The following is a 57,671-nucleotide window of genomic DNA, read 5'->3' on the forward strand; positions in this document are numbered from 1 at the left end:
ACCGGGGGACGACCTCACCAGCGACCTGATCGCCGCCCAGGAGGCGGACGGAAGCCGGCTGAGCCCGTCCGAGCTGGTGGGCACGCTGCATCTGATGCTGGCGACGGGGACCGAGCCGGTGATGAACCTCATCGGCAACGCGGTCCACGCCCTCCTCACCCACCCGGAGCAGTACGCGCTGATCCGCAAGGGGGACGCCGACTGGGAGGACGTGATCGAGGAGACGCTGCGCGCCGAGGCTCCGGTGGCGCACCTGCCGTTCAGGTTCGCCACGGAGGACATCGAGGTCGGCGGGGTGACGATCCCTCAGGGCGAGCCGGTGCTCGTCGCGTTCGCCGCCGCCGGCCGGGATCCGGCGGTGCACGGGGAGAGCGCCGACCGGTTCGAGCTGACCCGGGAGGACAAGACCCACCTGTCCTTCGGACACGGGATCTACCGCTGCATCGGCATGCCACTGGCCCGTGCCGAGCTGCGGATCGCGCTGCCCGCGCTCTTCGAGCGGTTCCCGGACCTGGAACTGGCCGTACCGCCCGAGGAGATCAAGCCGCAGAGCACGTTCATCATGAACGGGCTGGAGTCGCTGCCGGTGCGGCTCGGGCCGGAGGGTGGTCGCGGATGAAGGCCGCCGTCATAGCGGCGCCGAAGGCGCCCTGGGAGATCCGGGATGTCCCCGCTCCCACGCCCGGTCCGGGCGAGGTCCTGGTCCGGGTGCGCGCCTGCGGCATCTGCCACAACGACATCTGGGTCGCCCGGGGCGTCTTCCCGTTCCCGTCCTTCAGCCCGGCGGTCACCGGTCACGAGGCCGCGGGCGAGGTCGTCGAGCTGGGCCCCGGAGTGACGAGCCGGCGGGTCGGCGACCGGGTCGGCACGACATGGGTGCAGGAGACCTGCGGGCGGTGCGACTACTGCCGACGCAACCTCCCGCTCACCGGACAGTCCGGGATGAACTGCGCCGCGTCGGTGATGACCGGGCTCAACACCCAGGGCGGTCACGCCGAGTACCTCTGCGTCAAGGCGGCCAGCACGGTGCTGCTGCCGGAGGGACTCGACTACACCACGGCCGCGCCCGTCCTGTGTGCGGGCTACACCTCGTGGAGCGCGCTGCGTGCGGCACAGCCCCAGCCCCATGAGCGGGTCGCCGTGCTGGGCATCGGCGGGCTGGGACACCTGGCCGTCCAGTTCTCCCGGGCCTGCGGGTTCGACACGGTGGCCATCACCCGCTCGCCCGACAAGCACGACCTGGCGGTCGGGCTCGGCGCCGGCACCGTGGTGGCCGACGGCGCCGAGCTGCGTGCCGCGGGCGGCGCCGACGTCATCCTGGTCACCGGCATCTCCTACCGGTCCGCCACCGACGCCCTCCAGGGGCTGCGGCCGGGCGGCCGTATCGTCCTGGCCACGATCGATCCGGGCAACCCGTTCACCATCGGTCCGGCGGCACCGTTCTGGTCGCTCCGCCAGCAGGTCATCGGCGCCACGCACAACGGCCTGCACCACCTGACCGAGGCCCTCGACCTGGTCGCGCGCGGCTCGGTCACACCGGTCTGCGAGGTCTTCCCGAAGGAGGGCATCTCGGAGGCGGTCGCGAGGACGGCGTCCGGGGATGTCCGGTTCCGCGCCGTCGTGACCTACTGACCTCGCGGGAGCCGCCCCCCTCGGGCTCGTGGTCCACCGCGGGAAAAATCTTCGAGGACGATGTAGAGAACAGCGCTTCGGCGCCGACGAAGAGCTGAAGAGGCGCACTGGACGCCTCACTCGAGCTAGGAGCAGCACCGTGAAGTACCTGATCATGATGTACCCGAACACCGAGGTCATGAACGCCCTGTCGGAGGAGGAGCGCAACGCCGTGTTCCAGGGCCACAGCGAGTTCATGCAGAAGATCACGGAGTCCGGTGAGTTCGTCGGCACCGTGGCCCTGGCCGGTCCCGACCAGAGCTCCGTGGTCTGCGTGCGCGGTGGGGTCCCCGCGGTGACCGACGGCCCCTACGCCGAGTCCAAGGAGTTCATGGGCGGCTACTACCTCATCGAGGTCGAGGACCGGGACCGCGCCCACGAGCTCGCCGCGATGATCCCGGACGCCGCGGTGGAGGGTCTGGGAATCGAGGTCCGGCCGGTCGTCTTCAGCAACGGCGCCTCGGCGTGATCCCCCGCCCGGGGGCCCTCACGCCCCCGGGCCCCGCTCCCCTCGCGCGCCTGCCCGCGCCTTATCGAGAGGACGTACGCAGATGAAGGTTCCGCAGTTGCTTCCCGGCAAGGTCGTCGTCGTGTCGGGGGTGGGCTCCGGACTCGGCCGGACGCTCGCCGTGCGCTGCGCCCAGGCCGGGGCCGACGTCGTGCTCGCGGCGCGCACCGCGTCCTACCTCGACGAGGTGGCCGAGCTCGTCGAGGCGGAGTCCGGCAGCCGCGCGCTGGCGGTGCCGACCGACATCACCGATCCGGCCGCCGCCGAGGCGCTCTCCGCGGCGGCGCTCGACACCTTCGGCCGGGTCGACACCCTGATCAACAACGCTCTCGTGGAACCTCCCCACACCGAGCTCTGCGACACGTCCATGGACGACATCCGCCTCGGCATGGAGGTGGACGTCTACGCGGCACTGCGGCTGTCACGGCTGTTCACCCAGGCGCTGAGCGACAGCCGCGGCTCGATCGTCATGGTGAACTCGTCGGTTCTGCGGCACTCCAAGCGTGCCTGCGGCGCCTACAAGATCGCCAAGTCCGCGCTGCTCGCGCTCGCCCAGAGCCTGGCCACCGAGCTGGGACCGGACGGCATCCGGGTCAACAGCGTGGCTCCGGGACCCATGTGGACCGACAAGGTGAAGAGCTTCGTCGGGGGCCTCGCGGCCGCGCGCGGCATGTCGCTCCAGGAGGGCTACGACGAGGTGGCCGCCGACATGGATCTGCGCCGTCTGCAGACTCCCGAAGAGACCGCCGACGCGGTGGTCTTCCTCGCCTCGGACCTGGCCCGTGCCGTCACGGGGCACTGCCTCGACGTCAACTGCGGCGAGTACCACCACTGACTCGGCGCCCCTTCGCGAACGCGTGTTCGCAGACGCACCGACCAGTCGTGCTGCGGTACGGTGTCGGCACCGGCTGCCGGGCGACCGGCAGTGCCGCGCACCGCACGACAGGGGATGGCCCGAGTTCGTATGACTGTCGCAGCGCCTCTCGGCTCCGCGCTTTCGGCCCGGCGCCGGAGAAGCCCGTGAACGGCGACACCGAGGTCGGCGCACCGCTGCGGGAGCTGATCCCCCAGGTGGTGGGCGCCCTGGTCCGCCGCTACGGCCGGTTCGACGAGTGCGAGGACGCCGCCCAGGACGCGTTGCTCGACGCGATCGTGCAATGGCGCAGGGACGGCGTCCCCGGCAATCCCCTCGGCTGGCTGACGAGAGTCGCCCACCGCAGGCTCGCCGACCGCGCCCGCAGCAACATCGCCCGCCGGCGCCGGGAGGCGACCGTCGCGGCCATGGCACGGGCGGACGAGCCGGTGGAGTCCGGCCCCGCCGAACTCCACCCGTCGGACCAGGACGACTCACTCATCCTGCTGTTCCTCTGCTGTCATCCGAGTCTGTCCCCGTCGTCCCAGCTGGCGCTGACGCTGCGGGCCTGCGGCGGCCTGACCACCGGCCAGATAGCGCGCGCCTTTCTGGTGCCCGAGGCGACGATGGCCCAGCGCATCAGCCGCGCCAAGCAGCGCATCAGGGCCGCGGGCGCCGAGTTCGAGCTGCCGCCGCCGGAGGACCGGCCGGAGCGGCTCGGCGTGGTCCTGCACGTGCTCTACCTGATCTTCAACGAGGGATACACGAGTACCTCCGGCGCCGAACTGCACCAGGTCGAGCTGACGCGCGAGGCGATCCGGCTGACGCGCGCGCTGCGCCGCGCCATGCCCGGCAGCCCGGAGGTGACGGGCCTGCTCGCGCTCATGCTGCTGACGGACGCCCGGTGCCCCGCGCGCACCGACGACGACGGGAACCTCATCCCGCTCGCGGAACAGGACCGCACCCGCTGGGACACGGCGGCCCTCAAGGAGGGCCTCGCGCTCACCACCAAGGCGCTCGCCCGCGGGCCGATGGGCCCCTACCAGTTGCAGGCCGCCATCGCCGCGGTGCACGCCGAGGCGCCGAGCGCGGACGAGACCGACTGGCGGCAGATCGTCATCCTGTACCGCCTGCTCGAACAGGTGTCCCCCAATCCCATGGTCACGCTGAACCACGCCGTAGCGGCGGCCATGGCCCACGGTCCGCAGGCCGGCCTCGACCTGCTCCACCCCCTCGGCGAGGACGACCGGGTGGCCGACCACCACCGGCTGCACGCCGTACGCGGCCACCTGCTGGAGATGGCCGGCGACCACGACGCGGCCCGCGAGAGCTACCGGGAGGCGGCACGGCGTACGGCCAGCCTCCCGGAGCGGCGCTTCCTGGAGTTCCGGGCGGACCGTCTGAGTAAGCCGAACGGGTGACGCGACGCACCACGGCGACCTCCTGGGAAAAAAGTTCCGCGATCCGGCGCAAGATTTCGCCCCCCGCTCCGACGATGCCGTGAACGGCACTCTGACGAGCGAGAGGACGAACACGACATGACCGTCACCGCGGCGGTAACAAGCCCCACACAATCCGGAGCACGGCCCTGGTGGGCGCTCGCGGTCCTCGCGCTGCCGACACTGCTGGTCGCGCTCGACGCGAACGTTCTGCTTCTCGCGCTGCCCCATCTCACCGCGGACCTGGGCGCCAGCAACGTCCAGCAACTGTGGATCACCGACGCCTACGGCTTCATGGTGGCCGGTCTGGTCATCACCATGGGCACGGTCGGCGATCGGATCGGACGCCGCCGGCTCCTGATGATCGGGATGGCGGTGTTCGCGCTGGCCTCGCTGGCCTGCGCGTGGGCGACCAGCCCGATCATGCTGATCATCGCGCGCGGCGTGCAGGGCATGGCGGGCGCCACGCTGATGCCGTCCACCCTCGCCCTGATCACCAACATCTTCCGGGACGACAGGCAGCGCGGGAAGGCCATCTCGATCTGGGCCACCTGCACCTTCACGGGAGCCGCCATCGGGCCCGTGCTCGGCGGCGTGCTGCTCGTCCCGTTCTGGTGGGGCGCGGTGTTCCTGCTGGCCATCCCGGTCGCGGCGGTGGTGCTGATCGCCGGGCCCATGCTCCTCCCGGAGTTCCGCCCCGAGCAGGCGCGACGTCTGGACATCACCAGCGTGGTGCTCTCCCTGCTCGGGATCCTTCCGCTGGTGTACGCGATCAAGGTGTTCTCGCTGGGCGGCGGCAGCACCCTGTCCGCCGGGGTGGCGCTGGTCGTCGGCGGTGTGTTCGGCACCCTGTTCGTGCGCCGTCAGCTCCGCGTCGAGGACCCGCTGCTCGACCTCCGGCTCTTCGCGAACAGCTCGTTCACCCTCATCCTGACCGCGCTGGCGCTGGCCGGGATGGTGCTGGCGGGAACGGCCCTGATCGTCACCCAGATGCTCCAGACCGTGCTGGGCTACTCCCCGCTGGCCTCGGCCCTGTGGTTCATGCCGATGGGTCTGTGCATGGCGGTGGGGACGATGTCCACGCCGGCGCTGACCCGCGCGATCACGCCGCGGACCGCGATCATCGGCGGCATGATCCTCTCCGCGGTCGGCGCGGCGGTGCTGATCGTGGCGAACGACGGCCACGGTGCCTGGCCTCCGGTGCTCGGCACCGCGATCATCGGTCTGGGGGCCGGTCCCATGTTCGCGCTCGGCACCGGTCTGGTGGTCGGCTCGGTTCCGCCGGAGCGCGCGGGTTCCGCCGCATCGATGGCGGAGACCGCGAACTACCTCGGCGGTGCGCTCGGGCTGGCGGTCCTCGGCACGATCGGCTCCGCGGTGTACAGCCACCGGGTGAGCGAGGCGCTCCCCGCGGGGCTGGGCGGCGCCGCCGCCGACCGGGCGCGGGAGACCGTCGCCGGGGCCGCCGCCGAGGCCTCGAACCTCGGTTCCGACGCCTCGGCGGCACTGCTGGAGTCGGCGCACTCGGCGTTCGTGAGCGGGATGCACTCCGTCGGCGCCGTCTCCACCGTCGTCTTCGTCCTGCTGGCGGTCCTGGCGGGGGTCTACTTCCAGCGGGCGAGCCGCGCCGACGTCGGCGAGTGACCCACCCGATGGGCGGCGCGGGGCCCCGAGGGCCCCGCGCCGCCCATCTCCGTTCCCTCCCAGATCGCTAGTCCTCGGTCAGGTACAGCGTGCGCGTCGGGCAGTCGTCGACCGCCTCCCGCGCCTGCTCCAGCCGGTCGCCCGTCACCTGGTCGACCAGCACGACGACGGTGGCGTCGGCCTCGCTCTGGTCGAACAGCTCGGGCGCCGTACGGAAGCACCGGCCCGCGCCGATGCAGGTGTCCGAGTGGGTCCTGATCCGCATACGCTCCCCCTCACCAGGTGACCGGGAGCGCGTGCAGACCGTAGTTGACGTGCTCCTCCTTGAACCGCAGCTTCTCGACCGGCTCGACCAGCCGCAGGTCGGGGATGCGGGCGAACAGCGTCGCCAGGGCCGTCTCCAGCTCGATCCGCACCAGGTGCTGGCCGAGGCACTGGTGCACGCCGTACCCGAAGGCCAGGTGACGCTGCTCGACGCGGTCGATGTCGAAGACGTCGGGGTCGGCGAAGCGTTCCGGATCCCGGTTGGCGGCCACCGTCAGGCCGAGTATGCCCTCGCCGGCCGCGATCCGGGCACCGCCGAGCTCGACGTCCGCCAGGGCGACCCGGGAGTTGGCGATCTCCGCGATGGTGAAATACCGCAGCAGCTCGTTGACGGCGGCCGGCCAGCGCGACGGGTCGTCGCGCAGCGTCTTGAGCAGGTCCGGGCGGTCGAGGAGCAGCATGACGCCCAGCCCGATGATGTTGGCGGGTGTCTCGTGGCCGGCCATCAGCAGCATGAAGGCCATCGCCACGAGGTCGCGGTGGTCGGGAACACCCGGCTCGCCGCGCCGCGCGGCCAGCCGCCCGATCACGTCATCGGTCGGCTCCCGCTCCTTGTCGGTCACCAGCTTGTCCATGTAGCCCATCAGCTCCGCCATACCGCGGGCGCCGGCCTCGGGTGTGGTGGCGTTCATCACCGTGAAGGAAATCCGCAGGAAGAACTCGCGGTCCTCGAAGGGCACGCCGATCAGCTCACAGATCACCAGTAACGGGACCGGGTTGGCGAACGCGTCGACGAGGTCGGCGGGGCGGGGCCCGTCCAGCAGCCGGTCGACGTACTCGTCCACGATCTCCTGAATCCGGGGGCGCAGCCGGTCGACGCTGCGCGGGGTGAAGTCACCGGCCACGGCGCGCCGGGCCAGCGTGTGCTCGGGCGGGTCCATCCCCACCAGTGAGGTGGAGAACTCGGGCGCGGGGACCTGGTGGTCCATCAGCAGCGGGAATCCCGGGTGACGAAGGTCGGAGCTGAACCGGTTGTCGCCCAGCATCGCCCTGACGTCCTCGTAGCGGCTCGCGGCCCAGGCGAGCTTCCCGCTGGGCAGTCTCACCTTGGCGAGGGCGGGGCGCTCCCGCAGTTCGCGGTACCCGTCCGGCACCGCATACGGGCAGGTACGGGGCATCGGGTAGGACGGGGACTCGGTCGTGTCGGCCGCGTCGGCCATGGCTGTCTCCGATCGTGAGGGGTGGGGTCACGGGTGGGGCTGGGGCTGTGGTTCGGGATCCCGGCGGGGTGCGCGGGGCGACGCCGGGCGGCTCCAGCGCCGCATGGCCGGCAGTTCGACCGTCCTGCGCAGCACCCAGGCGACCCCGACGCAGAGCACGAGGACACCGGCCATGAACGCGATGGCGACGGGCGTGTCGAACGTCACCCGGGTGTACGCGCGGGCGTATCCCACCACGTCACCGGTGAAGGCCGCGTGCACCGCGAACATCACGACGAGGTGGGAGACGTAGAAGACGAAGGACAGCTCCCCGAGCCAGACCAGGAACCGCCCTCCGAGAACCGAGGCCCGCCCGGACAGGTCCCTGGTGGCTGCGGCCGCGATCAGCAGCGCGGACGGAATCGGGTAGAGCGCGGCGTTCCCGAAGGGGCCGGGCAGGACGTACAGCAGGAGATAGACGGCGACGTTGAGCAGGACGGCCGGCAGGATCCCGATGTTCGGCCACCGCCCGGTGGCGATGATCCGGGCGAGGATCATGCCGATGACGAATTCGATCGACCGGACGGGTGGGAAGAAGTACAGCGCCCACAGCTGGGGCCAGGACCCCGCGGGATAGAACTCGCTCGGCGGGAAACCCGAGAGCAGCGGGTAGCTGACCAGGGGGATCAGCGCGGCGGCCAGGCCCAGGCCGATGCCCCAGGACCACAGCGCCCGGGTGCCGAGACGGCTGATCAGCCGGAACAGCAGCGGGAACATCGCATAACACAGCAGTTCGACCGACAGCGACCAGGTCGTGCCGTTGAGCTGGTACATGATCATGTCCTGGTCGGGCCACCAGTTCTGCACCAGGAAGATGTTCGCCAGCGCGGGGCCCCATCTGAGCGTCTCACCGGCGGCGGCGAACTGGACGAGGGCGATGGCCGCGATCAACAGGTGGCAGGGTCCGATGCGCACCAGTCGGCGCCGCCAGAAGCCGCGCGCGCTCTGGCCCGGCTTCGCCGACCAGGTGAGCACGAATCCGCTGAGGACGAAGAAGAACGAGACGGCGAGAAACGCTATGCGCCCGCTGCCCGTCAGCATGTTGTAGTCGGCGGCTGCCTCCGGGTCGGAGAACACCCCGAGGGCGAGCGAGTGGCCTATGAAGACGAAGAGCAGGGATATGGCCCGCAAGCCCGTCAGCGACAGCAGAGTGACCGCACGGTCCGGTGTCGGCGAACTCATGTGCAACCTCTTTCTCCAAGGCCGGGGACGGCTGGGCGACACGGTCCGATCTCCCGGTGGGGCACGCGTCGGCACGGAGTCGCGCGCCCCACCGGTCACATCTCGATGCCGGACGGCAGCATGATCGGCCGCACCTCGATGCCCAGCCCCGGCATTCGGGCCTCGGGCAGGAGGGCTGCCAGCTCTTGTGCGCGTCCGGCGGTTTCGCAGTCGATCAGGTAGAAGCCGGAGAACTGGATCGGGGAGGCCAGGAGCGGGCCGCCGACGACCGACACCGCATCGTCGACCACGCGGACCACGGTGCTCTGGGACACATGGGCCAGGGTGTGCGCGGCGACCAGCTCACCCGCCTCCTCGACGGTCTTGTGGAAGGCGCGGTGCCCCTGCACGAACTCCTCACGGGCATCGTCCGCGAGGGTGTCCCACGCGGTGGGGTCCATGTGCAGTATCAGCATGTACTTCACACTCGCGCTCCTGACGTCGCGGACGCCCCCTACAGACGTCGCTCGTCTGCAAGTCGGTGCCGGTGGCCGGAATTCGACATCGTTCCGGCCGGTGCGTCGACCTCCTTCTCGTACAGGGCCGAGGCACCCGGGAGGATGTCGTGGCGGAAGATCCCGGACGGGTCGGTCCGGCGGCGGACACGGTCCACGCGGGCGACCGCGTCGGGGGAGAGGTGCCGCTGGGGCTGGTCGAGGCGCTCGACGAGTGTGGGCGCGGTCCACCCGGTGTCCCAAGGAGCAAGGGCCGAGCGGACTTCGGCGCAATGTGCGCGGATCGCGGCCTCCGCGGCGGGATCCGTCACCAGGCCGCCGGCCGTGAAGGCGAAGGCCGCGTCGAGGCGGCTCAGCGCCCCGCCGTTCGGATCGTGCGCCGCCAGGGCGCCGCCGAGCTGGCGCAGCTCGGCGTTGACCAGGGGCGACCCCGAACCTTCGCCGAGCAGCCGGAGGAAGGTGTCGACGCCGTCCTGCCCGAGCGGTGAGAGCAGCAGGTGGTCGCCGGCCACGGGCACGGGATCGGTGGGGTCCATGTGGGAGGCGGCCACCGCGGGCGGTGCGGCGACGGACCAGGTGTCGAGCAGCGGCTCGGCGACGGCCCGCAGCGGTCCGAGCAGCTCCTCGGCGCGCCGCTGCGCGGTCACCGCGTCGTGCTCGGTGCGGGCGAGCACCGTACCGGTCAGGCACACCACCGGCCCACCGGTCAGACCGGGCGGGACGCCGGGCACGTCCGGCAGATTCATCACCCGCAGCGCCGTGGTGACTGTCGAGGGGGCGTCACGGGTCCACCGGATCCACCGGGAGAACAGCTCCGGACCGTGCGCCACGGGCCAGAACGCCGCGCCGGTGATCACCCGGTCCACCGTGAACAGGCCGATCTCGACCGCGGTGACCACGCCGAAACCGCCGCCACCTCCGCGCAGCGCCCAGAAGAGCTCCGGGTCCGTCACGGCGTCGGCGCGGCGCAGCTCACCGTCCGCGGTGACGAGTTCGACGGCGCGGACGGTGTTGGCGGCGAGCCCGGTGTGCCGCCCGTAGACGCTGATTCCGCCGCGCAACAGGTAACCGACCACACCGACGGTCGCCGATGTGCCGTGCGCCGCCGCCAGCCCGTGTGCGGCGGCGGCCTCGACGACCGCGCCCCAGCGAGTCCCGGCCGGGACTCGCGCGGTCCGGGCCGCGGCGTCGATCTCGACCGGGCCCGCCGGCTCCGTGCGCACCAGCAGGGAGTCGTCCATCGGGCGGGCCGAGGAGGAGGCGTGCCCACTGGTGAGCGGCCGGATCCACAGCCGTTCGGACACCGCGTGGCGGACAGCGGCCCGGACCTCCCCGGCGGTGCGGACCGTGACCGCCGCGGCGGGCCGTACCGGGGCGGCGAGGTTGAACACGGCGGTGGCCGCGGCGAACGGCGCCTGTCCGGCGCGTGCGATCGTCACCGCGGGCAGTTCGGTCCCGGTCATGCGACGGTTCCCGATCCTTGAGTGAGTGGCTCCGGCCGGCCCCGTGCGGGCGGTCCGGACTGTCATGCCGCCGTCGGACCGGCGGCTCTCCGACGACGGCTACCTGACGCCGAACCGGGCGCGGGCGAGCTCGCGTGTGGTCACCGACCTCAGCAGCACGCCGACTCCGGCATGACTGTGTAGCGTGGACATGTCACGCCAGACCCGCTCGATCCGCTCGCCGTTCCGGGCGGCGCTGGAACCGGCCGTCGGGAACAGCTGCCCCTCCACGGCGCGCCAGGACAGCCGGATGACCTCACGGCAGATGGTGGCGAGGCGCAGATCCTGCTCGCGGGTGAAGACGCCCGGACCGGCGGCGCACAGGTCGTGCCACTGCCGGACCGCCTGCCGGACGGCGGCCTCCGCCGTCGCGATGAGCCCGGCCGCCTCGCCGTACCAGAACTGGTAGTCCGGGTCCTCGGCCCGGGTGACGACCGGGGGGAACAAGGTGGTCCGTTCGCGCATCAGCCCCTCGTAGGCGTCGAGAGCGCCCCGGGCCATGCCGACGGCGAGCGATGCGACCTCCAGCAGCATGAAGCTGAGGGGGCCGCCGCCGTACTCCGGGTTCCCGTGCAGCCGGCTGCCCGGCGTGCCCTCGGTGATGTCCACCTCGCTCATGTGCGTCCCGGGTAGCGCGAAATGCTCCGGGATCCGGCCGTTCTCGATCACGATGCTGTGCGATCCGCTGCCTTTGAGACCGAGTTGGCCGCCCCAGTCGTCGAGGCGGCGGAACTCGCCGCGCGGGGCGATGAACAGCATCGGCACCGGGGGTTCTTCCGCTTCACCGGCAACCAGGACATGACCGAGGAAGTGGGTCGCGTAAGGCGATCCCGAGCAGTACTTCCAGGTCCCGTTGAGTTCCCAGCCACCGTCCGGGATCCGCTTCGCCGAGCCGCTCGGCACGATGGTCGCCGGGCAGACGAAGTCGCCGCCACGGAACAGCTCGGCCTGGGCGCGCTCGCCGAACAGCGACGCGACGGGGAGCGCGTGGGTGGCTCCCAGGCAGAACATCCAGGCGGTCGAGGGGCAGCCCCGGGCGAGCGCCGTCGTTACCCGCAGGAAGGTGTCGATGCCGAACTCGTAGCCGCCGTAACGCCGGGGGACCAGGATCCGGTAGAAGCCCGCGTCGGCGAACGCTTCATGAGTGTCCTGGGCGTAGTACGTGCGACGCTCCGTCTCCGCCTGGCGCGCCACGAGCGTCGGCGCCATGGCCTCCGCCCTGGCGATGATCTCGGCGGGTGTGAGACCGGGTTCGGACGGGGACGGCGGTTCGGAAGCGCGAATCGTGGCGGCCGTCATTCCAGCGCAGCTCCTTAGCCGTTCTTCCGTGGACGGATGGACTGCCAGCCACGGTCACACGCGGCAAGGGAGCGGTACATCTTCCGGATTGCCAGCACGCCGGAAGAACCCAGGCGAAGGGGCAGAGGCTAGGGTTCCCCGCGAATTCCCCGCAAGGTTCGGCCGATCCCGGTGGGAGGACAGCACCCCATGAGCTCTGACAGCACGCCACAGGCCGGCGATTCCGTCGGCCGGATTCCGCTCTCGTACACCCAGGAGTTCCTCTACGGATTCGACCGGGGTGACGACGAGGGGCCGTTCGGCCCGCGTTTTCACATCGTCCACGGCTGGTGGCTGTACGGAAAGGTGCACACCGACACCCTGTGGCAGGCGCTGGACGATGTGGTGGCACGCCACGAGGCCCTGCGCACGGTCGTCGTCCGGCGCGCCGACGAGTGGTACCAGCAGGTCCGGCCGCCGGCCCCGGTACGGCTGGAGGTGCGCGAGGCGGACGCCACCGACGCGGACTCCCGTGAACGGGCCGCGCAGCGGCTGCTGACCGAGATCGAGTCCGGCACCATCGACGCGCGTGAACTTCCCCTGCTCAAGGCGACGTTGCTGCGCTTCGACGAGGAGTCCGCGGTGCTGGCCCTGATCGTGCACCACACCGCGGCCGACGGGTGGTCGGTCCGGCGGATCATCCGCGACCTGGCCGTTCGCTATGCCGCGCGGCGCGGCCGGGACGTACCGGAACCACCCCCGGCACTCCCCTACCACGAGTTCGTGACCTGGCAGCGTGCGTTCTCGGCGAGTGCCGAGGCGGAGCGCTCGCGGGAGTTCTGGCGGCAAAAGCTCGCGGGCGCCCGGATCATCTCCTTTCCCACCGACCGGCCGAAGTCGTCCGGGCTGCCGGAGTCCACGGCGGTGTACCGCTTCACCCTCGACGCCCCGCTGGTGTCGGGGGCGGTGGAGCTGTCCAGGGCGCTGCGCAGCACTCCGTTCATGGTGCTGCTCGGCGCGTTCGCGCTCATGGTCCAGCGGACCACCGGCAGCACCGACGTCGTGGTCCCGACCTTCTCCCCCGGGCGTGGGAAGGAGGAGTTCCACAACACGGTCGGACCGTTCCTCAATCTGCTGCCGCTGCGCACCGAACTGGCCGGCTGCCAGGACTTCCGCGAGGTGGTGGGCCGGATTCGGACCACCTGCCTGGAGGCCTATTCCCACGACATTCCGTGCGTGCAGATCCTGGCTCAGGCACCGGAGCTGATGCTGCCGGTCATGGAGGACGCCCGCGCCGCCTGCGTCTTCCAGGTGTTCCCGTTCCCGTTCGTGCTGGACGGGGAGAAGATCGGCGATGTCGAGTACACCGAGATCCGGCGCCGGCTGGACTCCCAGCCGGTGGGCTCGGACGTGCCGAACGGCGCGCTGTGGACGCTCAATCTGGATCCGGCAGGCGATGTGGTGGCCTGTATCCAGTACAACAGCAACCTCTACGACGAGAGCTCGGTGGCCGCCATGGTGGACCGGTTCCGCAAGGTGCTGGCCGAGGTGGTCGCGGCGCCGGACGCTCCGCTGGGTCTGCGGCACGAGCCCCGGAGCTAGGACCGGCAGGCGGGTGCGGGGTGATCGAGTCGTCACCCCGCGCCTCTCCTCCCCCACCCCGCCCCCGGCTCAGCCGACGGTGATCGGTCCCCTGGCACGGAGCCCGCGGCAGGCCGCGTTGTAGTCGTCCAGCAACCGCTGCGCCTGGGCGTTGGCCAGGCCCAGCCGGTCGCGCGCGTCCACGTCGGAGACCAGGACGTCGTGCATGGCCTCGGTCAGCACACGCTGGATCCCGGCGAAGTCCCCGAGCACCCCGCCCTGCGCGGCGGGGGAGCCGTCGTTGGCGGCGAGCTGGTCCAGGGCCGTGCGGAAGTGCGGGTTCTCCTTGAACCACCCTTCCTCGTCGAGCAGCCGGATCGCCCCGTCGGTGACGGCGATGAAGCCGGTGTCCCGGTGGCGGTCGGCGGCCACCCGCGGAGCGTTGAGGTACTGCATGAAGGCCAGCGCGCCGTCCAGCGCGGCCTGGTCCAGGCCGTCCGCCAGCCACAGCGCGTCACCGCCGATCACGTTGCCCGCGTAGGGCACCTGCTCGTTGTACGGCATCCGGCACGCCCGCACCGTGAAGCCGCCGTCCCGGCCGGCTCCGATCATCCGTTCGGCTTCGACCGAGGTGGTGAGGGTGAAGGCGACCCTCTGGTCGGCGAACGCGCGGAAGTTGGCGTCCCAGTCGCTCAGGGCGGACGTCGGCCTGCCGCGGTAGAGGTACAGCCCGTCCCGGTGCAGCCGCCGCCACCACCGGAAGTACGCCAGCATCGCGTCCGAATCGAGACGCATGGTCCCGGCCCGGCCGGAGCGGCCGTTGTCGTGGTCGGCGAGCAGCGCGCCCTGCTGGGCCGCCGCCTGCTGGAACAGCCAGCCGTGATTGGGCCAGTTGACCCCGTACTCCGGACCGTCCGGCAGCGCGACGACGGCCCGGCAGGCGGCCTCCAGTTCCGCCCAGGTCCGCGGGACGTCGTCGATGCCGGCCCGGGCGAGAAGGCTGGTGTTGGCGTAGAGCAGGGTGGTCGAGGTGAGCGGGGGCATGGCCGCAACCTCGCCGTCGAAGGTGTAGTACCGGCGGGCCGCCGGAGTGATGTCGTCGAGGACCACCGGTTCACCGAGGATCTCGGTGCGGCCCGCGATCGCCCGTTCCACCGGGGTGAACAGTGGTTCCCCGTTCGGTTTCCGGGCGTCGAGGGCTTCCTGGGTCGAGGTGTAGAAGTACTGCGCGATGGTCGGAGCGGCGTCCCGCCGGGCCGCGTCGTGCACGGCCTGCGGAAGCGACAGCCAGTCCACGCCCGTCACCTGGATACGGTATTCGGGATGGGCGGAGGTGAACTGGTCGGCCAGCTCACGGGTCCGGTCGAGGAAGTACGGCATGAACGGGTAGAGCGGTACCCAGATGTCGATGTCGATGCGGTTCCGCATTCAGGAGTTCCCCTTCAGATGTCTTGCCGGGCGGACCTGCCCATGATTTGCGCGGCTCCGGTTGGGAGCATCTCCGAGGTTGCCGAGTTGGCCGGTCATGGCGTTCGGACCGCGCATCTTGGGAGAAGCCCGAGAGCCGTTGGGGATGCCACGCTCTGGTGTGTTCCTTCGAGACGGCGGCAACGGGAGGCGGCTGATGGCCGAGGGTCGTGATACCGGTGACGGAACCGGGCGGAAGACCCGCCCGCTGACCGGTCAGGAATATCTCGAAAGCCTTCGCGACGACCGCGTGATCTATCTCAACGGAGAGCGCGTCAAGGACGTCACCAGCCATCCCGCGTTCCACAATCCGGCCCGGATGGTCGCCCGGCTGTACGACGCCCTGCACGATCCGCGGCAGCGACCGGTGCTGACGGCACCGACCGACACCGGGAGCGACGGTTTCACGCACCGGTTCTTCACCACCCCGCGCACCGGCGATGACCTGATCGGCGCCCAGCAGGCCATCGCGGCCTGGGCACGGGCGAGCTACGGCTGGATGGGCCGCAGTCCCGATTACAAGGCGGCGTTCCTCGGCACTCTCGGCGCGAACGCGGAATTCTACGAGCCGTTCGCCGACAACGCGCGCCGCTGGTACGCCGAGTCGCAGGAGAAGGTCCTGTACTGGAACCACGCGATCGTGCACCCACCGGTCGACCGCGGCCTGCCGCCGGACCAGGTGGCCGATGTCTTCGTGCACGCCGAGCGGGAGACGGACGCCGGCCTGGTGGTGTCCGGGGCGAAGGTGGTGGCGACCGGATCGGCCCTCACGCATTACAACTTCATCGCCCACTACGGCCTGCCCATCAAGGACCGCACGTTCGCGCTGGTCGCCACGGTGCCGATGGACGCTCCCGGGATGAAACTGATCTGCCGCCCGTCCTACACGGCGACGGCGGCGGCGACGGGGAGCCCCTTCGACTACCCGCTCTCCTCACGGCTGGACGAGAACGACACCATCCTGGTGCTCGACAAGGTGCTCATCCCCTGGGAGAACGTGTTCATCTACGGCCAGCCGGAAAAGATCCGCATGTTCACCGGCCAGTCGGGCTTCATCGAGCGCTTCACCTTCCACGGCTGCACCCGGCTCGCGGTGAAGCTGGAGTTCATCGCCGGACTGCTGGCCAAGGCCCTGGAGATCACCGGCGCGAGCGACTTCCGCGGCGTGCAGAGCCGTATCGGCGAGGTGCTGGCCTGGCGCAATCTTTTCTGGGGGCTGTCGGACGCCGCCGCCCGGAACCCGGTCGCCTGGCACAACGACGCGCTGCTGCCCAATCCGCAGTACGGCCTCGCCTACCGCTGGTTCCTGCAGATCGGTTATCCGCGGATCAGGGAGATCGTGCTCCAGGACGTGGCCAGCGGGCTGATCTACGTCAACTCCAGTTCCAGGGATTTCGCCAATCCGGAGATCCGGCCTTACCTGGACAAGTACGTCCGTGGGTCCGGCGGTGTCGACGCGGTCGAGCGCGTCAAGCTGATGAAACTGCTGTGGGACGCCGTGGGCACCGAGTTCGGCGGGCGCCATGAACTCTACGAGCGCAACTACGCGGGAAGCCACGAGAACACTCGCATCGAGTTGCTCTTCGCGCAGCTGGCGAATGGACAGGTCGATTCCTACAAGGCGCTCGTCGACGAGTGCCTGGCGGAGTACGACCTGAACGGTTGGACGGTGCCGGACCTTTCCTCGTTCCCCGACCTGCGGCAATCCGTTCAGGAACTTCTCGACAGCTGATTCCACACATCGGAGAGGAACCATGGCTTTGCCTTCCGTGCACGGGAATTTCGCCGAACAGGCACGCCGGACGCCGGACGCCGTAGCCGTCTCGTCCGGCGGCCACCGCCTGTCCTACCGGGAGCTGGACGAGCGCGCGAACCGGCTCGCGCACCGGCTGGGCAAGCTGGGGGTACGGACCGACACACCGGTCGCGGTGCTGATGGAACGCTCCGTGGACGTGGTGGTGGCGATCCTGGCGGTACTCAAGGCCGGTGGCTGCTACCTCCCGCTGCACAGCGCGTACCCCTTGCGGCGCATGCAGCTGATCATGGATCACTGCGCCCCGCCGGTCCTCCTGACGGACGAGGAGACGCACGGGCGCGGCCTCCCGGAGGGCGCCGAGGTCGTGACCGTCGAGGGTGAACGAGGTCTCGCCGAGTATCCGGCGGACGATCCCGGCGTCCCGGTCGACCCGGACCAGCTGGCGTACGTGATCCACACCTCAGGATCGACGGGCGCACCCAAAGGGGTCGCCGTCACCCACAGGGAAGCGCTGGGCTTGGCACTCGACTCGGTCTGGGACGGCGACCGCCACCGGCGGGTGCTGATGCTGGCGCCCTACGCCTTCAATGTCTCCACCTACGAACTCTGGGTGCCGCTGCTGCACGGCGGACACATCGTGGTGCCCCCGGCGGGGGATCTCGGCGTGGCCGTCATCCGCCGGCTGATCTCCGAGGAGCGGATCACAGGCGTCCATCTGACCGCCGGTCTGTTCCGGGTCCTGATGGAGGCGGACCCGGGCTGTCTCACCGGTGTGCGGGAGGTCCTGACCGGCGGCGACGTCATCGCGCCGAGCGCCGTCCGGCGTGCGCTGGAGCACAACCCGGACCTGGTGGTGCGGGCCATGTACGGCGCGACCGAGGCGACGCTGTTCAGCGCCCACCTGCCGATGACCGCCCCGCTCGGGTTCGACGGCCCGGTGCCGGTGGGACGGCCGATGGACGGTGTCCGCCTGCACGTTCTCGACGCGGAGCTGCGCGCCGTACCGGCCGGCGACATCGGTGAACTCCATATCTCGGGTCGCGGACTGGCCCGCGGGTACTTCGGCCGGCCCGACCTGACCGCCGAACGCTTCGTGCCGGACCCGTTCGGTGCTCCCGGAGAGCGGATGTACCGGACCGGGGATCTCGTGCGCCTGGGCCACGACGGCCTGCTGGAGTATCTCGGCCGCGCCGACCAGCAGGTCAAGGTGAGGGGCTTCCGGGTCGAGCTCGCCGAGGTGGAAGCGGCGCTGGCGCGTTTCCCGGGCATCCGTCACGCCGCGGTGGTGGGGGTGGCCTCGGCCCAGGAGCAGCGGCTGGTGGCGTACTGCGTACCGGCCCGGGGCGACCTTGACGTCGCCGGCCTGCGGGCGCACCTGGCGGAGCTGCTGCCCGACTACATGGTGCCGGCCGCCTTCGTCGCCGTGCCGGAACTTCCGCTCACCCCCAACGGGAAGCTGGACCGGCGGGCGCTGCCGAAGCCCGGGCCGGAGACCGGCTCCACCGGCCGGGCGCCGCGGAACGAGCGGCAGGAGACGCTGTGCGCGCTCTTCGCGGAGGCGCTGGAGGTGCCCCGGGTGGGGATCGACGACAGCTTCTTCGACCTGGGCGGACAGTCACTGGCGGCGATGCGCCTGCTCAGCCGTATCCGGTCGGTGTTCGGCACGGACCTGACGATCACCCAGTTCTTCGACGCGCCGACGGTGCTCGGCCTGGACGCCCTGCTGGGACCGTCCGGACCGGCTCCGGCAAGTCTGACGGAAGGAGAGCAACGATGACCGATTCCTTCGACGACGAGCACGCGCTGTTCTCGGTCCTGGTCAACGACGAGGGTCAGCACTCGCTCTGGCCGGCCGCCGCGACGGTGCCGGCGGGCTGGAGCGTCGCCCGCCCGCCGGCCGACCGCGCCACGTCCCTGGCCTACGTGAACCAGCACTGGACGGACCTCAGGCCGCGCACGCTCGCGCAGCGCCTGCGGAAGGACGAGGAGACGACGATGAGCGGGCGGACGGAAACGGCCGCGACGCCCTTCTCGGGGATGGCTGTCGACCATGTCAAGTTCTATGTGACGGACCTCGCGGGCTCGACCGACTGGCTGGCCCGGGGGTACGGCCTCACGGTGTACGCGCGTTCGGACGGCGAGCCGGAGCCGGGCGGAGCGCGCTCGGTGGGGCTCGGCGGGCGGGACATCCGGCTGCTGCTGAGCGAGCCGCTCGCGGGCACTCATCCCGGGGCGGAGTACGTGGAGAAGCACGGCGACGGCGTGGCCGACATCGCGCTGCGCGTCCCGGACGCCGGCGCCGCCTTCGCGGAGGCGGTCCGCCGCGGCGCCCGGCCGGTGTCGGCACCGGCGGCGCACGGCAACGTGATCACCGCGACCATCACGGGGATCGGCGACATCACGCACACCTTCGTACAGCGCTCCGACGGCGGTGACGACGGCACGCTGCCCGGTCTTACGCCGAGCGGGCCGGGTACCGGTGCCCCGGACTGCGGCCTGCGGGAGATCGACCACTTCGCGATCTGCGTCGAGCCCGCGGAGATGGACCTGACGGTCGACTTCTACCGCGCGGTGCTCGACTTCGAACTGATCTTCACCGAGCGGATCGAGGTCGACGACCAGGTCATGATCACCAAGGTGGTCGAGAGCCGCTCCGGTGGGGTCACCTTCACTCTGGTCACGCCGGACCGGTCCAGGGCGACCGGCCATCTGGACGAGTTCCTGAAGAGTCACAACGGGCCCGGCGTGCAGCACATCGCCTTCGCCACGGACGACATCGTGCGCTCGGTGGACGCGCTCGCCTCCCGGGGCGTGGACTTCCTGCCCACCCCCGCCGCCTACTACCGCGTGCTGCCGGAGCGCCTGACGCCGCTCAGGTACTCCGTGTCCGAGCTGGAACGCCTGAACATCCTGATCGACGAGGACCACGACGGGCAGCTGTTCCAGATCTTCACCCGGTCCGTGCACCCGAGGGGAACTCTCTTCCTGGAGGTCATCGAGCGGATGGGGGCACGCTCGTTCGGCAGCGGCAACATCAAGGCGCTCTACCAGGCCGTCGAGTACGAGCAGGGCAGGGGTGCCGGAAATGCCACGTGAGGCGGCGGCCGACCGGCGGTTCCGGAACGCGGTCGAGCGGCTGCGGATGCCCGGCATGGGAACCGAGGTGGTGGCGCCGCTCCTCGCCTCGCTGATCCATCTGGTGCGGCCGCACCGGGTGCTGGAGATCGGGATGGGGCACACCACGCCGTTCCTGGCGCGAGCGCTGGCCGAGGCCGAGGAGCAGGCCGCGGCCGAGGCCGACGGGCTGGCCCGCAAGACCCTGCCGTACCTCGAGGACGGCCGGGAGCTGGACGAGGACTGGGTCCAGGCCGAGCCCGCGCTGCTGGTGCCGTCCCGCTATCTCGAGCCCTACCGGCCCAAACTCGTCGCGATCGACGACTTCTCCGACGCCGACTCGTCGGCCCCCCGGGTGACGCGGGCGCTGGCCGAACTCGGCCTGGCCGACCGGGTCACCGTGGTCAACGCGGACCTGCGCAGCGCGGTCGAACGCCTGCCCGACGAGTTCCGGCCCATCGACTTCGCCTGGGTGGACGCCTGGGACTGCCTCTACTTCTTCGAAAACTGCTGGGAGCTGATCGACCCCGACGGCGGAATCGTGGTCATGCACTACCTGATGACCTACCCGGAAGGGGAGGCGATCCTCCAGTACATCGCGGAGAGCCAGCGGCTGCGCCCCGGCGAGTTCGAGGTGCTGAGCCTGCTGGAGAGCCACAAGCTGCGGCAGAACAGCGTGACCGTGCTCCGACGAACCGGCGGCGCCACGCCCCGGGAGTACTCCGACACCGGACAGCGGCCACGGCTCGGCGGCCGGATGCGCGCGGACGCCCTCGCGCTGGCGAGGTCGCTCGAGACCCCCGGCGGCGGCCGGCCGCGACACCCCGGTGCGGAGAACGGGTCGCGGGAGGAGCTGCGCAAGCCACGAGATGCGGCCCGTGCCACCGCCGTGCGAACGTCTGCTGCGGCACCGGACACAGGAAGGCGCGAACAAGCATGACGGACAAGGCCGTTGGACCGACATCCCCGCTGGTCATCGAGTCCGGGGACACCCGCTACGAGAACCTCGTCCAGAGCTACAACCACCGCTTCACGGGCCGGCCCGAACGGATTTGCCTTCCCTTGGACACCGACGAGGTGGTGACGGCGGTCGGGGACGCGGTGGCCGCCGGCAAGCGGATCGCGGTCCGCAGCGGCGGGCACTGCTTCGAGAACTTCACCGCCGCACCCGAGATCGACGTGCTGCTGGACCTGTCCCAGCTGAGCGGCATCGCGCACGACCGGCGGCGCTGTGCCATCGAGGTCGGGGCAGGGGCCACACTGGGGGACGTCTATCGCACCCTGTTCAAACGCTGGGGGGTGACCATACCCGGCGGCACCTGCTTCGACGTCGGCGCCGGCGGCCATGTCCTCGGCGGTGGTTACGGCCATCTCTCGCGCCGGGACGGCCTGGTGGTCGACCACCTGTACGCCGTGGAGGTGGTGGTCGTCGACGCGTCCGGCAGGGCCGGGGCCGTGGTGGCCACCTCCGCCCCCGACGATCCGCACCGCGATCTGTGGTGGGCGCACACCGGCGGCGGCGGCGGCAATTTCGGTGTCGTGACGCGGTACTGGCTGCGCACGCCGGGCGCCGACTCCGACGACCCCGCCGCGCTTCTGCCCAGGGCGCCGGCCCGGGTGCGGAAGCGCACCGTCATGTGGCCCTGGGACGGCATGACCGAGGACGCCTTCGGCACACTGCTGCGCAACTACGGTGAGTGGTACGAGAAGAACGACGACGCCGGCAGTCCCGCGGCGGGACTGTGGAGCAATCTGATCGCCACCCACCGGTCCTCCGGGATGTTCGGCATGACGGTGGTGATCGACCATGACGGACCGGACGCCGAGGCCGTCTTCGACGAGCACTACGCGTCCGTCACCGAGGGCGTCGGTGTCGATCCGGTGGTGCACACCGCGGAAGTCGTCCCGTGGTTCAGCTCCTGGATGCCCTCGTACAGCTTCCCGAACGACCCCCAGGGCCGCTACAAGGACAAGTCGGGCAACTTCCGCAAGGGTTTCACCGCACACCAGCGGCAGGTCATCCACCGCTATCTGACCGATCCCGGCCAGTCCAATCCGACGACGTGCGTGGTGATCGCCGGTTACGGCGGAAAGGTCAACACGGTCTCCCCGGAGGCCACGGCCACCGCCCAGCGGGACTCGGTGCTCAAGGTCGTCTACAGCGGCGGAGTGTGGCAGTCCGAGGACCAGGACGAGGCCCGGATCGCGTGGATGCGGCGGTTCTACCGCGATGTCTACGCCGAGACCGGCGGGGTGCCCGCCCCCGGCGACGTCAACGACGGCGCGTACATCGGCTATCCCGACGTCGATCTCGCCGACCCGGCCTGGAACACCTCGGGCGTGCCCTGGCCGGCGATCTACTACGGCGCCAACTATCCGCGCCTTCAGCAGGTCAAGCAGCGCTACGACCCGCGCAACGTGTTCCGCCACTCCCTGTCGATCGAACTCCCGTCCACATAGGTCTAGGTGCCGGAGGATCACCATGCTCGAGAACAAGGTCGTCGTCGTCTCCGGAGTCGGTCCGGGCCTGGGGCGGGCGATCGCCCTGCGCGCGGCGCGGTCGGGCGCGGACGTCGTGCTCGCCGCCCGAACGGAGTCCCGGCTGGCGGAGATCGCCGCCGAGGTCGAGCAGACCGGGCGCCGGGCCCTGGCCGTGCCGACCGACATCACCGACGAGAAGTCGGCCGCCGCCCTGGCCAAGGCGGTGTCGGACACCTTCGGCCGGGTCGACGCCCTCGTCAACAACGCTTTCGCCGTGCCCCCGCTGGCCGACCTCCTCGACGTCGACCTGACCGACGTACGCGCCGGGTTCGAGACCAACGTGTACGCCGCACTGCGGCTCACCCGGCTGTTCACACCCGCTCTCGCCGACAGCCGCGGATCGGTCGTGATGGTCAACTCGGCCGTGCTGCGCCACTCCAAGCGGCTCTTCGGCGCCTACAAGATGAGCAAGACCGCCCTACTGTCCCTCGCCCAGAGCCTGGCCACCGAACTCGGCCCCCAGGGCATCCGGGTGAACACCATCGCCCCCGGCTACATCTGGGCGGACGCACTGCGTGAGGGCTTCGGCCAGTGGGCGGAGCAGCGCGGCGTCACCGTGCAGGACATCTACGACGAGGTGGCGGCCACCCTCGACCTCGGAAGGCTGCCGGAACCCGACGAGATCGCCGATGTCGCGCTCTTCCTCATGTCCGACATGTCCCGTGCTGTCACCGGTCACTGCCTGGACGCCAACGCCGGCGAGTTCCACCACTGACCGGGACGACCCGGAACCACTCCCCGCTCCCAGAGGAAAGTTGAGGCTCCGCGGTGACACAGAACAGAGAGGGAACCGGTGCTCCGGCCACCACTGCGGGGCACCGCGCACCGGGTGCCCGGCCCGCGACGGGACCGGCGCGACGCTGGTGGCACAGTCCGTGGGCGGCCGCACTGGCCGTCGTCGTCGTGTTCAACCTGCTGTACGCCTTCCCCCGCTACCTGAGCGGAGATCCGCAGCAGTCCCGCATCCCGCTGGACCCGGGCTTCTCGCAGCACTACCTGGTCGTCGTGCTGCACACGGTCCTCGGCAATCTCGCCCTGGTGACGGTCTTCCTCCAGGTCCTGCCCTGGATACGCCGCCATCACCCGCGGGTGCACCGGGTGAGCGGACGGGTTTACATCTTCGGCGCGGTACTGCCCACGACGGCGCTGGCCTTCGCCCTCGTACCCTTCAGCCAGGCCCCGTTCGGCGCCTTCGGGCTGGTCCTGTCGGGGGTGCTGTGGATCGTCACCACGCTGCTCGGCTACCGGGCCGCCCGCCGGCGACGGTACGTCGACCACCGCCGCTGGATGGTCTACAGCTTCGCCATCTCCCTCGGCACCACCTGGGGCCGGGTGCTGGCCGAGCTGATGCAGGCCTTCCCGGGTTTCCAGGTCGGTCTCTCGTTCATGATCGAACTCTCCACCTGGGGCAGTTGGGTGATCAACCTCCTGATCGCCCACTGGTGGCTCGAGCGCACGGCTCCCCGGGCGGCCCAACTGGTGCGGTAGCCGGCGCCGGCCGGCCGGCAGCGGAGCTCCGGTCGACGGGGGACTTCCCAGTCCCCCGTCGACCGGAGCTCCGCTGCGTCGTGGGGCCACGGGGTCCGCACGCGGAAGCACGCGAGTCGCGACGAGCAACCCACCCGACTTATTCCGCATTAAGCCGATAACGCACGGGGCCACCGACTCGGTCCGGTATACCCCTGATCGACGATTCCCGGCAGGTGCTGATTCGGCCTCCTTCCAGTCCCCCGCAAGCCGCCTCACACTTGCCGAAGTATCGCGCGCGACTCCGTCATGATCACCTGTGACCAGCGCCTCCCGACACACCGAGGCGACCGGCTCCGATTTATTCCGATGGCCATTCGAGGGGAGACGACACAGCAAGCCGTCCGGAAAGGAGCAAGACCCGCGACGCCTCATGGGAAGGTAGCCATTGTCCCCGAAGCCAGGGTGGCGCGGTTCTCGCAACTACAGGACATGGATAGGAAGTGTTTCGTGCTCCTTGAGGACAAGACGGTGGTCGTATACGGTGTCACTTCAGCCCACAGTGCCGCGATGGTCAGGGCGTTCGCCGGCCAGCGTGCACTCATTTTCTTCGCAGACTCTTCATATGACCGGGCCGAGGCCTCGGCCCGCCAGCTAATTGATGCCGGGGCGGTCGCCGAGGCCGCCGAAGTCGACCTTTCGGACCGTCGCCAATTTGAGGAGTACACGGCTGAGCTGGTGGAGTGGACCGGCGGCATCGACGTCGCCGTCGTCGCGCTGAGGGACCATGGCACCGACGCCCAGCTGACCGCTGCGAGGACGATCGCCGAACGGATGGCGGCCCAGGGCTCCGGGATTATCGTGATCACACCGGCGGCCGACGGGTCCGAACAGGAGTACCGGGAGCTCGCCGAACACGCCGCCGCGCACGGTGTCGCCGTCCTCCCCATCTTCTGCGCCATTGACCAGGGGCGGAACCTCAGCGCGACGATCGACTATCCAATCCTCTCCTGACCGCTCGTCGGTCCGTACCGGGGCGCGCCGCCCCCGGCGGCACGCTCCGGCTTCGCGCGCTCCCGCCGCCACCGGCCCCGGGCGGGGCCGGTGGCGGCGGGAGCGCGCGAAGCCGGAGCGGGACGGTGATGACGGGCAAAAGGGCCGGCCCTCGACTCCGGTCCCCGTTCTTCCGCCCGGGCGACACGCGTCCGCGTCGCCGACGCCCCCGTGCCGGAAAAGAGCGGAACACCCCGACCCCGAACAGCACGTACCCGATCCCGAAGCGCACTCAGTCAGCCGATCCTGTTTTCGGTATCGGAGAGCAGCGCCGAAGAGCCCGTTTCTTCGCTCAGCAGGGAACGCGATTCGTGAATCAAAACGGCGGACACCCGAGAGCACTCATGGCCGACTCCGGACCGGCCGACACCGCCACGTCGATTCGGCTGCCCCACTTCACACGCCAGCCGCTCGAACGACGTTCCGCACATCGGTCCTCCGGTGTCACCCATCGCCGGGACGGAAATTCCGGGGCCATTTCTTCAACATCCGGGCGGATCGCATGCCGGCATTCCAGGGAGACGTTCCCGAATTCGTCCGCTGCACCGGGAACGGCCGACGCCCTGGGGCGGGTTCGGGTTCGGGTTCGTCGATCAGGGCCCGGAGCGCGGATTCCCGCCGCGAAACCGAGGATCCCGCCGGACGAGTTCAGTGCCGCGGTGGCCGCGCTCCGGGTCGGTGCGGTGGAGTACACGATGGCGGTCTTCGAGCGCGCGACGCGCCCGGCGGACGGGACGGTGCGGCTGCTCGTCCCGGTCGCCGCCCGGGTGATCGAACGACCGGGACCGCATGAAGACGGTTCGCCCGGGAGGAATTCCCCATTGGGGGTCGGTGGCAGCAATGCAGAGGATGCGTACCGCAGTCGATTCGGTGAGGCTACGGTATTGGAGGCGCGAAGACCGGCCGCGCGTAAGCGAAATGAACGGGAACCGCTGGATTCCCGGCTGGAGACCTGTCTGCGGTCCATGGGCGAAATGCCGGGCCTTCCGGCGGATGCTTCGCGGCGCGGCCGTCCGCCGAGATCCGTCGTCAACCGGACTGCCATCCGGCGGCTCACCGACGTGTCCGTCACTCCACGGCGGTCGCGCCGGCAAGTGAAGACCGGAGACCGTGAAGGTCTGGAGGCTGGTTGAACGGGCAACGGATTCGGGGATCCCTTCCGTCCGGTGGCGCACAGAGTGTGTTATGAGATATCCGTAACCGCACAAGAAATCCGCTGGGGGATCAATCCCCGTCGCCCCTTCTCCGGAAGCGGGTCCGTACGACGCGATCGTGGCGGCCCGGGCGGTGGTGCGCGGTGCGGGCGGGCCGACCGGCCACACGCGGTCCGTCCCGCCGCGGCATGGGCGTCCCCGTGCTCCGCGTCGGCCAGGCGGATCTCGCCCACCCGGTCGTCGAGGTGACGCATCATGCCACCGCGCGCTCCAGCCGCGAGCGACGCGCCGCCCGGTCACCCGGCCGGGACGCTGCTGCGCTCCTCCATGTCGCTGCCCCGGGGGGAGCGGGAGCCGATCGCCACCGCGTTCCGCACGTACAACCGCCACATCACCGGCCTCGACACCGGACTCCCGGACGATCGGGGCCACTTCGAGGAGGCTGCGAAGCGGGCCACCGCCCGGGGCCGGACCGCCGCGCCGACCTGCCGCACCCGCGCCGCCGCTGTCAGCCGCCGTCCACCCACGCCGCGTGGAACCCGTGCGGCACCCGGACCGGAAGCGGGACCGCGGCGACCGGGGGGCCGGCGAAGTCGGCGGTGTCGAGGACCATCAGCTCGCCGCACCCTGTCCGGGCGTCGGTGACCATGCTCAGCAACCAGCCGTCGCCCTCGGGGGCGCGCGGCTCACGGGGGACGAAGACGGCTTCGCCGGTCGCGCGGCCCGGGGGCAGCACATGGGTGTCGGTCCGCCCGGCGGCGATGTCGTGGCGCAGCAGCGCGGGACCGCCCAGCAGCTCACCGTCGCACGGGGCGAGGGCCGTGGCGAACGCGATGCGGTGCCGGGTTCCGCGCACCCGGTCGTCGATCACCGGGGACTCCTGGACCAGGTCGGAGAGTGGTTCCTCGACGACCGTGCCCGCCGCCGCGTCCACCGTCCAGCGGACCAGGGCGGGGGGCGTCTCACCGGGGCGGTGCGGGTCCCGGTCGAAGACGCGTGGATGGCGGATCACGTCGACGACGATGTGACGGCCGGCCCCGAAGGCGTTGACGGGGTGGAAGACGAAGCACGGTGGCAGCTCGATCCAGAGGATGTCGTCGGAGCCGCCGTCACGCGGGAGCACCCCGAGGCGGGCGCCGTGGCCGTCGTTCCAGGCGAAGGGGACGCGCGAGCCCGCCGCCGCGGCGGCGGGGCTGAACACCACGGGGAGGTCGTAGACGAGCGCGTGTCGCTCCGTCAGGGAGAACGCGTGCGTCATGACCGGACGCTTCAGCGGCACCGGGACCGAGCGGCGTACCCGGCCGTGCACGTCGACGACGACATAGGTGGCGTACGGCGGCTCGAGCGACATCGTGATCGCGTGGAGTTCGCCGGTGACGGGGTCGTGTTGCGGGTGTGCGGAGAACCCGCCGCGCAGCGTGCCGTCGAAGTCGACGCGGGCCACCGTGTCGAGGGCGGAGTCGATCTGGAGCGGACGCGGGCCGCAGTCGCCGAGGGCGAGAGTGCGGCCGGCGTGGCGGACGATGTTGGCGTTGGCGTTGTCGTTCGGGCCGTGCCGGGGGCCGGGGGCCGGCAGTTCGCCGAGGATGCGGGCGACGCGGTCGGTTCGCAGCCAGCGGTTGCGGTACCACTCGGCGCGCCCGGCGCGCAGCCGTACACCGTGCACCATGCCGTCGCCCGCGAACAGATGCTCGCCGGAGGGGCGTCGCAGCGGATTGGGGCCGATGGTGAGGAAGGTGCCGTCCAGCTCCGGGGGGAGCGCACCGAGGACTGGGGGCCGGGAGACGACCGCCTCCCGCGTGACGGGGGGAACGGCGGAGAGGCCGGCCGGTTCGGCTTTCGATGCGGTCATCGTTCCGCCCTACGTAGCGTATCGCCGTTACGTAACATAGTTACGGTATAGGGTGTCGGACGACCGAGGGGAGGTCAAGGGTGAGTCCACGTCAGGCGAATCCGAAGCTGCGGGCCGATCTCGTGGAGGCCGCCGCGCGGCTGCTGACCGAGGAAGGGCCCCAGGCGCTGACGACCCGCCGGCTCGCCTCCGCGGTGGGATCGTCGACCACCGCCGTCTACACCCGCTTCGGCAGCATGGACGATCTGGTGCGGGCGATGGTCCACGAGGGCTTCGCCCGGCTCGACCGGCGGATGAACGAGGTCGCTCCGAGCGACGACCCCGTGGCCGACATCGCGGCGATGGGGCTCGCCTACCACCGGAACGCGATCGAGCACCGGCACCTGTACGGCGTGATGTTCGGCGGGGTGGGGTTCGGCGGGTTCAGCCTCACCGAGGAGGACCGGCAGCACGGCCGCTACACCCTCGAGCCGGTGACCCGGGCGGTGGTGGCGGCCATGGCGGCGGGCCGCTTCCGGGACGGCGACGCGCGGCTGGTGGCCCATCACATGTGGATCGCGCTGCACGGGCTCGTCACGCTGGAACTGGGCGGCTTCCTGGTGCCGCCCTACGACGCGGAGCGCTGCTTCGCCTCACAGGTGCACGGGCTGCTGGTGGGCGCCGGGGACGATCCGGCGCGGGCCCGGCGCTCCCTGGAGCGCCTCGGCGTACTCCTCGGCGCGGGGTGAACCCGGGCGGGGAGGCGGCGCCCCGGCACGGCTGAAGACACCGCCGGGCCGCGGTCGTCGCGCACGGCGACCGCGGCCCGGCGGATACCGCCCCGGGCCGGCTCAGACGGTGGAGGGTGCCAGACGGTGGAAGGCGCCGCCGTAGAACAGCAGGGCGTCACCACCCGGCCCGCGGCCCGCGTCGAGCACGGCGCCGAGCAGGATCGAATGGTCCCCGCCGTCGTACACCGCCTCCAGGCCGCACTCCAGCCAGGCCAGGGCACCCGACAGGATCGGTGCGCCGGTCCGGCGGCCCGGCTCGGTCTCCACCGCCTCGAACTCCCGGGCGCCACGCGGCCGACTACGGTCCGCGAAGCGGCGCGCGATCGGCTCCTGGTCGGCGGAGAGGACCGAGACCGCGAACGCCTTCTCGTCCAGCAACAGGTCGTGCAGCGCCGCCGTGCGCAGCACGCACACCAGCACCAGCGGCGGATCCAGCGAGACGGAGGTGAAGGAGTTCGCCGTCATGCCCCTCGGCAGCTCCCGGCCGGCCGTCAGGACGGTGATGCCGGTAGCGAAGGAGCCGAGCACGCCGCGTAGTTCGCGGCGATCGTTCTCCAGCAGTGCGGGCGCCCCGTTCGGGGCGGACGGGTTCGGGCCGTCCACGCGGCCGTCGGCCATGCCGTCACCCCCCGCCCGTCGCCGCCGCGAGCTGCCCGGGGGGAGCCGAGCCGGCCGCCGGGACCGCGTACGGCTCCAGCGCGCGGCGCAGCGCCTCGGGCACCCGGGTCGGCCGGGTGTCGGTGTTGGGCCCGCGCATACAGGCCACGCGCTGCCGGCCCCGGGCGACCAGGTCCCCGGTGACGGACCCGTCGGCATCACCCTCGCCGTCCCCGCCGCGCAGCCGCACGTAGTCGAAGGTGAAACCTATCTGGGTCTGCGTCAGGTCCTCCAGTCGCATCCGGATCGACAACTGGTCGAACGCGGTGATCTCGGCGAAGAACTCGCATCCCACCGACAGGGTGAACAGCTTGAGATCCCCTCGGATGTCGTCCAGCACGGCCGGGGCCCGGTCGCGCAGGAACATCTCCCTGCAACGGCCCTGCCAGCGAACGTAGTTGACGTAGTAGACGTTGCCCACCAGGTTGGTCTCCTCGAAGCCGACCAGATGGCGTATCTCGTAGTAGGGGCGTTCTCCGCCCATGGGTTCCTCACCCCTCCGTCTCTGTCAGCACGGCGAACACCGCCGGCTCGGGCGCACCGCGCAGCACGGCCGGGACGGTGGCGATACGGGCCGTTCCGGAGCGCAGCACCACCCACCGGTCCGGGGCCCCGGAGCCGCCGTCCACCGTCAGTTCGACATGCGCTTGGCCGCTCTTGCGCAGGCACTCGGTGGCGCCCCACACCCGGCCCGCGGCGAGCGACAGGTCCTCGCCGTGCTCGGCCGCGATCAGCCGGGCCAGCGCGAGACCGCCGTCGCCCAGCAGCCCCTCCCACTCCTCCGGACCGCGCCCCTCGACACGCTGCACATCGCACGCGACGGGCCGCTCCCCGGCCACGGCGAGGGTCACCCCGGCGCCGTGGGAGGCGGAGACGTGCGGGCCGCCGTCCACCTCGGGGCGCCCGTCCGGGCGGTGACGGAGCACCACCGGGCGGCCCAGCACCTGGCCGAGGGTGTGCGCGGTGCGGGCCCGGCGGGCGTCCCGGCCGCCGTCCGCGCCGTCGCCGTCCGGGTGGACGGCGATCCGCACCGGCGCCGGCAGCACCTCCTCGACACGGCGCTCCAGGTACGGGCCGAGCAGCGCGGGCTCCCAGGGGCCGGAGCCGTCCAGCTTGCGCACGGCACGCAGCGTCAGGCCCGTCCAGCGCTCGACGACCGAGCCCTGCTCGTCGCGGACGTCGAGGTCGTAGACGTAGGTGTCGCCGCTGCGGGAACGCTCCACGGCGTGCAGGACGACGCGCTCGGTGCCGGCGACCACCGCCGGATCGGCCAGGTGCAGCCGCTCTATGCCCACCGGTAGCAGGGTGGCGTCCGGCACGCACGCCTGGATGGAGTGCATCAGCGCGTCACGGGTGCCCGGGTCGGCCAGCACCAGGTCGGACGGCAGGAAACCCGCGAACCAGGGCGCGGTGGCGGATGTGGAGATGTCCGCGGCGCACTCCCTGGCGGCGAGGTGCCGGTAGCCCGACAGGCGCTGGAAGCGGGCGCCCTGGAACAGCACCGGCCCGTACATGTCCCGCGCCGGGTCCAGCGCCGGGGCGACGCCCTCGGGCGGGTTCGGCCCGTGCGGCGGCCGCGGGTGCGGTCCGTGGCGCAGGACGGCGCGGAAGTGGTCGGCGCGGAAGTCGGTCTCACTGCTGCGGATCACCGCGCGCACGGTGTCGGGACCGGTGGCCAGCACGGCCACCCGCACGGTGGTCGAGCCGTCCGGCGGGACCGCCACCGGCCGCAGGAACTCGGCCTCCTCCAAAACGGGTACCGCGTCGCCCCCCGTGCGCCCGGTGAGGGCCGACGCGGCCTGGGCCATGGCCTCCATGCCGAGCACCGCCGGGAGCAGCAGGGTGCCGTCCAGGAGGTGGTCGGCGAGGTAGGGGTCGGTGGCGGCCGACAGCTCCGAGTCCGCGACGAGTTCGACACCGGGGTAGTGGACCTGGACGCGCTCCAGGAACCGGAGCAGCGGCAGCTCGCGGTCCTCCAGGGCGATGGTCGGGAGGCCGCCGGCACGACCCATGATGACCAGGGTGTCGGGCATCTCCGGGTCGGCCAGCACCCGGCGGAGCATCGCGACGCCCTCGTCGGCCGGGATCGGCTCGATGCCCTCGCGGAGGAGCGATTCGAGCACACCGAGCCGCTCCCCCATACCGGCGCCGGACCACACCGACCACTCCAGCGCGACGCACCGGCAGTCCGGGAGGTCCTGGCGCAGCCGGGCGATCCGCTCGGTCAGCCAGTCGTTGGCGGTCGCGTAGTCGGCCTCGCCGCGCAGCCCGGCGCGGCCGATGATGCTGCCGAACGCGACGACCAGCCGCAGGTCGGCCGGGTCGACGGCGGCGAGGACCGCCTCAAGACCGGCGATCTTGACGGCCAGGGTGCGGCGGAACGCCGCCTCGTCGAGGTCGGCGAGGGCACGCGGTTCGTTGCGTCCCGCACCGTGCAGCACGGCCGTGACGGGACCGAGCCGCTCGCGTATCTCGTTGACCGCGGCCTTGGTGTCACCGGCCGAGGTGATGTCGGCCCGGGCGTAGTGGAAGCGGACGCCCGAGGCGGCCATCCGGCCGAGGTTCGCGGCGAGTTCCCGGTCGGCCTCGGGGTCGGAGCGGCCGAGCAGACCGACGGCGCAGCCGGTCTCCCGGGCGAGGGACAGGGCGCATTCGGCGGTGATGCCCTTGCCTCCGCCGGTCACCAGGACGACGTCGGCGGCGGTCAGCGGGGGGCGGGCGGTGGCGCCGGTACCGGTGGTGGCCGCGGTGGGCGGCAGGGCCCGCAGCACGGGGACCCGGCGGACCCCCGCGGCGTCGTAGTGCACTTCGCCGAACCCGGTGGTGGCCGCGACGTCGGCGACGATACGGCGCGTCAGCCCGGCCGGATCCGGAAGGCTGTTGAGGGGCACGGTGACGACGGTGGTGGCGGTGTCGGGCGCCTCCAGGTGGAGTGTCTTGGCCAGCCCGGCGGCACCGCGCCGATCGCCGACGGCGACGAAACGGGCGGCGGGTGCGGCGGGACGCAGGGCGGCGCGGGCCGCCGAGAGCATCAGCGCGGCGTGCTCGTCGTCGCAGTCGGCGGGCAGGCAGAGCAGCACGCCCCCGCCGAGCCCGGCGTCCCGGAGAGCCGCTGCGAGCGGCTCGGCGAGCGGATGCCGGTCGGGAGCGAACACGGTCCAGTCCGCGCCGCCGCCTGCGGCGGCTCCGGGCCGCCCGGGCACCTCGCCCGGTTCCGCCTCGACCAGGTCGACCGAGAACGCGCGGACCCACGGGGCCGCTCCGGCCGCCACCGGCGTACGGTCCGCGTCGGAGGGCAGGGCCGTACCGGACAGCCCGTCCAGCAGACTCGCCAGTTCGGTCAGCGTGGAGGTGGCGAACGCCGACGTCGTGGCGACGGCCTCGACCCCCAGCTCACGGGCTGCGTCATTCATGATCTGGCCGACCGTGATGGAGCTCAGGTGCAGCTCGTCCAGCGGGTTGGTGTCCGGCGAGATGGCCGAGGGCGGCAGCTCGGCACGCGCCGCGGCCAGCCGCATCAGGACGTCCAGGCTGGTCGCGCCGTCCCCGGCGGCGTCCGGCGGCGCGTCGGCGGACGCCCCCGCCGCTCCCGGCCGCACGGCGTCCGCGCCGGCGCCCCCGGTGGTGCCCGTGTCCGCCACATCCGGCAGATCCCCGTCCGGCGCCGACTCGCACGGATTCGCCAGGAACCGGAACTCCTTGTCCAGCGGCAGCGGCCGGGCGAAGCGGTCCCGGAACAGCTCCCGGTGGCGCACCGGGGCGCCCAGCACCCATGCCGCCGCCACACCGTGGAACAGCCCGGCGAGGGACCTGCTGTCCGTGTCGAGGGCGATCACCGGGACGTCCGCCGTCTCCGCGGCGAGGCCGCTCAGGATGCGGCCCGGGCCGACCTCCAGCAGCAGGTCGCTCTCCGCCGCCACACCGGTCACCGCCTCCGTGAAACGGACGGGGGCGAGGACCTGGCGGGCAAGCAGCTCCGCCACGTCCGTGTCCTGGGCGAGTGGTGCGCCCGTGACCGTCGAGACCACCCGCCGGGCCGGGGGCGCGAGCCGCTCCTGCGCCAGATGCTCGGCGAACGCGCGTGCCGCCGGTGCGACCGCGGGCGAGTGGAAGGCGTGTGAGACGTTGATGCGCTGGGCACCGAGCCCTTGCGCGACAGCTCGTGCGCTCACCCGGTCGATGGCGTCGGCGGGCCCGGAGACCACGGTCTGGCGGGGGCCGTTGTACCCGGCGATCACCACCGGCTCGCCGTGGAGCAGCGGTTCCACCGAACCGGGCCCCGCCGCGATGCTCGCCATCGCGCCCCCGCCGTCGCTCGCCGCCGCCATCACCCGGCCGCGTGCCGCCGCCGTACGCAGCAGCGCGGCCTCGTCCAGGGCTCCGGCCCAGTGCAGGGCCGTCAGCTCGCCGAGGCTGTGTCCCGCGGCGGACGTGCCCTGGATGTCGAGCGCGTCCAGCACGCGCAGCCCGGCCGCCGAGGCGGTGACGATCCGGGGCTGGGCCACCTCGGTCGCCACCTGGTCGCCGCCGGCCGGGAGGGCCTGCTCCCGGTACAGCTCGTCCACGAAGGCGAAGCGGGCGCGTAGCGCGCCCCCGTCGCCGCTGCGGCCCGCGCCCTGGCCGGGGAAGAGGAAGCCGATCCGGGGCATTGCCCCGGTACGGCGGCCGAGGAACAGCCCCGCGGCCGGGTCGAGGACCGCGCGGGCGCCGCCGTCGACCCGGGCCAGCAGCTCGGTGAAGCGCTCCTCGGCCTGCTCCGGGGAGGCGGCCACGACGGCCGCGCGGACGGGACGGCCCGCCAGCTCGGTCTCCAGTGAGACGGCCAGGTCTCCGAGCTCGGCATAGGACAGTTGCCCGGAGAGCGTGGCGAGCCGGGTCAGCCGACCGCGCAGGCCGGCGGTGTCGTCCGCGTCGACCAGGAGCAGCTCGCAGTCCTGACGGGACCGGACCAGGCGGACGGCGGACCGCGGCAGGGCGGTGCGTGGCGCCCCGTCGGCGTGCTCGACGACGATGTGTGCGTTGATGCCGCCGAAGCCCATCGAGGAGACACCGGCCCGCCTCGGGGCGTCCTCGGGCCACGGCTCGGCCTCTCCAGGCACCCGCAACGCTGGTCGCTCGCCGAGGAGTTCGGGGTGCGGGTCGCGATGCCCGGTGGCCGGGGGGATGATCTGGTGGCGCACCACGAGCACCGCCTTGAGCAGTCCGGCGATCCCGGCCGCCGCCTTGGTGTGCCCCAGGTTGCCCTTGACGGTGCCGAGGGCGGCGGGCGGCGCGTCGGGGTCGGCGGCGCGGCGCGCCTCGGACAGGGCGCGCAGCTCGGTGGCGTCTCCGACGGCGGTGCCGGTGCCGTGGCCTTCCAGGTAGGAGACGGTCTCCAGGCCGAACCCGGCGGAGTGGTAGGCCCGTTCCAGAGCGAGCCGGTGGCCGCTCGCCTCGGGACGGGTGATGCCGCCGCGGCCGTCCGAGGACCAGCCCCAGCCGGCGATGACCGCGTAGCGGAAACGTCCCTGCGCGACGGCGTCCTCGTCCCGCATCAGCACCATGGCGCCACAGCCCTCACCGGGCCAGAAGCCGTTCGAGCCACGGTCGTAGACGCGCATCTCACCGGTGGCCAGGGCTCCGGTCTTGGCGAAGCCGATCACCTCGAAGGGATCGATGCTCAGATCCACCCCGCCCGCGACGGCCACGTCCCACCGCCCCGAGGCCAGCGCGTCGCATGCCGTGGCGACGGACAGCAGCGAGGAGGAGCAGGCGCCGTCGACCGTGAAGCCGCCGCCGCCGAGGTCGAAGTGGTTGCAGATGCGTCCCGCGATGGTGTTGGCCAGACCGCCGGCCAGGGTGTCCTCGTCGACCGGCGGGAAGGGCTGCTTGTACCGCTCCTCCAGACCGGCCAGGAACTCCGCCAGTTCCCCGTCCGACCACCCCTGCTCGCGCAGCGCCGCGCCGACCGTACGGCGTACGTACGGCCAGCGCAGCCGCATCAGGTTGGCGCGGCTGAACTCACCGGTGAGGCTGTTACCGAGGACGGTGCCGGTGGTGGCCGTCGGCAGGCCCGCTCCGTCGGGGAAGCCCGCGTCCTCGAAGGCCTGCGCGACCGTGTCCAGGGCCAGCCAGTGCGTCATGTCCGTGGCGCGGAAGGTGCTGCCGGCGACACGGTGCCGGACACGGTCGAACTCGTAGCCCTCCAGGACGGCCGCCTTGCGCGCGTAGTGGCGGTCGGGGGCGGCGGGGTCGGGCGAGTAGTAGTCCTCGTGGCGCATCCGCTCGTCCGGGAGGCGGCGGAAGGCGCGCCGCCCGGCCAGAACGTTCTGCCACAACTGCTCGGGCGTGTCGGCGTCGGGGTAGCGGCAGGCCATGCCGACGACGGCGATACGCGACGGCGTGCCGGTCATACCGCCACCGCCTCGGGTACCGTGGTGGTGCCCGCGGTCGCGGCGGGCGCGGCGGCGGTGTGCTCACGCCGGCGCTTGATCAGGTGGGCCGCCCACCAGCCGGTACCGCGCAGGGCGCACACGATCGAGGTGGCGAAGAACAGCGTGTAGACGACGTTGAAGACCATCAGCACCCCGTAGACCATCGCGACCGACGCGCCGAATATGAACTGGTTGCGAGCCTTGCTCGGCGTCGTCCCCGGGTCGCTGATCATGTAGTTGGTGAAGAGCACGAAGGCCACTCCGCTCATCATGCCGACCGCCGAGTACACCGCGACGTCCCACACGAAGTGGCGGATCACGCCCTGGATCGCGAAGCCGCCGAGCCAGCCGACGATCAGCGCCACCCGCTTGGTCAGAATGGCGTTGATGACGGTCCCCGCGGTGGCGATGATCAGCGGGATGGCGACTCGGAAGAAGTTGTTGGCGTTCTCGGTGAACTGGTACGGCGGCGCGATGCTGAACCAGGTGCCGAAGCAGAGCAGCGCCATCGTGATGCCGAAGTTCGACGGGTTCATGAAGTGCCGCATCCGGCCGGCGATCGGCGCCTGGAACACGTGCTTGCCGCCGACGCCGATGACCACGCCGAACAGCACCGGCAGGAACAGGTCGTTGCCGTAGGTGAGCATCGACACGGCCAGCGCGGTGATGTGGGCGGGCAGCAGGAACTCGTACACGCCGCGCACGCCCCGCCCGCGGAAGCGCGGGGCACGCTTGTACGCCCAGGCGCTGACCAGTTCGAGTCCGATCTCGGTGGCGTATCCGCACAGGACCGCCAGGACCGGCCAGAGCCAGGGCTGCTCGAAGCCGAGCAGCGTGTAGCCGAAGACGTTGAACACACTGATGGAGATGGCGAAGTTGCGCAGCGCGAGGTAACGCGCGTCCGGTTTGGTGGCGGGGCGCGGCGCTCCGGTCCGCGGTGCCTGCCCCGCGGGGGGCTGGGTGACCGTCGCGGTCATGTGCTCGGTACCTCCTGCGCGTCGCCGGTGAGCATGAGGGTGTGGGAACCGGGGTCGAGGCGGCGTTCCTGTTCGTGGACGGTGCCGTCGGCGTCACGCCACCGCAGCCGCAGGTCCACCGGGCCGTTGTAGTCGCCGAGTCCGAAACGGACGTCGAAGCTGCGGAAGCCGCTGTGCCCGCCGCCGCCGTCGAGCTGTGCGATCTCCGTGCCGTCGGGTGTCGTGGCAAGGACGGTGGCGCCGTAGGCGGGGCTGCCGGCGGCGGCCAGGCCGTCGTCGGAGCCCTCCGGGGCGGACCCCGTCGCGGGGCGGACCAGGGTCAGGGTGAGGTGGTTGCCCAGGTTCGGGGCGGTGTTGGCGTAGAAGGCGGGCGGTCCCCACTGCCGGGCCACGGCGAAGTCCAGGGCCCCGGTGCCGGTGGTGTCGCCGGTGGCCAGGGCGCGGGTGGGCGTGGGCACCGCGAGGCCGAGCTGCTCGCTGATGTTGGCGAAGGTGCCGTCTTCGGTACGGGCGTAGAAGGCCAGCTTGTCGTCGCCGGCGATGTCGTCGCCCGGCTGCACGTTCGGCCACATGGCCGGGTTGGACAGCAGGAGGTCGTTGGCCATGGCCATCTCCTGCAGCCACGGCCAGCGGTCGATGTCGCCCTTGACGAAGCCATCGGTCTGGACGACGTCCTGGTTGCCGGAGTTGCGGAAGTCGCCCATCTTGACGTCCCAGTTCCAGCCGTTCCACGCCAGGCCGTACTCGCGGGCCTCCTGGGTGAACGGGGCCACGCCGTCGCCGAGTCTGCGGGCCATCTCGGCCTCGTCGGCGGCACGGTTCTTCCAGACGAAGTTGGACTCCTCCAGGCCCCAGGCCGAGGTGATGTTGCTGACCACCATGTCGAAACGGCCGGTGCCGTCCAGGTCGCCGAAGTCGACGCCCATGCCCTTGAAGGAGCCCTGGCCGAGCACGAACGACTTGGGCGTGGTGGGTGTGCGCTCCCCGACGGCCTCGGTGAACCGGATGCGGCCGGGACGGGAGCGGTTGTACAGCAGGTGGTCGTGGCCGAAGTCGTTGGCGATGTACAGCTCCGGCAGGGCGTCACCGGTGAGGTCGGCGCCGGCGACGGCCAGCGTCCAGCCCGTGGCGGCGTCGTACGGGATCGCCTTGGGCTCGGCTACGTAGGCGGCGGTGGGATCGGTGCCGGAGGTGGCGGACGTCCAGCGCAGCACGTGGTCGCCGCCGGCGTTCTTGGAGCGGGACAGCGAGTCGTTCATCACCACGTTGTTCAGACCGTGGGGGTCGAGGACGTCGGAGTCGGGGAAGTAGTTGCCGACGACGATGTCCGGATGGCCGTCGCCGTCCAGATCGTTCACGTGCACGGTGTCGGTGTTCCAGCGCGGGCCGTGGTAGCGGCCGTCCTGCGACTGGGAGGGCACCAGTTCACGTGGCACATAGGCACGGGGCGACGGGGTGCGCGCGTCGGAGCGGGCCAGGAAGAGGACCGGCGTGCGGCCCCAGTAGCTGACCAGGATGTCCATGCGCGCGTCCGCGTTGAAGTCCCCGAAGGTGCAGCCGGTGGGCGCCATGGTGTCGTCCACGGGCAGCGGCGCGGCGTCGAGGAGGAACGGCGTGAACCGGTCGGACCGGGGTGCCGTCGGCGTGTACGTCACCGTGACCTGGTCAGTGCGGGTGTCCACGATGCACATGCCGGAGGCTCGGCCGTTCCCGGTCACGTCGTTGATCGCGATGCTCGCGCCCACCGAGGAGATCCAGGAACGGATCTTCTCGTAGGCGGGGTTGACGGTCCGCACGGTGCGCTTGGGCAGTTTGTCGTAGCCCGGCGGCATGGCGATGGGCATTTCCTTGAAGCGGTAGGCGGCGGCCACTTCTGTACCGCCCGGCGCGGCCACCGATGCCCGGGTCGCATAGAACAGTGACGCCGCGATGAGAACCGTCACCAACCCCGGCACGAGCCTGCGGATCCGCTGGCTGTATGCCACGGTGCTCCCCCTCTCTCTTGTAGATGTCAGGGTTCGGCGTGCGAATCACGAGATTCGATTCCAAAGACATGGTCCGGGATGGCCGCGTGGCGGGCATCTCCCGGCTTGCTAGCCGAGATGCCGCACGTCAGGACATTCGGCAAGCTCGAAGAAGCGACGTGTGAGAGAAAACGTGAAAATCCTCGGTCCGGGCCTGGCACCCGCCGGAAATCACGCCCGGTTTTCTTTCCGAATCGTCGGTCGATTCCGATGGGACGACGCGGCCCTGTCAGCGATACGCCAATTGCCGTTCACTGCCGGAATACGGCGGGATGTTCACCGGGCTCTGCGCGGTGCGCGAAGACCCGGCGCCCTTCCGGAGACGGTGGTGAGCCGCTGCCGCCGGCAGGGTCCGAGGGCGCCGGGTCGGCGGCACCCCGGGTGCCGCCGACCCGCCGGCGGGTGTGCCCCGGTCAGCGGCCGAGTGCGGCGAACTGTCCGGGCCGGCGTCCGGGACCGGCCGGGCCCCGGTAGGCCTGGGCGATGTCGAGCCACTGATCGGCGTCCGGCCCGGACGCGGTGAGCGCGAGGTCGTCCCGGTGTCGGCGCCGGGTGGCCAGCAGGCAGAGGTCGACGGCGGGTCCGGTGATCCGCTGCTCCGCGTCGGGATCACCGAGCGTCCACGACTCGCCCGAGGGCGCCGTCAACTCGAAGCGGAACCCCTTCTTCGGCTCCGGCAGACCGTGTGGCTGGTAGCCGAACTCCCATGTGAGAGCGGTGAATTCGGCCACGTGGCGGATCCGGTCGGTGTACTGGCGAGTGATGCCGAGCGCGTCGGTGACGTCCTGGCCGTGGGCGAACATCTCCATCATGCCCGCGGCGGCCAGCACCCACGCCGGGATCGGCCGGACCAGCCACGGCACCAGCCGCTCCGGCGGTACGGCCCGAAGGGCCCGCTCGGTCCGTGCCCGCTGGGCCCGCCAGGTGTCCGTCAACCGCTTTCCGTCCAGAGGAAGGTACGGCTTCAGCCCGTTCTCGACGGCCTCGCCGAAGTCGCGGACCCCGGCGACGAACTCCTTGAAGGCGGCGGGCTCCGCCGCCGCCTTCTCCGCCATGCCGAACACCATGACGAGATGGGCGATCTGGTGCCGGACCGACCACCCCTCGGCCGGGGTGGGCCGCGCCCACCCGGCCTCGTCGACATCCACCAGCAGGGCTTCGAGGGTGTTGCCCTCCTCCACGAGATCGCTGAGGACGTCCTTGTGCTGTGTCATGTCTCGTTCCTCTCTCCGGGCGGCTTGTCGCGGGGCCAGTCTCGGGCGAGGCGGGGGCCGGCCACTTCTCCGACCGTGCTGTTGACGCACCACACGTCCGCGGGCGCAACCGCGAAGAAGCAACGGCGTTCCGGGGTGCCGATGATGGTGGTCGCCGTCGAGTCGTTCGTGGAGGCGAATGTGGCGAGGACTCTGAGATCGCTCCGGCGCGTGCTGCTGGCCCCCGACCTGGCTGAGGTGTCCTTCGCCCGGCGCGGCTTCGCGCCGCTGCCCGCCGACGGTCCCGCCGCCCGGCTGGAGGACGTCCCGCGTGCCGTCGTGTGCGGCTTCGAGTGGGCGATGGAGGCGCGCGGCATCGAGGAGACCGCGCATCGCCTGGAACTCCTGGCCCCGGAACAGCGCGGCTTCGGCTACGAGGGCGCCACCATGGCGTTCACCGTCCTGGACGTGACGGGCCGCGGCCACCGCACCCGGGAGCTGCTGAACGGTCCGGGCCGTCCGCACGTCCTACTCGCCTACATCGGGATCGGCTTCGCGATGGCACGGCTGCCGCGCGTGCTGTGGGGCAAGGTGCTGCCCGATCTGACCGGACAGCCCTACCACCCGGTGATGAGCTGGCTCGCGGTGGACGGCTACGGGTTCGACCTGGCCTATTTCCACACCCGCCGCTGGGTGGACGAGCAGCGGGTTCCGGCGAGTTATCCGTGGCAGGGCGCGCCCGCCTACTTCCCGCGCGCCGTGGACCAGGGCATCGGCCGCGCCCTGTGGTTCGTCCACGGTGCCCGGCCCGAGCGCGTGGACGCCGCCATCCGTGCCTTCGCCGAGCACCGGCAACCGGATCTGTGGAGCGGTGCCGGACTGGCCGCGGCCTTCGCCGGGGGCTGCGGGGCGGACACGTTCGCGGTGCTGCGGCGGCTGGCCGGGCGGCACGCTCCGGAGCTGGCTCAGGGCGCGGTGTTCGCGGTCCGTGCCCGGGACCTCGCCGGGTACGTGCCGGAGCACTCGGCCGTCGCCGCGCGAGTGCTGACCGGCCTTTCGGTCGAGGCGGCCGTGGCGCTCACCGACGACAGCGCCCTCCCGGACGGCGCCGGGGGGCCGGTCCCGGCCTACGAGCGGTGGCGGGGCGCCATCCGCGCGCACTTTCGTCCCGAAGCGGTTGACCGCCGATGACACCTCGGCACCGACCCCGGGAAAAGCCGACAGGAAGGACGGTTCCATGCCGAGCACGATGGGCAGGCTGCGACGCCGGCTGCTGACGCCGAACGTGACCGAGACACTGCTGGAGACCCGCGGCTTCCACCGGAAGACGCCCGAGGCCCAGAACCTGCTGGAGACGATCGGCGCACAGTTCCTGGAGGGCTACGGTCATGCCATGGCCGCCCGCTCCACGGCCGAGGCCGAGGAGCGGCTGGAGGCGGTCCCGGAGCGGTTCCGCGGCTTCGCCTACGAGGGCGCGGGCATGGCGTACGCCGTCCTCGACGGGCTGCCGGGCGGGGGCAGGAACGGCGTCGACCGTCTGCTGGCCGGCCGCGGCGGCGTGCACGCCTACATGGTGTACGTCGGTATCGGCTGGGCCATGGGCCGGCTGCCGCGGTTCCGGTGGGCGAAGGTCGACTCCCTCGACCCCCTGCTGCGCTGGCTGGTCCTGGACGGATACGGCTTCCACCAGGCGTACTTCCGCACCGACCGGTATGTGCACCGCAAGGAGCGCGACGAGCGGTTCCCGTGGCCGGCGCACGACTTTCCGGGCTACACCGGCCGCGCGATCGACCAGGGCATCGGCCGCGCCCTGTGGTTCGTGTGCGGCACCGACCCGGGCCTGGTCGCCACGACGATCGAGGCGTTCCCCGAGGAGCGCCGCTCGGATCTCTACAGCGGCGTGGGCCTCGCCGCCACGTACGCCGGTGGTGCCGACAACGCGGAGCTGACGGCGCTGCGGGAGCAGGCTGGAGCCCATCGGGGCGCGCTGGCGCAGGGCAGCGCGTTCGCCGCGGAGGCCCGGCTGCACGCGGGGCTGCTGATGCCGCACACGACGGCGGCCACCCGTGTGCTGTGCGGTCTGGAGCCGGAGGAGGCCGCCCGTATCACCCAGGAGGTCCGGCCGCGGGGGACCGGGGCGGGCTCCCTGCCGGCGTACGAGCTGTGGCGGCAGGCGATCGCCGAGCGGATCGCGGCCCGGACGGAGCACCGGTGACCGGTGGGGCCCGGGCGGTCCGGAGGGTCCCCCCGTCGCCGCCGCTGCGCGCCGTGCCGTCCCTGATGCGGCAGCTGGCCGGGGACCGCCTGGCGATGATGACGGCCGCCGCCGGGTACGGCGACGCGGTGCGGCTCTCCCTCGGCCCGAAGACGCTGTACTTCTTCAACCACCCCGACCACGCCAAGCACGTGCTGGCGGACAACGCCGCCAACTACCACAAGGGCATCGGCCTGGCACAGGCCCGGCGGGCTCTCGGGGACGGCCTGCTCACCAGCGAGGGCGAACTCTGGCGCCGGCAGCGCAAGGTCATCCAGCCCGCCTTCCAGCACCGGCGGATCGCCCAGCAGGCGGGGGCCGTCGCCGAGGAGGCGGTGGCGCTGGTGGAGCGGCTGCGCGGGTACGAAGGGCGCGGGCCGGTCAACCTGACACGGGAGCTGACGGGGCTCACGCTGGGCGTGCTGGGCCGCACGCTGCTCGACACCGGTTTGGACGAGTTCGCCGACCTCGGCCATGCCTTCGAGGCCGTCCAGGAACAGGCCATGTTCGAGATGATCACCATGGGCATGGTGCCGATGTGGCTTCCGCTGCCCCGTCAGATGCGCTTCCGGCGGTCCCGTGTCCGTCTCCAGCGGGTGGTGGAGCAGCTGGCGGCGCGGCGCGTCGCACACGGCGGGCCGGGGCAGGGGGACGACGCCCTCACACGGTTGATCGCGTCGGTGCGCGAGGAACCCGACCCGCGGACCGGCGACCGGCGGCTGCGGGACGAGCTGATCACCCTGCTGCTGGCGGGCCACGAGACCACCGCCTCCACCCTCGGCTGGGCCTGTTACCTGATGGACCGTCATCCGGAGGTCCGGGACAGGCTGCACCGGGAGGCGGTGGAGGTCCTGGGCGACCGGCTCCCCCGCTACGACGATCTGCGCGACCTGACGTACACGGCCATGGTGGTCGAGGAGGCCATGCGGCTGTATCCGCCGGTGTGGATCCTGCCCCGGCAGGCGCAGGCCGCCGACGAGATCGGCGGTTACCACGTACCGGCCGGCGCGGACGTCCTGATCTGTCCCTACACGCTTCACCGGCACCCGGACTTCTGGGAGGCGCCCGGGCAGTTCCGGCCCGAGCGGTTCACACCCGGGGAGCGGGGCGGCCGTCCGCGGTACGCCCACATCCCGTTCGGCGCGGGCCCTCGGGTGTGCGTCGGCAGCAGCCTGGGCCTGATGGAGGCCGTGTTCACCGTGGCCCTCCTGTGCCGGGAGCTCCGCCTGGAGAAAGTGGAAGGCATGCGGGTCGCCCCGGAGCCGATGCTGTCGCTCGGGGTGCGCGGCGGACTGCGGGTGAGGGTCCGCACCGCGCGGTCGACCGACCGTGCGGCGGCGTGACGCGCAGGGTGCGGCGGGATTCCTCCCGCCGCACCCTGCCGGTCACCCCGCCGCCTTCATCAGATCGGCCGTAAAACCGCCCGAGCGCACTCGCTGGAGCGCCATCAGCACCGGTGGATCGAGAACGCTCACCTCCCGCAGCCGGAAGTCGATGTCGCGGGCCGCCCGGGGGCGGATCTCCAGGGGGCCGGCGGAACCGACATGGACGGCCTGGCCGTCGGTCAGTGCCTCATGCGCCGCCGCCGGTACCGAGTGCCCCAGTAAATACCATGAACCCATGGGCACGTCCCGCATCTCGAAAAGACCCGGGTGGTTCAGCACGATACAACTGACGGGCTTCCCCTCGGGGACCCTGGTGGGAAACAGACCCAGGTATATGAGCCCCGGGTCGGCGCCGACCGGAGCGCTCACCGAGCCGTACACCGAGCCTCCGACCTCAACGCTTCTGACGGATTTCACCTTGCGGACGAATCCGCCGAACTTTCGGTACGCCGAGGGCGACAGGCCGACACTGTTCGCAAAGCGCGAACTGAATGTGCCGACACTGCTGTAACCGACGGTGGAACTGATCTCCGTCACGGTCATGTCGGTGGTGAGGAGAAGTCGCTTGGCCTCCTGTATCCGCAGAGCAGAGAGAAATCGCCTGGGCGAGATCCCCGTGATCCGCTGGAACTCCCGAGAAAAGTGAAACTTGCTATACATGGCAAAACGAGCCATGTCATCAATGCTCAGAGGCTCGGAGAGCCTTTTCTTCATGTCCTCGATCGACCGCTCCACCGCCTTCTCGATCCCCGTTACCGCGCACCCTGTAATAGCCATTCTTCCTCCGAAGTCGAGACGAAAAGCCGATGAACAGAACTTGGGCCGGTGGCGCTTGCAGTGATCTTCCCCGTGGAGCGGATACAACTCCGCCGAATGTCATTATTAGCGTTGACTTACGGTCCAGGCAAGGAGGGGTGCAATGTTTGGCCGGTACATGCGCAGGGAATATACCGCCACCTTGCCCGACAGTCACCGACAGCAATGACAGAGATGCCGCGACCGCCCCGGGGGTGGAAGATCGACCACAGCGGAACACTCCATGGAGCCGGATTCAACCAACGCAACGATGCTTTCACGTCCCGCAGGCCGAAAAGGTACAGTGATGACACTGGATCAACCAGCCCAGAAACAGGACACAGTTAGTGCACTGGAAGCCTTCGCCGACACCATAGTGCCGGGTGAGAAGCGTAATCCGGACGATCGTGCGGTCGCCGGCGCCGCATCCGGCCCCGGTGCCGTGGCGGCCGGCGCCATCCTTCTGCTCCAGAACCCCGCGACCGGGCTGACGGAGTCCCTGGACGAGTTCGTCCGCGCCCTGAACGCACACGCCCGGGCCCACGCCGCCGAGCACGGGATCTCCCTCGACCCCCAGGTGCCACCCTTCGTGGCACTGTCCTTCACCGACCGCACCAGCCTGGTGACCGTGCTGACGGCCCCCGGCCACCCCGAGCGCGACCTGTGGGTCAGCCTCGCCCTGTTCAGCAACATGGCCTTCGACACCGGCGCCCATCTGCACACCGCCGAGGCGATGGCCGCCGGGCACCCGGGACTGGCGGCCATGGGCTTCGCCGCCCCGGACCCCGACGGGCTGTGGCGCTTCCCCGATTTCTCCTACGGTCGTCCGCTCGCACGTCTCCACCCCGACACCGCGCCCTCCGGGAGCCTGGCATGAACGGCACCGAACGGACTGACGTACTCATCGTGGGCAGCGGCTTCGGCGGCGCCATCGCCGCTTACCACCTCGCTGCCGGCGGAGCGAAGGTCACCGTGCTCGAGCGGGGGCCCTGGCTGGAGTCCCAGGACTTCGAACACGACTTCCTCCTGGGCTCCTCGTACACCCGCATCTTCGACTTCGTGGTCGGCGACGGCATGAGTCTGCTCGGCGGCAACTGCGTCGGCGGGGGCAGCGTCGTCTACTTCGCGGCCATGCCCCGCGCGCCGCGGTTCGTCTTCGAGCGCACCGGCAGCATCGGCCGCCGTATGTGGCCGGCCTCGATCAACCGCGACACCCTCGACCCCTGGTACGACGTGGTCACCGAGGCTCTTCCGGTCACCACCCAGAGCTGGAAGGACGTCACCTATGCGGGCGGCCTGTTCGCCGCGGCCTGCGACCGCGCCGGACGGACCGCGAACCCCGTCCCCACCGCCGTCGACACCGCCAAGTGCACCAACTGCAACTGGATGATGGCCGGTTGCCGGTTCGATGCGAAACGATCGCTCCTGCTGAACTACCTGCCCGCCGCGCTGGCCCACGGCGCCGAAATCCGGCCACTGCACGAGGTGCAGAAACTCACCCGCACCGACGACGGTGGCTACCGCGTGCACTACAACGTCATCGACGACACCGACTACCGGGTGCACACCGGCAGCGGCGTCATCGACGCCAAGATCGTCGTGATGGCCGCGGGCGCCGGCGCCACCCCCGTCATCCTGCAGCGCTCCGCCGCCGGCCTCGGCGCCATGCCGCACGCCGTCGGCCGCTACTTCTCCGGCAACGGCGAACGCCTCAACACCGCCGTCGTCGACGAGGACCGCGCTCGCGATCTGCTCGGCCTGGACCGCGGCGACGGCACCGCCTACCTCGCCAACCAGATCGGCAAGGGCCCGGTCGTGGCGAGCTGGGACAACCTCGACGGCCGGCTGCCGGAGCACTCCCGCTTCTCCCTGGAGCAGCTCTACTTCCCGCCCGGCTTCGGCACCATCCTCGCCCAGGTCCCCGACGCCCAGGGGCCCACCTGGTTCGGCGTGGAGAAGACCGAGCTGATCCGGAAGTGGCGCTCCTGGCTGACGATCTTCACGATGGTGGAGGACGACAACGAGGGCGTCTTCGGCCCGCCGCCGCCCACCGGCAACGCCGTCCGGATCTCGCAGCAGATGCTCGGACGCGGTCCGATCCAGTACCGGCCGACCGCCAACACCCTGCGCGGCTGGGCCGAGTCGGACGCGACCGTCAGGGACATCCTGGAGCGCGACGGACTGTCCCGGGTGATGCCCTGGACCAACGACGTGGTGGGTGCCTACACGGTCCACCCACTCGCCTCCTGCCGCATCGGCGACGACCCTCACACCTCCGCCCTCGACGACCGGCACGAGCTGCGCGGCCACCCCGGCATCTTCGTGACGGACGGCTCGGCGGTGCCCGGGGCGCTCACGGTCAATCCGGCGCTCACCATCTCCGCGCTGGCCGAACGTGCCGTTCCCGGGATCGTCCGGGCGGCCCGTGACCGGGGCGTCGACGTCACCTACGGTGCACCCGCCCCCGACGGCGACACCGCCGGCCGGCGCGGTGTCCGGACGCAGATTCCGTACCTGACACGCGACTAGGTCTTTCGGACAGGGCACGCGGCCTGTCGTCCGGATCAGGCCGGCTGCGAGAACCGGTACCTGTTCCGGAGGACAGGCCCTGGCACCCGGAAGGCCGGGAGAGGGAAGAAACGATGCCGTACCCGCTCGTCCGTCCGGCCGCGCGGCGGTCGCTCGCGCACGTCCGGCACGTCCGGAGCGTGCCGCCGGCCGAGGCCACCGGTCTGGTGGCGGCCGTCTACGAGGAGGTCGAGCGAGACTTCGGCATGCTCGCTCCTCCCGTCGCGCTGCACGCTCCCGAACCACCGCTGCTGGCCGCCGCGTGGACGGTGCTCCGCGAGACGCTCGTCGCCACCGGTGAGCTGGAACGCGCCCACAAGGAGGCCGTCGCGACCGCGGTCTCGCAGGCCAACGCCTGCCCTTACTGCGTCCACGTGCACGGGACCACACTGAACGGCCTGGTCCCCGGGACGTCCTCGAACGCCCGGCTCGCCGCCTGGGCGGAGGGGGCCCGGGAGGGGCGGCCCGAGCCGCCCGCCCCGCGGGAACTGCCCGAGGCCCTCGGTGTGGCCGTGACCTTCAACTACCTCAACCGCATGGTGAACGTCTTCCTCGGCCCGTCGCCGCTCCCGGCCCGGATTCCCTCCGCCGCCCGGCGCACCGCCTCCCGGCTGTTCGCCCGGGCGCTCCGCGAGAGCGCCCGGGCCCACCGGGAACCGGGCCGCTCGCTCGACCTGCTGCCCGCCGCACCGCTCCCGCCCGACCTCGGGTGGGCCCGTGGCACCCCCACGGTCGCCGGCGCGTTCGCCCGTGCCGCGGCGGCCGTCTCGGACGCGGCCGATCGCGTCGTCCCTCCGGCCGTCCGCTCACTCGTCGAAACGGAGCTGGCCGGCTGGGACGGCGGCCACAAGGGAATCGGCCTCGGCTGGCTCGACACCGCGGTGACGGCACTGCCACCGGGCGACCGCGCCGCCGGCCGGCTCGCCCTGCTCACCGCGTGCGCCTCGTACCGGGTGGACGACTCCGCCGTCGCCGCGGTGCGGCGGCACGGGACGGACGACCGCGGCCTCGTGGCCCTGGTCGCCTGGTCGGCCTTCACCGCCGCGCGCCGCATGGGCACGATCCTCGCCCCCGTCTCCGCGACCGACCACGGCCGCCCCCGAGAAGTGCCCCCGGGTATGACGGAGCGACCTTCCTGACCTCCCGTCGGCGCGACCGGCCCGCACCGCCCGTTCCCGCCGGCATCCCGAGACGCTGCGCGGCCTGGGGCACGGCGCTTCCACCGACCGGCCGGACGACCACGCGGAGGCGGCGGACAGGGCCGCCTGCGCGGAGCGGAGCTTTCTCCGTCAGCCGGCGACGACGCGGCCGGGCTGGAGCGGCGGACGCGGCGTCGCGGCCCCGTTCACGCCGGATCGTCCGGTTCAGCCGCCGTGCCGGAAGCGCACGGGTTCGCCGAGCACCGCGCGGGCGCTGTCGAAGTCGGCCAGCCGGGCCGCGACCGTGGCGACGGCGAGGCGTTCCGGGAGGGCGGCGGAGAACTTCAGTCCGCGTACGGCCCGCCGGTCCACGTCGGGCAGGACCAGGCTCTCGCCGACGCTTCCGCGGGCCGCGCGCCAGTCGGCCGGGGTGAGGTCCTCGCGCAGGCGCAGCCAGCAGTCGGTGGGGCGCTGCAGGGGGTCGGCGGCCGACCGGAGCGTGGCCGCGAGGGTGGCGTTGGCGCGGTAGCCGGCCCAGGTCCACCAGCGCACGTCGCTGCCGACGCGGGTGATCAGCGTACCGTCCGGCCGCACGGTGCCGGGGGCGTCGGTGTCGCGCTGCTCGGCCAGGCACGCCTCGGCGCGCCGGGTGAGGGCGACGGGCGGGTCCGCGCCCAGCAGCACCTCGCGCATGGCGCGGGTGAGGGCGTACGACAGTCCGGCGATGCCACCGTTCGTCCACTTGGCGACGCCCCCGCCGTCGGCGGGTTCGACGAAGACGCGTTTGCGCGTCCAGTCGACGTAGGTGACCTGCCAGCTCCGTCCGCCGAGCAGCAGGCGCCGCGGGCCGGGGCGCTCCTCGGTGAGTACGCTCGGGTCGGTGCGGCCGATCTCGGTGCGCCCGGACAGCACGGTGAACTGCGGCGGCGCGGTGAAGGACGCGGTGAGTTCGATGAAGTGCCGTCTGCCGAAACGGCGTTCCGCCTCGGGTCCGACGAACAGCATGCCGCCGTCGCTGTCGAGGAAGCCCTCTTCGGTGAGGAAGCGCAGGATCGGGGCGGCGGACCGGTCGAAGGGGGCCAGACCGTTCCACTGCCGGTCCCACAGCCGGTCGCCGAGCCTGTGCTGTTGCAGGGTGACGGCGAGGAGCTGCTGGGCCACCAGGTGGCGCGGCTCGGGAGGTGGGAGGACCGGTTCGACCCAGCCGCGCGACCACAGCAGCAGCAGTCCCGCAGCCTGCAGCAGGCTGTCCTCGCGGGTGGTGAGGAACAGGCAGTTGCGCACGGTGCCGGAGCGCCGGCCGGTGCGGCCGATGCGCTGCAGGAAGGAGGCGACGGAGGCTGGTGATTCGATCTGTACGACGCGGTCCAGGTCGCCGACGTCGATGCCGAGTTCGAGGGTGGAGGTGGAGACGATGACGCAGTCGCGCGCTTCGGCGAAAGCCTCCTCGGAGCGGGTGCGTTCGTCGACCGAGAGGGAGGCGTGGGACAGGAAGACGGTCACCTCGCGGGCGCGGAGCGCGGCGCCCAGTTCCTCGACCTGGCGGCGCGAGTCGCAGAAGACCAGGCGTTTCTCCCCGCGGTGCAGGGCGGCGATGAGCTTGGCGGCGTTGTCGAGGGAGCCCACGTAGTCGAGCTCCACCTCACCGGCGGGCCTGCGGGACGGCTCCTCGGCGGCCCGCTCCCCTTGTCCGGCCGCGCCGGTGGCGGGCAGGTGGGCGTCCGGGGCGACGACCTGCCCGGTACGGCTCCCGGCACCGGCTCCCTGCAGCCAGTACAGCAGTTGCCCGGGGTTGCCGACGGTCGCCGAGAGCCCGACGCGCTGGACGGGACGGCCGGTGACCCGCTCCAGCCGTTCGAGTACGGCGAGCAGGTGCCAGCCCCGGTCGTCGCCCGCGAAGGCGTGCGCCTCGTCGACGACGACGGCCCGGACGCTCCCCAGCAGCCGCGCGTGGTCTGTCTTGACCCCGATCAGCATCGCCTCGAGCGACTCGGGCGTGGTCAGCAGGATGTCCGGCGCCCCGGTGCGGATGCGCTGCCGCTGCGACTCCTTGGTGTCACCGTGCCAGAGAGCGGCGCGCCGTCCCAGCCACTGGGCGTAGGTGTCGATGCGGCCGGCCAGGTTGTTGAGGAGCGCCTTGAGGGGGCACAGGTACAGCACCGAGGTGCCGGTCCACCGTTGCCCGGCCATCGCCGACAGCAGCGGGAAGCAGGCCGCCTCGGTCTTGCCGCCGGCCGTCGGCGCCAGCAGGACGGCGTCCCGCCCGTCCATGAGCGGGTCGACCGCCGCCCGCTGGAGGGGGCGCAGGTCGGGCCAGCCGAGGGTGTTGACGATGTGGTGCAGGACGACGGGGTCGAGCCGGTCGAGTGCGTCGGCCCCTCCCCCGGCCGGTTCCTCCCCGGCCGGGCTGTCGGCGTCCGCCATCACAGCTCCAGGTCGATGTCGTCGGCGGACGCGGAACCGCCGGCGACCGCGGCGGCCAGGTTCCGCTCCACGTCGGTGAGTTCGCCGCTCGCGACGGTCAGCCTGTAGTGCCGGCGGGGATCGAAGTCGTCGAACTGGTCCACGCGGTCGAGCACGTCCCCCACCAGCTTCTTCAGGAACAGCCGCGGCGCCACCCCGACCTTCCCGCCCAGCGCCCCGCCGACGGCCCGCGCGAGGTCCGCGACGTAGGCGTCGTCGACGACCGTCCGCACCCGCTCGGGCGACACGGCGGCGTCGGCGTACAGGTCCCGGATGGTGGAGCCGAGGCCGGCCAGGGACTCCCGGGTGAAGCCGGGCAGCCGGATCTGCACGGCGCGGGGGTTGTCGAAGCGCGGGTCGGTGGTGAAGTCGGTGGCGAGCCGCTGGGCGAGCGGGGCCAGGCGCTGGACGCCCTGCTGCCCGTCGTAGAAGGCCGGGGTGCCGGTGATGACGAGGTACAGGCCGGGGAAGCGGCCGGAGTGCACCTCGTCGATGAGCTGCCGCAGCGCGTTGAGCGCCTTGTCCCGGGCGTCGGAGCGCACGCGCTGCAGCGTCTCCACCTCGTCGAGGACGACGAAGAGCCCGGTGTGCCCGGAGTCGCGCAGCACGGTGAGCAGGCCCTGCAGGAACCCGAGCGCCCCGAAGTGGTCGAGGTCGCCGCGCACCCCGGCGGACCTGCGGGCGGAGGCCGCGACGTGCGGCTGGCCTCCGAGCCACGCCAGCACGGCCGCGGCGGTCGCCTCGTCGCCGTCGGCGAGGGCGGCCCGGTAGCCGCGCAGGGCGGTGGCGAAGGACGGGGCGTGGCGGGAGACCTCGGCCAGCCGCGCCACGAGCAGTTTCTCCACCTCGCCGGGCAGCCCGTCCTCGGCCGCGCCGGCCGCGAGTGCGTCCTCCTCCAGGGCGTAGAACCAGGCGTCCACGACCGGGCGCAGGGCGCTGGGCGGGAAGCTGGAGGTGGTGAGGCGTTCGGTCAGCCGCCGGTAGACCGTCTCCAGCCTGTGCAGCGGCGTCTCGTTCTCCGATACCTGGATCTCGGCCACGGCGAAGTTGCGGCGCTTGGCGCGCTCCCCCAGCCAGCGGGTGAAGAACGTCTTGCCGGAGCCGTACTCGCCGCGCACGGCCTTGAACACGGACCCGCCGGACGCGACGGCGTCCAGTTCCGCGTCGAGGGCCGCCTCGAACCGGTCGAGCCCGGTGGCGAGCAGACCGAGTCCGCTCTCGGGCACGGCCCCGCGGCGCAGGGCGTCGACGACGGTACGGCGGCGGGCGGCGCTGACCTGTGCGGAGCGCTTGGATCCGGTGGTGCTCACGGCGACCAGTGTTTCATCTCCAAGCGCGCCGGCACACGGGACCGGGACACTCCCCGCAAGCGGTCTGCGGCCGGGGCATCGCTCACCCGGGCCTGGGGTGTTCCGCGCGGCGGGCGGCCGTGGACGGCGACGCCCGGCGTCAGCCCGGCCCGAGGGCGAACTGCTCGCGCAGCAGTGCCTCGTGGAGGCGCAGGGTCCGCCCGTCGGGCAGGGTCTCCAGAACTTGCACGCCGTCGTAGTTGAGGAGTTGCCGCAGGACGGCGGCGAACCCGTCACCCCGCGCGGTGGGCATGCCGGCGCGCTGGGCGAGAGCGGTCACGGGCAGGGTGCCGCCCGCGTCGAGCAGGGCGGCGAGCGCCTTGCGGACCTGCTCCTGCTGCGGTTTGCGGGCCAGCCCGCCGAGCTGCGCCCGGTACGCCTCGGAGTCGAGCAGTGCCGTCACCAGCGCCTCGGCCCGGGAGACGAGGACCGGGGTGAGGAGGGCGTCGTCGCCTCCGGAGGTCAGCCCCACGTCGAAGAGCGCCTCGTGCGTCCGGGCGAGTTCGGCCCGCTTCTTCCGGGTCCTCGCCGTCGTCTTCCCGGAGGCTGCGGGGGCGGCGGGGGCCGCCGCGGCACCCGGCCGGCCGGTGTGCTCGTCCGGCGCCGGTTCCCCGCTCTCCTCCGGGGCCCACCACACGGGCCGCTGGTCGCCCAGCTCCCGCCATCCCCCGGGCGGTTCAGCGCCGAGCCGCAGGAAGGCGAGCACCGGGATGGCGACCTCGGCGAGGGAGGCCCCGCCGTGGTAGCCGGCCCTGAGGGCGGTGTAGCGGGAGTCGGCGTCCCACAGGGCGACGACGGACGCGCCGGGTTCGGGCCACACCACACGCGGTCCGGACAGTGGGATCTCCCGTTCGGCGGTGGGGCCGCCGGGCAGGCGGTGGCGGGCGGACGCGGGATCGGTGGCGGGGCCGGCCTTCGTGCCGTGCCGGTCGACGACGTGGCCGTGGTCGCTGGTGAGGACGACGGCCATGCCCTGGGTGGCGGCCGCCCGCAGCAGGTCTCGCAGACCGGGCACGTCGTCGATCCGCCAGGCACCGTCGCCGAGTTTCTGCTCCTTGGCGAGCCGGTCGTCGATGGCGTTGAGGACGACGGCGACGTGGGTTCTGCCGTCGGTCAGCGCCTCGGTGAGCGCCGGGCCGAAGGTGTCGCCCGCGGTCTCGGTGCGCAGGTCGTCCTTGTGGAACACGGCGGCCGGGGCCCCGCCCCACAGCTTCAGCGCGGGGAAGAGCCGCTTCTCGTCGGCCTGGGTGCCCTTCGTCAGCCTGCCGGCGAAGAGCGAGGTGCGGGACACGGCCGTGACGGTGGGCAGGGCGGCGGCCATCACCCGCCGGCGCGGGACGCCGCCCTCGGGCAGCGGGTCGAACTCCGCCCAGGAGCCGCGCAGTTCCTCGGCGAGTTCGCCTGCGATGGCCGCGCTCATGCCGTCGAGCACGAGCAGCAGCACCCGCCGCGCCTCCCCGTGCCGGACGACCGGCCCGACCACTCGGTCGAGGAAGGTCTCGACGGTGAGCATGGAACCGGGCTGGGTGCCGGCCTGCGTCCAGGAGGCCAGGGAGCGGGCGAAGGACGCGTCGATCCGCCTGCGCCGTTCCCCGACGCGGGCGCCGAGGGTGTCGTAGGCGGCCTTGAGGACGGGGTCCGGGTCGCCGCCGGCCTCGATGTGCTCCAGGGCGCAGTCGGCCCAGCCGGTCTCGTCGACGTGCCGCTGTATGGCGTCGGCGACGGTGGGTGCGTCGGCGGGCGGGTCGGTGGCCAGCCAGCGGGCGAGGCGCTGTCCCATGCGGGCGCGTTCGATGCGGGCGGACTCCTCCGGTTCGGCGGCCAGCCGGTGCGCCTCCAGGCGGCGTACGGCGTCCGCCACCGCGGCCGTGTCACCCGACGCGAGGGCCCGGCCGACGGCGGTGAACCGTGCTTCCAGGCCGCCGCGCAGGACGGGGCTCGCCTCCACGGCCCGCTCCGCGCCGAACCGGCGGGCCAGGGCGGATGCCCGGTCGAGCACGGTGCCGGTGGTGCGGCGTGCCTCGCGGGCCTGGTCGGCGTCCACGCCGCCGGCGCGGTGTCCGGCCGCCAGCAGCGTGGTCACGTACTCCTCGGCGGCCCGGCCGAAGACGGTCACCAGGGCGTCGAGCTGCTCGCCGGCCGCCGGGGGCTGTTCACCGAAGTAGCGTTCGGCGCGGCCCCGGGCCCGGTAGGTCTCGGGGGCGGGCTCGGCGTGCTGCCACAGGGCCGCGCACACCAGGCCGAAGGCGGCGGCGTCCGCGCCGCGTTCGGCGTCGACCAGGGCGAGCAGGGCGCGTCCGGCGAGGCCCGCCTGGTCCTCCTCGGCGAGGAAGGCGGCCAGTCCGGCGCGTTCGGGACCGCGCAGGGCCAGGAACCGTTCGGGGGCGCCGGGCCGGGTCGACCAGTGCAGCAGGGCCTGGGCGTCGAGCCGGTCGTCGCCCGGGCGGCGCCGGCCGCCCTCGGTGTCGTAGCGGCCCAGGCGCAGGCGGCGCTGGGCGAGCGCGGTGAGGGCGTGCTGCCTGGACAGCCAGCCGCCGGGTACGGGCGGCCAGCCGCCCCGGGCCGGCGGGGTGGCGTCGAGGAGTGCCTCGGCGGCCCAGTCGACATCCCTGAGCCTGGGGTCCGTCTGCCGGGCGCCGAACGCCTCGCGGACGACGTCCCAGCCGTCGACCGTGTCGATGCGCTGCTTGTGGACGCGGGCGAGGATCGCCGGGTCGAGTTCGTTCTGCTCGCGGTCGGTGAGGACGACCAGGACGGCGGGGCCCCGGCGGCGGCCCGTCAGGTGGTCGAGGACGAGTTCGTGGACGGCCAGCGGGGAGGGCGCCACCGCGATCCCGGCCGTGCGGCCCTCCCCCCAGACCGGCTCGGCGGGGCCGTCCCACCGGGGTTCGGAGCGCAGCAGCACGACCCGGCGCCTGCCCCCGCCGTCCCCCGTCAGGGAGGTGGCGAGGGAGGACTGCGAGGACAGGTACTGGGTGACGGTCACGGTGTTCATCCGGACGGCCCCGGGAACGGCGGTGTCGGTGGCGGAGTTGGTCATTCGATGACCTGCCAGGTGATCTCGATGGCCGCGTCGGGGTGGCGGGCGGCCAGGTCGGCCAGCTCCGCCCGGAGGTCGGCGACGGCCCGGGCCGCGGTCGTGCTGCGATGCCCCGACTTCCGTCCGGCGGCGCCGCCGGACGGCGAGGGGGCCCCCTGCGGCTGGGTGTACGGGATGCGCGGGTCGCTGGTCGGCGTGTCCAGGGACTGGCCGTCGGCCGTGGGGGGCGGGGGCACGGCGGGCGCGGGCGGCGGGGTGGCCGTTGCCTGACCGCGCTTGAGCAGGGTGACGACCTCGCGCTGGGCGCGGGCCAGGGCTTCGCGCAGGTCGGCGGTGCGCTGGTCGTCGCGGGCGATGTTGCGCAGCGAGTCGAGCAGCGCCTCGCCCTCGGGGCCGAGCCCGGCGGCGAGTTCCAGGGTGCTCCAGGGCGCGGAGGCGACGGCCTCCGCGACGGCGCGGGCCTTCTTGATGGAGGTGCCGTACCGGTCGGCGCTGGTCTCGCCCAGGTCGAAGGAGGCCAGCGCCTCCACGGTCTTCTTCGCCCCGGCCGCTCCCTTGCCGGCCTCCGCCGTGAGTGCGTCCAGCAGTTCCAGTGCACGGCGGGCGAGGGCGAGCCGTCCGGTGTCGGCGGTCTGGTCGAGGCCGAGGAAGGCGGCGTGGGCCTCCAGTTGGTGCACCAGGCCGGCCGCGTGGTCCCGGTGGGCGCGGGCGGCGTCGATGATCTGGCGGGCGAACTGGTTGACCATCCGGCCGCGCCGCAGGGCGGGCGGCTTCTGCCCGAAGATCGTCTCGAAGCGCTGCCGCGCGGTGTCCCAGTCGGGCTCGGCGGGCAGCGGCTGGCTGCGCAGCGCGTCGTGGTCCTTGACGGCGGACAGTTCGGGCGCGGGGTCCAGGACGGTGCCGCCGCGCACCCACACCCGGTCGTCCATCTCGGCGAAGGCGGCGACGACGAGCCGGACCAGGAAGTCGGGCAGGCCGCGCGGGTCGGGCTCGTCCGTCCAGTCGGCCAGTTTGACCAGGGACAGGTCCCCGGTGACGCCCCGGGACCGGGCGAGCTGCCGGAAGTGGTCGGCCCAGTAGCGGGACAGCTCGAAGTACGCCTCCTTCTGCTGCCCCAGGCGCAGGGGCCCGGCGATCCGCTGCATGAGCCCGCGGTCGCCTGCCGGGACCTCCACCCGCCCGTCGCGCGCCTCGGCGGCGGCCCGGACGTGGGTGAACACCTTCCTGGTGTCGGCGGGCCTGGCGGCGGTACCGGTCTGCTCTGGGTCGAGGTCCGGGTGGGCCGGGTACTGGTGGGCGAGCAGCCTGCCCGCGACGTGCCGGATGCCGTCGTACATGTTCTGCCCGAAGGACAGGGTCAGGCCGTCCACGTCGGGCAGGGCGACCAGATGGTCGTCGAAGTCGGGCACCACGTCGGCGGCCTGCTTCTGGGCGAGTCCGTACGCCTGCTTGAAGGCACCCCTGACCTGCTTGAGCAGGGCCTCGCGCTGGGTCTCCAGCAGTCCCTTGGCGCGGCTGCGGTTGTCGGCGTTGAGGTGGCCTGCGTACTGGGTGTCGAAGCGGTGCTCGTCGGCGAGGGCCTTGTCGATGACGACAAGGCGCCGGAAGTCCGCGAAGCGCTGCGCGGACAGGTGCGCGGGCAGCCACGCGACGGTGCGGGACCGCTCGCCCTGCTGCCGCTCACGCAGCCGCTGGATGCGGTTGGCGTCCTCCACCGGGCCCCACTCGCCCTCGTCGAAGGGGAGGTCCATGGCGATGCGCCACAGGCCGTTCTGCTGCGGCATCAGGTCGTGGTCGGGCAGCTCGTCCTCGTCTGCGACGTTGCCGAAGACGATCTCGGCGGTGCGGGCGGTGCCGCGCCAAGTGAAGCCGAGCTGGTCACTCAACTGGCCGTTTTCGACACCCAGTTCCTCCGACAGCAGGCGCCGGGCGAGCGCGGCCCGGTTGCCGGGGTTGTCGTTGACCTGGGCGTTGGCGATGACGGAGTCCACGTCGACGCCGGACAGCTCCAGCCGCACACCGGGGTTGGTCTCGGTGCCGGTCTCCTTGATCTCGGGGAACCGGGCGGCCCACTCGGCGACCTTGTTCTTGATGATGCCGACCTCGGCACCCGGGATGGGCGCGAGGACCGAGCCGTGGTTGAGCGCGCCGAGCCGCCGGATGGTCAGCTCCGACAGCGCGGGCACGCTGGGCGCGAGCGCCGACAGCAGCAGGGTGCACACCAGCCGGTTGTCGCCGGTGAACATCCGGCAGCCGCCCAGCCGCTTGGGGTCGGTGATGGACTCGGGCCGGTTGCGGTACTGCTCGACATCGTCCTCGGTGATGTCGTACGAGCTGAGCAGATAGGGCCTCAGCTTGGTCTTGTAGAGCTTGTCGGCGGCCTCGAAGACGACCTTGAGGCTGTCGGTGAACGGCTTGTCGCCGCCCTCGGCGATCACCGGGTAGAGGTCGCCGACGGGGATGAGCTGACCGAGGCGGATCTCGTTGCGGTGGTCGGCCAGGAGCTGGCCCATCAGCTTCAGACCGGTGCGGGAGCGCTGCAGCGCGGACGAGATGTGGACGAGG

General features: G+C 72.0%; 42 protein-coding genes (2 of these 42 cut by a window edge). 23 read left to right on the plus strand and 19 right to left on the minus strand.

The features are described from left to right. From ACGRHY_RS05770 to ACGRHY_RS05795, 6 genes are all read left to right on the plus strand, one after another. Positions 1-619 carry the 3' portion of a cytochrome P450 family protein gene (locus tag ACGRHY_RS05770; RefSeq protein WP_394634322.1) on the plus strand. 620 nt of this gene lie to the left of the window's left edge, so the window shows 619 of its 1,239 coding nt (coding positions 621-1,239); its start codon lies beyond the left edge, outside the window; the stop codon is at positions 617-619. Then, the gene (locus ACGRHY_RS05775) at positions 616-1,632 is read left to right on the plus strand and encodes an alcohol dehydrogenase catalytic domain-containing protein (protein ID WP_394634323.1); all 1,017 of its coding nucleotides are present in this window, start codon (positions 616-618) and stop codon (positions 1,630-1,632) included. The genes ACGRHY_RS05770 and ACGRHY_RS05775 overlap by 4 nt, the downstream gene beginning before the upstream one ends. 139 nt (positions 1,633-1,771) lie before the next feature. After that, a complete protein-coding gene (locus tag ACGRHY_RS05780; RefSeq protein WP_394634324.1) occupies positions 1,772-2,140 on the plus strand; it encodes a YciI family protein in 369 nt (122 codons plus the stop codon). 82 nt (positions 2,141-2,222) lie between these two features. Beyond that, entirely contained in the window at positions 2,223-3,014 is a 792-nt protein-coding gene (locus ACGRHY_RS05785; protein WP_394634325.1) for an SDR family oxidoreductase, read from the plus strand. Positions 3,015-3,199: 185 nt separating this feature from the next. Continuing rightward, the gene (locus ACGRHY_RS05790) at positions 3,200-4,453 is read left to right on the plus strand and encodes an RNA polymerase sigma factor (protein ID WP_394634326.1); all 1,254 of its coding nucleotides are present in this window, start codon (positions 3,200-3,202) and stop codon (positions 4,451-4,453) included. Between the two features lie 117 nt (positions 4,454-4,570). Next, the gene (locus tag ACGRHY_RS05795; RefSeq protein WP_394634327.1) at positions 4,571-6,115 is read left to right on the plus strand and encodes an MFS transporter; all 1,545 of its coding nucleotides are present in this window, start codon (positions 4,571-4,573) and stop codon (positions 6,113-6,115) included. Positions 6,116-6,182: 67 nt separating this feature from the next. On the opposite strand, the gene ACGRHY_RS05800 is transcribed toward ACGRHY_RS05795, so the two are convergent. The 6 genes from ACGRHY_RS05800 to ACGRHY_RS05825 all read right to left on the minus strand — a co-directional run bounded on the left by ACGRHY_RS05800 (position 6,183) and on the right by ACGRHY_RS05825 (position 12,115). After that, entirely contained in the window at positions 6,183-6,380 is a 198-nt protein-coding gene (locus tag ACGRHY_RS05800; protein WP_394634328.1) for a ferredoxin, read from the minus strand. A gap of 10 nt (positions 6,381-6,390) precedes the next feature. Next, entirely contained in the window at positions 6,391-7,599 is a 1,209-nt protein-coding gene (locus tag ACGRHY_RS05805) for a cytochrome P450 (RefSeq protein ID WP_394634329.1), read from the minus strand. Positions 7,600-7,626: 27 nt separating this feature from the next. Continuing rightward, positions 7,627-8,820: an acyltransferase family protein gene (locus tag ACGRHY_RS05810; RefSeq protein WP_394634330.1), complete on the minus strand. Its 1,194-nt coding sequence runs from the start codon at positions 8,818-8,820 to the stop codon at positions 7,627-7,629. Positions 8,821-8,915: 95 nt separating this feature from the next. Further along, positions 8,916-9,275 carry a YciI family protein gene (locus tag ACGRHY_RS05815; RefSeq protein ID WP_394637932.1) on the minus strand — a complete coding sequence of 120 codons (360 nt, stop codon included), beginning with the start codon at positions 9,273-9,275 and terminating at the stop codon, positions 8,916-8,918. A 38-nt stretch (positions 9,276-9,313) separates the two neighbouring features. Further along, positions 9,314-10,777, minus strand: coding sequence for an FAD-binding oxidoreductase (locus tag ACGRHY_RS05820; RefSeq protein ID WP_394634331.1), 1,464 nt, complete (start codon positions 10,775-10,777; stop codon positions 9,314-9,316). A gap of 99 nt (positions 10,778-10,876) precedes the next feature. Further along, on the minus strand, positions 10,877-12,115 hold the full coding sequence (locus tag ACGRHY_RS05825; RefSeq protein ID WP_394634332.1) for an acyl-CoA dehydrogenase family protein: 1,239 nt from the start codon (positions 12,113-12,115) through the stop codon (positions 10,877-10,879). A gap of 189 nt (positions 12,116-12,304) precedes the next feature. On the opposite strand from ACGRHY_RS05825, the gene ACGRHY_RS05830 reads away from it, so the two are divergent. Next, positions 12,305-13,696 (plus strand): condensation domain-containing protein, encoded by a 1,392-nt coding sequence (locus tag ACGRHY_RS05830; protein WP_394634333.1) that lies wholly within the window; start codon positions 12,305-12,307, stop codon positions 13,694-13,696. A gap of 69 nt (positions 13,697-13,765) precedes the next feature. Here the strand turns inward: ACGRHY_RS05830 and ACGRHY_RS05835 are convergent, their stop codons facing one another. Continuing rightward, positions 13,766-15,103 (minus strand): extracellular solute-binding protein, encoded by a 1,338-nt coding sequence (locus ACGRHY_RS05835; RefSeq protein WP_394634334.1) that lies wholly within the window; start codon positions 15,101-15,103, stop codon positions 13,766-13,768. Positions 15,104-15,299: 196 nt separating this feature from the next. Here ACGRHY_RS05835 and ACGRHY_RS05840 point away from each other — a divergent pair, with 196 nt between their 5' ends. The 9 genes from ACGRHY_RS05840 (at position 15,300) to ACGRHY_RS05880 (ending at position 26,206) form a co-directional block, all read left to right on the plus strand. Then, positions 15,300-16,874 (plus strand): 4-hydroxyphenylacetate 3-hydroxylase family protein, encoded by a 1,575-nt coding sequence (locus tag ACGRHY_RS05840; RefSeq protein WP_394637933.1) that lies wholly within the window; start codon positions 15,300-15,302, stop codon positions 16,872-16,874. Between the two features lie 22 nt (positions 16,875-16,896). Next, on the plus strand, positions 16,897-18,675 hold the full coding sequence (locus tag ACGRHY_RS05845; protein WP_394634335.1) for a non-ribosomal peptide synthetase: 1,779 nt from the start codon (positions 16,897-16,899) through the stop codon (positions 18,673-18,675). Beyond that, positions 18,672-19,994, plus strand: a complete 1,323-nt coding sequence (gene hppD, locus ACGRHY_RS05850; protein WP_394634336.1) for a 4-hydroxyphenylpyruvate dioxygenase — start codon at positions 18,672-18,674, stop codon at positions 19,992-19,994. The genes ACGRHY_RS05845 and hppD overlap by 4 nt, the downstream gene beginning before the upstream one ends. Beyond that, positions 19,984-20,952, plus strand: coding sequence for a class I SAM-dependent methyltransferase (locus ACGRHY_RS05855; RefSeq protein ID WP_394634337.1), 969 nt, complete (start codon positions 19,984-19,986; stop codon positions 20,950-20,952). Before hppD ends, ACGRHY_RS05855 begins: the two co-directional genes overlap by 11 nt. Beyond that, entirely contained in the window at positions 20,949-22,472 is a 1,524-nt protein-coding gene (locus ACGRHY_RS05860) for an FAD-binding oxidoreductase (protein ID WP_394634338.1), read from the plus strand. Before ACGRHY_RS05855 ends, ACGRHY_RS05860 begins: the two co-directional genes overlap by 4 nt. Positions 22,473-22,494: 22 nt before the next feature. After that, complete coding sequence (locus ACGRHY_RS05865; RefSeq protein WP_394634339.1) at positions 22,495-23,268, plus strand: SDR family oxidoreductase; 774 nt, start codon at positions 22,495-22,497, stop codon at positions 23,266-23,268. Positions 23,269-23,321: 53 nt separating this feature from the next. Beyond that, positions 23,322-24,041: a DUF2306 domain-containing protein gene (locus ACGRHY_RS05870; RefSeq protein WP_394634340.1), complete on the plus strand. Its 720-nt coding sequence runs from the start codon at positions 23,322-23,324 to the stop codon at positions 24,039-24,041. A gap of 348 nt (positions 24,042-24,389) precedes the next feature. Continuing rightward, the gene (locus ACGRHY_RS05875; protein ID WP_394634341.1) at positions 24,390-25,034 is read left to right on the plus strand and encodes an SDR family NAD(P)-dependent oxidoreductase; all 645 of its coding nucleotides are present in this window, start codon (positions 24,390-24,392) and stop codon (positions 25,032-25,034) included. A 734-nt stretch (positions 25,035-25,768) separates the two neighbouring features. Then, a complete protein-coding gene (locus tag ACGRHY_RS05880; RefSeq protein WP_394634342.1) occupies positions 25,769-26,206 on the plus strand; it encodes a hypothetical protein in 438 nt (145 codons plus the stop codon). Between the two features lie 529 nt (positions 26,207-26,735). Here ACGRHY_RS05880 and ACGRHY_RS05885 read toward each other — a convergent pair. Then, positions 26,736-28,079, minus strand: a complete 1,344-nt coding sequence (locus ACGRHY_RS05885; protein ID WP_394634343.1) for a carotenoid oxygenase family protein — start codon at positions 28,077-28,079, stop codon at positions 26,736-26,738. Between the two features lie 80 nt (positions 28,080-28,159). On the opposite strand from ACGRHY_RS05885, the gene ACGRHY_RS05890 reads away from it, so the two are divergent. Next, a complete protein-coding gene (locus ACGRHY_RS05890; protein ID WP_394634344.1) occupies positions 28,160-28,807 on the plus strand; it encodes a TetR/AcrR family transcriptional regulator in 648 nt (215 codons plus the stop codon). Positions 28,808-28,909: 102 nt separating this feature from the next. Here the strand turns inward: ACGRHY_RS05890 and ACGRHY_RS05895 are convergent, their stop codons facing one another. The 6 genes from ACGRHY_RS05895 to ACGRHY_RS05920 form a co-directional block, all read right to left on the minus strand. Beyond that, positions 28,910-29,467: a flavin reductase family protein gene (locus tag ACGRHY_RS05895; protein WP_394634345.1), complete on the minus strand. Its 558-nt coding sequence runs from the start codon at positions 29,465-29,467 to the stop codon at positions 28,910-28,912. Between the two features lie 4 nt (positions 29,468-29,471). Continuing rightward, complete coding sequence (locus ACGRHY_RS05900; RefSeq protein ID WP_394634346.1) at positions 29,472-29,990, minus strand: acyl-CoA thioesterase; 519 nt, start codon at positions 29,988-29,990, stop codon at positions 29,472-29,474. 7 nt (positions 29,991-29,997) lie between these two features. Then, on the minus strand, positions 29,998-35,898 hold the full coding sequence (locus ACGRHY_RS05905; RefSeq protein WP_394634347.1) for a type I polyketide synthase: 5,901 nt from the start codon (positions 35,896-35,898) through the stop codon (positions 29,998-30,000). Then, a complete protein-coding gene (locus tag ACGRHY_RS05910) occupies positions 35,895-36,896 on the minus strand; it encodes a hypothetical protein (protein ID WP_394634348.1) in 1,002 nt (333 codons plus the stop codon). Before ACGRHY_RS05910 ends, ACGRHY_RS05905 begins: the two co-directional genes overlap by 4 nt. Continuing rightward, positions 36,893-38,881, minus strand: coding sequence for a CRTAC1 family protein (locus ACGRHY_RS05915; protein ID WP_394634349.1), 1,989 nt, complete (start codon positions 38,879-38,881; stop codon positions 36,893-36,895). Before ACGRHY_RS05915 ends, ACGRHY_RS05910 begins: the two co-directional genes overlap by 4 nt. Before the next feature lie 452 nt (positions 38,882-39,333). Next, complete coding sequence (locus ACGRHY_RS05920) at positions 39,334-40,134, minus strand: TIGR03084 family metal-binding protein (protein ID WP_394634350.1); 801 nt, start codon at positions 40,132-40,134, stop codon at positions 39,334-39,336. 180 nt (positions 40,135-40,314) lie between these two features. On the opposite strand from ACGRHY_RS05920, the gene ACGRHY_RS05925 reads away from it, so the two are divergent. The 3 genes from ACGRHY_RS05925 (at position 40,315) to ACGRHY_RS05935 (ending at position 43,710) form a co-directional block, all read left to right on the plus strand. Then, complete coding sequence (locus tag ACGRHY_RS05925) at positions 40,315-41,304, plus strand: DUF1702 family protein (RefSeq protein WP_394637934.1); 990 nt, start codon at positions 40,315-40,317, stop codon at positions 41,302-41,304. Positions 41,305-41,350: 46 nt separating this feature from the next. Further along, on the plus strand, positions 41,351-42,328 hold the full coding sequence (locus ACGRHY_RS05930; RefSeq protein WP_394634351.1) for a DUF1702 family protein: 978 nt from the start codon (positions 41,351-41,353) through the stop codon (positions 42,326-42,328). 65 nt (positions 42,329-42,393) lie between these two features. Then, a complete protein-coding gene (locus ACGRHY_RS05935) occupies positions 42,394-43,710 on the plus strand; it encodes a cytochrome P450 (protein WP_394637935.1) in 1,317 nt (438 codons plus the stop codon). Positions 43,711-43,752: 42 nt separating this feature from the next. Here ACGRHY_RS05935 and ACGRHY_RS05940 read toward each other — a convergent pair whose 3' ends face one another. Further along, positions 43,753-44,466: a helix-turn-helix transcriptional regulator gene (locus ACGRHY_RS05940; RefSeq protein ID WP_394637936.1), complete on the minus strand. Its 714-nt coding sequence runs from the start codon at positions 44,464-44,466 to the stop codon at positions 43,753-43,755. A gap of 388 nt (positions 44,467-44,854) precedes the next feature. On the opposite strand from ACGRHY_RS05940, the gene ACGRHY_RS05945 reads away from it, so the two are divergent. From ACGRHY_RS05945 to ACGRHY_RS05955, 3 genes are all read left to right on the plus strand, one after another. Further along, entirely contained in the window at positions 44,855-45,424 is a 570-nt protein-coding gene (locus ACGRHY_RS05945) for a DUF5987 family protein (RefSeq protein WP_394634352.1), read from the plus strand. Beyond that, on the plus strand, positions 45,421-47,076 hold the full coding sequence (locus tag ACGRHY_RS05950) for an FAD-dependent oxidoreductase (protein WP_394634353.1): 1,656 nt from the start codon (positions 45,421-45,423) through the stop codon (positions 47,074-47,076). Before ACGRHY_RS05945 ends, ACGRHY_RS05950 begins: the two co-directional genes overlap by 4 nt. Before the next feature lie 113 nt (positions 47,077-47,189). Continuing rightward, positions 47,190-48,254 carry a carboxymuconolactone decarboxylase family protein gene (locus ACGRHY_RS05955; protein WP_394634354.1) on the plus strand — a complete coding sequence of 355 codons (1,065 nt, stop codon included), beginning with the start codon at positions 47,190-47,192 and terminating at the stop codon, positions 48,252-48,254. A 225-nt stretch (positions 48,255-48,479) separates the two neighbouring features. On the opposite strand, the gene ACGRHY_RS05960 is transcribed toward ACGRHY_RS05955, so the two are convergent. The 4 genes from ACGRHY_RS05960 to pglY form a co-directional block, all read right to left on the minus strand. Then, positions 48,480-50,678, minus strand: a complete 2,199-nt coding sequence (locus ACGRHY_RS05960; protein WP_394634355.1) for a DEAD/DEAH box helicase — start codon at positions 50,676-50,678, stop codon at positions 48,480-48,482. After that, on the minus strand, positions 50,678-52,027 hold the full coding sequence (gene brxD, locus ACGRHY_RS05965) for a BREX system ATP-binding protein BrxD (protein ID WP_394634356.1): 1,350 nt from the start codon (positions 52,025-52,027) through the stop codon (positions 50,678-50,680). The genes ACGRHY_RS05960 and brxD overlap by 1 nt, the downstream gene beginning before the upstream one ends. Before the next feature lie 139 nt (positions 52,028-52,166). Then, positions 52,167-55,106 (minus strand): BREX-2 system phosphatase PglZ, encoded by a 2,940-nt coding sequence (gene pglZ / locus ACGRHY_RS05970; RefSeq protein WP_394634357.1) that lies wholly within the window; start codon positions 55,104-55,106, stop codon positions 52,167-52,169. Further along, on the minus strand, positions 55,103-57,671 hold the 3' portion of the coding sequence (gene pglY / locus ACGRHY_RS05975) for a BREX-2 system ATPase PglY (protein ID WP_394634358.1). It continues 1,319 nt past the right edge of the window; only the last 2,569 of its 3,888 coding nucleotides appear in the window; the start codon falls outside the window, past its right edge — the gene reads right to left on this strand; the stop codon is at positions 55,103-55,105. The genes pglZ and pglY overlap by 4 nt, the downstream gene beginning before the upstream one ends.

Origin of the sequence: Streptomyces shinuiensis (assembly GCF_043660855.1) — a bacterium.
Classification (GTDB): domain Bacteria; phylum Actinomycetota; class Actinomycetes; order Streptomycetales; family Streptomycetaceae; genus Streptomyces.

Bases quoted from the DNA above. Each gene is read 5' to 3' on its own strand.
- ACGRHY_RS05955 (WP_394634354.1), top strand. From the start codon at position 47,190: ATGCCGTACCCGCTCGTCCGTCCGGCCGCGCGGCGGTCGCTCGCGCAC.
- ACGRHY_RS05875 (WP_394634341.1), top strand. From the start codon at position 24,390: ATGGCCATTCGAGGGGAGACGACACAGCAAGCCGTCCGGAAAGGAGCA.
- ACGRHY_RS05885 (WP_394634343.1), bottom strand. From the start codon at position 28,079: ATGACCGCATCGAAAGCCGAACCGGCCGGCCTCTCCGCCGTTCCCCCC.
- ACGRHY_RS05920 (WP_394634350.1), bottom strand. From the start codon at position 40,134: ATGACACAGCACAAGGACGTCCTCAGCGATCTCGTGGAGGAGGGCAAC.
- ACGRHY_RS05785 (WP_394634325.1), top strand. From the start codon at position 2,223: ATGAAGGTTCCGCAGTTGCTTCCCGGCAAGGTCGTCGTCGTGTCGGGG.
- ACGRHY_RS05825 (WP_394634332.1), bottom strand. From the start codon at position 12,115: ATGACGGCCGCCACGATTCGCGCTTCCGAACCGCCGTCCCCGTCCGAA.
- ACGRHY_RS05895 (WP_394634345.1), bottom strand. From the start codon at position 29,467: ATGGCCGACGGCCGCGTGGACGGCCCGAACCCGTCCGCCCCGAACGGG.
- ACGRHY_RS05930 (WP_394634351.1), top strand. From the start codon at position 41,351: ATGCCGAGCACGATGGGCAGGCTGCGACGCCGGCTGCTGACGCCGAAC.
- ACGRHY_RS05865 (WP_394634339.1), top strand. From the start codon at position 22,495: ATGCTCGAGAACAAGGTCGTCGTCGTCTCCGGAGTCGGTCCGGGCCTG.
- ACGRHY_RS05940 (WP_394637936.1), bottom strand. From the start codon at position 44,466: ATGAAGAAAAGGCTCTCCGAGCCTCTGAGCATTGATGACATGGCTCGT.
- ACGRHY_RS05905 (WP_394634347.1), bottom strand. From the start codon at position 35,898: ATGACCGGCACGCCGTCGCGTATCGCCGTCGTCGGCATGGCCTGCCGC.
- ACGRHY_RS05945 (WP_394634352.1), top strand. From the start codon at position 44,855: ATGACACTGGATCAACCAGCCCAGAAACAGGACACAGTTAGTGCACTG.
- ACGRHY_RS05815 (WP_394637932.1), bottom strand. From the start codon at position 9,275: ATGCTGATACTGCACATGGACCCCACCGCGTGGGACACCCTCGCGGAC.
- ACGRHY_RS05935 (WP_394637935.1), top strand. From the start codon at position 42,394: ATGCGGCAGCTGGCCGGGGACCGCCTGGCGATGATGACGGCCGCCGCC.
- ACGRHY_RS05840 (WP_394637933.1), top strand. From the start codon at position 15,300: ATGGCCGAGGGTCGTGATACCGGTGACGGAACCGGGCGGAAGACCCGC.
- ACGRHY_RS05960 (WP_394634355.1), bottom strand. From the start codon at position 50,678: ATGGCGGACGCCGACAGCCCGGCCGGGGAGGAACCGGCCGGGGGAGGG.
- ACGRHY_RS05795 (WP_394634327.1), top strand. From the start codon at position 4,571: ATGACCGTCACCGCGGCGGTAACAAGCCCCACACAATCCGGAGCACGG.
- ACGRHY_RS05820 (WP_394634331.1), bottom strand. From the start codon at position 10,777: ATGACCGGGACCGAACTGCCCGCGGTGACGATCGCACGCGCCGGACAG.
- ACGRHY_RS05830 (WP_394634333.1), top strand. From the start codon at position 12,305: ATGAGCTCTGACAGCACGCCACAGGCCGGCGATTCCGTCGGCCGGATT.
- ACGRHY_RS05810 (WP_394634330.1), bottom strand. From the start codon at position 8,820: ATGAGTTCGCCGACACCGGACCGTGCGGTCACTCTGCTGTCGCTGACG.
- ACGRHY_RS05910 (WP_394634348.1), bottom strand. From the start codon at position 36,896: ATGACCGCGACGGTCACCCAGCCCCCCGCGGGGCAGGCACCGCGGACC.
- ACGRHY_RS05800 (WP_394634328.1), bottom strand. From the start codon at position 6,380: ATGCGGATCAGGACCCACTCGGACACCTGCATCGGCGCGGGCCGGTGC.
- ACGRHY_RS05900 (WP_394634346.1), bottom strand. From the start codon at position 29,990: ATGGGCGGAGAACGCCCCTACTACGAGATACGCCATCTGGTCGGCTTC.
- ACGRHY_RS05860 (WP_394634338.1), top strand. From the start codon at position 20,949: ATGACGGACAAGGCCGTTGGACCGACATCCCCGCTGGTCATCGAGTCC.
- ACGRHY_RS05775 (WP_394634323.1), top strand. From the start codon at position 616: ATGAAGGCCGCCGTCATAGCGGCGCCGAAGGCGCCCTGGGAGATCCGG.
- ACGRHY_RS05805 (WP_394634329.1), bottom strand. From the start codon at position 7,599: ATGGCCGACGCGGCCGACACGACCGAGTCCCCGTCCTACCCGATGCCC.
- hppD (WP_394634336.1), top strand. From the start codon at position 18,672: ATGACCGATTCCTTCGACGACGAGCACGCGCTGTTCTCGGTCCTGGTC.
- ACGRHY_RS05950 (WP_394634353.1), top strand. From the start codon at position 45,421: ATGAACGGCACCGAACGGACTGACGTACTCATCGTGGGCAGCGGCTTC.
- ACGRHY_RS05845 (WP_394634335.1), top strand. From the start codon at position 16,897: ATGGCTTTGCCTTCCGTGCACGGGAATTTCGCCGAACAGGCACGCCGG.
- pglZ (WP_394634357.1), bottom strand. From the start codon at position 55,106: ATGACCAACTCCGCCACCGACACCGCCGTTCCCGGGGCCGTCCGGATG.
- ACGRHY_RS05835 (WP_394634334.1), bottom strand. From the start codon at position 15,103: ATGCGGAACCGCATCGACATCGACATCTGGGTACCGCTCTACCCGTTC.
- ACGRHY_RS05855 (WP_394634337.1), top strand. From the start codon at position 19,984: ATGCCACGTGAGGCGGCGGCCGACCGGCGGTTCCGGAACGCGGTCGAG.
- ACGRHY_RS05880 (WP_394634342.1), top strand. From the start codon at position 25,769: ATGGCGGTCTTCGAGCGCGCGACGCGCCCGGCGGACGGGACGGTGCGG.